This is a genomic window from Salinisphaera sp. SWV1 (genome assembly GCF_052044155.1).
Taxonomy (GTDB): Bacteria; Pseudomonadota; Gammaproteobacteria; order Nevskiales; family Salinisphaeraceae; genus Salinisphaera.
Window position 1 is genome coordinate 57,672 of sequence record NZ_JBQDYE010000011.1, and the last position, 47,860, is coordinate 105,531.

Annotated in this window: 46 protein-coding genes (1 of these 46 running past the window's edge); 29 read left to right on the forward strand and 17 right to left on the reverse strand. The window is 63.6% G+C overall.

The genetic code is table 11. From position 1 onward, the window contains the following. The 4 genes from ACS8YF_RS07460 to ACS8YF_RS07475 all read left to right on the forward strand — a co-directional run. Positions 1-579: the 3' portion of a transporter substrate-binding domain-containing protein gene (locus ACS8YF_RS07460; RefSeq protein ID WP_440849586.1), read on the forward strand. 246 nt of this gene lie to the left of the window's left edge; 579 of the gene's 825 nt are visible here — the last part of the coding sequence; the start codon falls outside the window, past its left edge; the stop codon is at positions 577-579. 80 nt (positions 580-659) lie between these two features. Continuing rightward, the gene (locus tag ACS8YF_RS07465) at positions 660-1,319 is read left to right on the forward strand and encodes an amino acid ABC transporter permease (protein WP_440849587.1); all 660 of its coding nucleotides are present in this window, start codon (positions 660-662) and stop codon (positions 1,317-1,319) included. Between the two features lie 9 nt (positions 1,320-1,328). Beyond that, entirely contained in the window at positions 1,329-2,114 is a 786-nt protein-coding gene (locus tag ACS8YF_RS07470; protein ID WP_440849588.1) for an amino acid ABC transporter ATP-binding protein, read from the forward strand. Beyond that, on the forward strand, positions 2,111-2,767 hold the full coding sequence (locus ACS8YF_RS07475) for an amino acid ABC transporter permease (RefSeq protein WP_109992848.1): 657 nt from the start codon (positions 2,111-2,113) through the stop codon (positions 2,765-2,767). Before ACS8YF_RS07470 ends, ACS8YF_RS07475 begins: the two co-directional genes overlap by 4 nt. Before the next feature lie 85 nt (positions 2,768-2,852). On the opposite strand, the gene ACS8YF_RS07480 is transcribed toward ACS8YF_RS07475, so the two are convergent. Continuing rightward, on the reverse strand, positions 2,853-3,716 hold the full coding sequence (locus tag ACS8YF_RS07480) for a glycine betaine ABC transporter substrate-binding protein (protein WP_440849589.1): 864 nt from the start codon (positions 3,714-3,716) through the stop codon (positions 2,853-2,855). A 200-nt stretch (positions 3,717-3,916) separates the two neighbouring features. On the opposite strand from ACS8YF_RS07480, the gene asd reads away from it, so the two are divergent. Then, positions 3,917-5,032: an aspartate-semialdehyde dehydrogenase gene (gene asd, locus ACS8YF_RS07485; RefSeq protein WP_440849590.1), complete on the forward strand. Its 1,116-nt coding sequence runs from the start codon at positions 3,917-3,919 to the stop codon at positions 5,030-5,032. Between the two features lie 312 nt (positions 5,033-5,344). Here the strand turns inward: asd and ACS8YF_RS07490 are convergent, their stop codons facing one another. From ACS8YF_RS07490 to araD, 3 genes are read right to left on the reverse strand one after another with little or no spacing between them, the layout of a single operon-like run. Then, positions 5,345-6,277 (reverse strand): dihydrodipicolinate synthase family protein, encoded by a 933-nt coding sequence (locus tag ACS8YF_RS07490; protein WP_440849591.1) that lies wholly within the window; start codon positions 6,275-6,277, stop codon positions 5,345-5,347. Positions 6,278-6,313: 36 nt separating this feature from the next. Beyond that, positions 6,314-7,024, reverse strand: a complete 711-nt coding sequence (locus ACS8YF_RS07495; protein WP_440849592.1) for a ribonuclease activity regulator RraA — start codon at positions 7,022-7,024, stop codon at positions 6,314-6,316. Positions 7,025-7,042: 18 nt separating this feature from the next. Then, on the reverse strand, positions 7,043-8,785 hold the full coding sequence (gene araD, locus ACS8YF_RS07500; RefSeq protein ID WP_440849593.1) for an L-arabinonate dehydratase: 1,743 nt from the start codon (positions 8,783-8,785) through the stop codon (positions 7,043-7,045). Between the two features lie 288 nt (positions 8,786-9,073). On the opposite strand from araD, the gene ACS8YF_RS07505 reads away from it, so the two are divergent. The 5 genes from ACS8YF_RS07505 (at position 9,074) to ACS8YF_RS07525 (ending at position 14,915) form a co-directional block, all read left to right on the forward strand. After that, positions 9,074-10,126 carry an ABC transporter substrate-binding protein gene (locus ACS8YF_RS07505; protein WP_440849594.1) on the forward strand — a complete coding sequence of 351 codons (1,053 nt, stop codon included), beginning with the start codon at positions 9,074-9,076 and terminating at the stop codon, positions 10,124-10,126. Between the two features lie 113 nt (positions 10,127-10,239). After that, positions 10,240-10,665, forward strand: a complete 426-nt coding sequence (locus ACS8YF_RS07510; protein ID WP_440849595.1) for a tripartite tricarboxylate transporter TctB family protein — start codon at positions 10,240-10,242, stop codon at positions 10,663-10,665. A gap of 38 nt (positions 10,666-10,703) precedes the next feature. Continuing rightward, positions 10,704-12,203: a tripartite tricarboxylate transporter permease gene (locus tag ACS8YF_RS07515; RefSeq protein ID WP_440849596.1), complete on the forward strand. Its 1,500-nt coding sequence runs from the start codon at positions 10,704-10,706 to the stop codon at positions 12,201-12,203. 120 nt (positions 12,204-12,323) lie between these two features. After that, a complete protein-coding gene (locus ACS8YF_RS07520; protein WP_440849631.1) occupies positions 12,324-13,376 on the forward strand; it encodes a LacI family DNA-binding transcriptional regulator in 1,053 nt (350 codons plus the stop codon). Between the two features lie 456 nt (positions 13,377-13,832). Beyond that, positions 13,833-14,915: a threonine aldolase family protein gene (locus tag ACS8YF_RS07525; protein WP_440849597.1), complete on the forward strand. Its 1,083-nt coding sequence runs from the start codon at positions 13,833-13,835 to the stop codon at positions 14,913-14,915. Between the two features lie 20 nt (positions 14,916-14,935). On the opposite strand, the gene ACS8YF_RS07530 is transcribed toward ACS8YF_RS07525, so the two are convergent. Both ACS8YF_RS07530 and ACS8YF_RS07535 read right to left on the reverse strand, forming a co-directional pair. Further along, positions 14,936-15,403 carry a hypothetical protein gene (locus ACS8YF_RS07530; RefSeq protein ID WP_440849598.1) on the reverse strand — a complete coding sequence of 156 codons (468 nt, stop codon included), beginning with the start codon at positions 15,401-15,403 and terminating at the stop codon, positions 14,936-14,938. Between the two features lie 171 nt (positions 15,404-15,574). Next, a complete protein-coding gene (locus ACS8YF_RS07535) occupies positions 15,575-15,877 on the reverse strand; it encodes a hypothetical protein (protein ID WP_440849599.1) in 303 nt (100 codons plus the stop codon). Between the two features lie 155 nt (positions 15,878-16,032). On the opposite strand from ACS8YF_RS07535, the gene arnB reads away from it, so the two are divergent. The 7 genes from arnB to arnF are packed head-to-tail and all read left to right on the forward strand — an operon-like array spanning position 16,033 to position 23,452. Further along, positions 16,033-17,196 carry a UDP-4-amino-4-deoxy-L-arabinose aminotransferase gene (gene arnB / locus ACS8YF_RS07540; protein WP_440849600.1) on the forward strand — a complete coding sequence of 388 codons (1,164 nt, stop codon included), beginning with the start codon at positions 16,033-16,035 and terminating at the stop codon, positions 17,194-17,196. Next, positions 17,189-18,172 (forward strand): glycosyltransferase, encoded by a 984-nt coding sequence (locus tag ACS8YF_RS07545; protein ID WP_440849601.1) that lies wholly within the window; start codon positions 17,189-17,191, stop codon positions 18,170-18,172. Before arnB ends, ACS8YF_RS07545 begins: the two co-directional genes overlap by 8 nt. Then, positions 18,169-20,166 carry a bifunctional UDP-4-amino-4-deoxy-L-arabinose formyltransferase/UDP-glucuronic acid oxidase ArnA gene (gene arnA / locus ACS8YF_RS07550; protein ID WP_440849602.1) on the forward strand — a complete coding sequence of 666 codons (1,998 nt, stop codon included), beginning with the start codon at positions 18,169-18,171 and terminating at the stop codon, positions 20,164-20,166. Before ACS8YF_RS07545 ends, arnA begins: the two co-directional genes overlap by 4 nt. Next, entirely contained in the window at positions 20,162-21,073 is a 912-nt protein-coding gene (gene arnD / locus ACS8YF_RS07555; protein WP_440849632.1) for a 4-deoxy-4-formamido-L-arabinose-phosphoundecaprenol deformylase, read from the forward strand. Before arnA ends, arnD begins: the two co-directional genes overlap by 5 nt. Next, positions 21,060-22,721 (forward strand): lipid IV(A) 4-amino-4-deoxy-L-arabinosyltransferase, encoded by a 1,662-nt coding sequence (arnT, locus tag ACS8YF_RS07560; protein WP_440849603.1) that lies wholly within the window; start codon positions 21,060-21,062, stop codon positions 22,719-22,721. The genes arnD and arnT overlap by 14 nt, the downstream gene beginning before the upstream one ends. 3 nt (positions 22,722-22,724) lie before the next feature. Further along, positions 22,725-23,063 carry a 4-amino-4-deoxy-L-arabinose-phosphoundecaprenol flippase subunit ArnE gene (arnE, locus tag ACS8YF_RS07565; protein WP_440849604.1) on the forward strand — a complete coding sequence of 113 codons (339 nt, stop codon included), beginning with the start codon at positions 22,725-22,727 and terminating at the stop codon, positions 23,061-23,063. Continuing rightward, positions 23,042-23,452 (forward strand): 4-amino-4-deoxy-L-arabinose-phosphoundecaprenol flippase subunit ArnF, encoded by a 411-nt coding sequence (arnF, locus tag ACS8YF_RS07570; RefSeq protein ID WP_440849605.1) that lies wholly within the window; start codon positions 23,042-23,044, stop codon positions 23,450-23,452. Before arnE ends, arnF begins: the two co-directional genes overlap by 22 nt. Positions 23,453-23,492: 40 nt before the next feature. On the opposite strand, the gene ACS8YF_RS07575 is transcribed toward arnF, so the two are convergent. From ACS8YF_RS07575 to ACS8YF_RS07595, 5 genes are all read right to left on the reverse strand, one after another. After that, on the reverse strand, positions 23,493-24,539 hold the full coding sequence (locus ACS8YF_RS07575) for an alpha-hydroxy acid oxidase (RefSeq protein ID WP_440849606.1): 1,047 nt from the start codon (positions 24,537-24,539) through the stop codon (positions 23,493-23,495). Between the two features lie 108 nt (positions 24,540-24,647). Next, positions 24,648-25,604 carry an ABC transporter substrate-binding protein gene (locus ACS8YF_RS07580; RefSeq protein ID WP_440849607.1) on the reverse strand — a complete coding sequence of 319 codons (957 nt, stop codon included), beginning with the start codon at positions 25,602-25,604 and terminating at the stop codon, positions 24,648-24,650. 51 nt (positions 25,605-25,655) lie between these two features. Beyond that, complete coding sequence (locus ACS8YF_RS07585) at positions 25,656-26,648, reverse strand: ABC transporter permease (RefSeq protein ID WP_440849608.1); 993 nt, start codon at positions 26,646-26,648, stop codon at positions 25,656-25,658. 36 nt (positions 26,649-26,684) lie between these two features. Further along, positions 26,685-28,229: a sugar ABC transporter ATP-binding protein gene (locus ACS8YF_RS07590; RefSeq protein ID WP_440849609.1), complete on the reverse strand. Its 1,545-nt coding sequence runs from the start codon at positions 28,227-28,229 to the stop codon at positions 26,685-26,687. Positions 28,230-28,485: 256 nt separating this feature from the next. Further along, positions 28,486-29,244 (reverse strand): FadR/GntR family transcriptional regulator, encoded by a 759-nt coding sequence (locus tag ACS8YF_RS07595; protein ID WP_440849610.1) that lies wholly within the window; start codon positions 29,242-29,244, stop codon positions 28,486-28,488. Between the two features lie 147 nt (positions 29,245-29,391). Here ACS8YF_RS07595 and ACS8YF_RS07600 point away from each other — a divergent pair, with 147 nt between their 5' ends. From ACS8YF_RS07600 to ACS8YF_RS07640, 9 genes are all read left to right on the forward strand, one after another. Beyond that, positions 29,392-30,129: an SDR family oxidoreductase gene (locus tag ACS8YF_RS07600; protein ID WP_440849611.1), complete on the forward strand. Its 738-nt coding sequence runs from the start codon at positions 29,392-29,394 to the stop codon at positions 30,127-30,129. A gap of 32 nt (positions 30,130-30,161) precedes the next feature. Beyond that, the gene (locus ACS8YF_RS07605; RefSeq protein ID WP_440849612.1) at positions 30,162-31,004 is read left to right on the forward strand and encodes a fumarylacetoacetate hydrolase family protein; all 843 of its coding nucleotides are present in this window, start codon (positions 30,162-30,164) and stop codon (positions 31,002-31,004) included. Beyond that, complete coding sequence (locus tag ACS8YF_RS07610; RefSeq protein ID WP_440849613.1) at positions 31,001-32,281, forward strand: L-fuconate dehydratase; 1,281 nt, start codon at positions 31,001-31,003, stop codon at positions 32,279-32,281. Before ACS8YF_RS07605 ends, ACS8YF_RS07610 begins: the two co-directional genes overlap by 4 nt. A 9-nt stretch (positions 32,282-32,290) precedes the next feature. Then, positions 32,291-33,133 (forward strand): amidohydrolase family protein, encoded by an 843-nt coding sequence (locus tag ACS8YF_RS07615; protein ID WP_440849614.1) that lies wholly within the window; start codon positions 32,291-32,293, stop codon positions 33,131-33,133. Positions 33,134-33,142: 9 nt separating this feature from the next. Next, positions 33,143-33,913 carry an SDR family oxidoreductase gene (locus tag ACS8YF_RS07620; protein ID WP_440849615.1) on the forward strand — a complete coding sequence of 257 codons (771 nt, stop codon included), beginning with the start codon at positions 33,143-33,145 and terminating at the stop codon, positions 33,911-33,913. A 96-nt stretch (positions 33,914-34,009) separates the two neighbouring features. Next, a complete protein-coding gene (locus ACS8YF_RS07625; protein ID WP_440849616.1) occupies positions 34,010-34,717 on the forward strand; it encodes an MgtC/SapB family protein in 708 nt (235 codons plus the stop codon). 36 nt (positions 34,718-34,753) lie between these two features. Continuing rightward, positions 34,754-35,221, forward strand: a complete 468-nt coding sequence (locus ACS8YF_RS07630) for a nuclear transport factor 2 family protein (protein ID WP_440849617.1) — start codon at positions 34,754-34,756, stop codon at positions 35,219-35,221. Between the two features lie 198 nt (positions 35,222-35,419). Further along, the gene (locus ACS8YF_RS07635) at positions 35,420-35,599 is read left to right on the forward strand and encodes a hypothetical protein (protein ID WP_440849618.1); all 180 of its coding nucleotides are present in this window, start codon (positions 35,420-35,422) and stop codon (positions 35,597-35,599) included. Positions 35,600-35,707: 108 nt separating this feature from the next. Further along, positions 35,708-36,295 (forward strand): hypothetical protein, encoded by a 588-nt coding sequence (locus tag ACS8YF_RS07640; protein ID WP_440849619.1) that lies wholly within the window; start codon positions 35,708-35,710, stop codon positions 36,293-36,295. Positions 36,296-36,322: 27 nt separating this feature from the next. Here the strand turns inward: ACS8YF_RS07640 and ACS8YF_RS07645 are convergent, their stop codons facing one another. Then, positions 36,323-36,706: a DUF2267 domain-containing protein gene (locus tag ACS8YF_RS07645; protein ID WP_440849620.1), complete on the reverse strand. Its 384-nt coding sequence runs from the start codon at positions 36,704-36,706 to the stop codon at positions 36,323-36,325. Positions 36,707-36,820: 114 nt separating this feature from the next. On the opposite strand from ACS8YF_RS07645, the gene ACS8YF_RS07650 reads away from it, so the two are divergent. Both ACS8YF_RS07650 and ACS8YF_RS07655 read left to right on the forward strand, forming a co-directional pair. Further along, entirely contained in the window at positions 36,821-38,329 is a 1,509-nt protein-coding gene (locus ACS8YF_RS07650) for a DHA2 family efflux MFS transporter permease subunit (RefSeq protein WP_440849621.1), read from the forward strand. A gap of 136 nt (positions 38,330-38,465) precedes the next feature. Next, on the forward strand, positions 38,466-39,497 hold the full coding sequence (locus ACS8YF_RS07655; protein ID WP_440849622.1) for a LacI family DNA-binding transcriptional regulator: 1,032 nt from the start codon (positions 38,466-38,468) through the stop codon (positions 39,495-39,497). Between the two features lie 30 nt (positions 39,498-39,527). On the opposite strand, the gene ACS8YF_RS07660 is transcribed toward ACS8YF_RS07655, so the two are convergent. The 4 genes from ACS8YF_RS07660 to ACS8YF_RS07675 form a co-directional block, all read right to left on the reverse strand. Beyond that, a complete protein-coding gene (locus ACS8YF_RS07660) occupies positions 39,528-40,256 on the reverse strand; it encodes an SDR family oxidoreductase (RefSeq protein ID WP_440849623.1) in 729 nt (242 codons plus the stop codon). Positions 40,257-40,497: 241 nt separating this feature from the next. Then, positions 40,498-41,484 carry an ABC transporter permease gene (locus ACS8YF_RS07665; protein WP_440849624.1) on the reverse strand — a complete coding sequence of 329 codons (987 nt, stop codon included), beginning with the start codon at positions 41,482-41,484 and terminating at the stop codon, positions 40,498-40,500. Then, a complete protein-coding gene (locus ACS8YF_RS07670; RefSeq protein ID WP_440849625.1) occupies positions 41,481-43,022 on the reverse strand; it encodes a sugar ABC transporter ATP-binding protein in 1,542 nt (513 codons plus the stop codon). The genes ACS8YF_RS07665 and ACS8YF_RS07670 overlap by 4 nt, the downstream gene beginning before the upstream one ends. 71 nt (positions 43,023-43,093) lie before the next feature. Then, a complete protein-coding gene (locus ACS8YF_RS07675; protein WP_440849626.1) occupies positions 43,094-44,056 on the reverse strand; it encodes an ABC transporter substrate-binding protein in 963 nt (320 codons plus the stop codon). A 248-nt stretch (positions 44,057-44,304) separates the two neighbouring features. Between ACS8YF_RS07675 and ACS8YF_RS07680 the strand changes: the two genes are divergently transcribed. Beyond that, the gene (locus ACS8YF_RS07680; protein WP_440849627.1) at positions 44,305-45,933 is read left to right on the forward strand and encodes an FGGY-family carbohydrate kinase; all 1,629 of its coding nucleotides are present in this window, start codon (positions 44,305-44,307) and stop codon (positions 45,931-45,933) included. Between the two features lie 185 nt (positions 45,934-46,118). Here the strand turns inward: ACS8YF_RS07680 and ACS8YF_RS07685 are convergent, their stop codons facing one another. Then, positions 46,119-47,600 (reverse strand): TrkH family potassium uptake protein, encoded by a 1,482-nt coding sequence (locus ACS8YF_RS07685; protein WP_440849628.1) that lies wholly within the window; start codon positions 47,598-47,600, stop codon positions 46,119-46,121. Positions 47,601-47,860 lie beyond the last annotated feature (260 nt).

A 47,860-nucleotide genomic window follows, 5' to 3' on the forward strand; every position in this document is an offset into this window, starting at 1 on the left:
GACATGCTGGTCACGGGGCTGACCGTCACGCCCCGGCGCGCGCAGCAGATCGACTTCACCGTGCCCTGGTGGCAGATCAAGCTCGATGTGCTGGTGCCGGCCGACTCCAGACTCACCGCCCAAACGGCGCTGTCGGGCGGCCACACGGTGGGTGTGCAGACCGGCACCACCAACTACGACTATCTGAAGAATCAGATCGTGGACAAGGGCGGCGACATCCATATCAAGACCTATGAACAGGGCACCACCGCCCTGCAGGACTTGCTGATCGGGCGTATCGACGCCCAGTTCCTGGACGACGATACCGCCCGGAAGTTCGTCGCCGACAACCCGGGCAAGGTCAAGATCGCCGGCGAGATCAGCCCCAAGCCGCCGCAGGTGTATGCCATTGGCGTGAAGAAGGGCAACACGGCGCTGTTGAAGAAGCTCAATGCCGGCGAAGTGGCGATCTACAAGTCCGGCGAATGGGCCCGGATCGTCCACAAGTACATGCCGAGCGCGAAGATCACGCCGGTGCCGGGCCCGATGCCGGCCAGCATCCCCTCTTATCACAAGCCGATTCCCGGTTTGTCGCAGTAAGCCTCCAGCCATGAACGGGCCGGCGGTCGCCCACCGCGATCGCCGGCTTTTTTGATTCGATTGCGCGCGCCGTCACGCCGATGATCTATCAGGCCCTCTGGCAAAATCTGCCCTACCTCGCCGAAGGCGCGGCGGTCACGGTTGCCCTGGCCGTGGCGCTGCTCGCGATCGGCGTGGTGGTGGGCACGGCCCTCGGGCTGGCGCAGAGCTATAGCCACTGGACGTTGCGTGTCGGCGCCACGCTCGTCGAGCGCCTGTTCCGCGCGATACCGGCGGTCGTGTTGCTGTTCCTGTTCTACTACGGCATTTCCGGGTTCTACGATATTTCGTCGTTCGCGGCCGCCGCGCTTGCGCTGGGCCTGCGTTCGGCCGCCTATCAATCGCAGATCGTGCGCGGCGCGATCGCCTCGGTGCCATCCGGGCAGATGGCCGCGGCCCGTGCCATAGGGCTGACCCGGCGCGCGGCCATCGTACACATCGTGCTGCCACAGGCGATGCGCCAGGCGCTCGGCCCCTGGACCAACGAGGCGCTGTCGGAACTCAAGGACACCTCGCTGGCCTACACCATCGGCGTGGTCGAGTTGATGCGTCAGGCCGACTACATCGTATCCGCCAACTACGGCCATACACTGGCGGTCTACTCGGCCGCCGCCGCCGTTTATCTCGTGCTCTCGCTCACCGCGACCTGGGGCCTGTCGCGGCTCGATCGCCGTCTGCGCGTGCCCGGTTTCGCCCACTAGCCGTCCGCCATGACTGTATCCGCCACGCACCTGATGCGGGTTTCGCATCTGACCAAACGCTTCGGCGAGCATACCGTGCTCGACGACGTGTCGCTCGACGTCACCGCCGGCGAGGTCAAGGGCGTCATCGGCCCGTCCGGGGCCGGCAAATCGACGCTGATCCGTTGCCTGAACGGCCTGGAACCGATCGATGCGGGCGAGATCTGGCTCGATGACACCGAGCTCACGGCGAGAAAAGCCGACCTGGACGCCCTGCGTTCGCGCATCGGCTTCGTGTTCCAGGACTTCAACCTGTTCACCCACCTGACCGTGGCCGACAATCTCATGCTCGGGCTGCGCCGGGTGCGCGGCTTCAAGCGCGCCGAGGCCGAGACCATCGCCCGGCGCGAGCTCGAGCGCGTCGGCCTGGCCCCGAAATGGCAGGCCTTTCCGGCGGAGCTGTCCGGCGGTCAGCAGCAGCGTGTTTCGATCGCGCGGGCACTGGCCATGCAGCCGGAACTGATGCTGTTCGACGAACCCACCTCCGCACTCGACCCGGAATCGGTGGGCAGCGTGCTGCGGGTGATGCGCGAACTCGTGGCCGAAGGCATGACCATGATCATCGTCTCGCACGAGATGGCCTTCATCGAGGCCGTGGCCGACGACGTGCTGTTCATGGCCGAGGGCCGCGTGGTGGAAGAAGGCCCGGCCCGCCAGATCTTCCACGAAGCGCGCGAACAACGCACCCGCGACTTCATCGACGGCATCGCCGCCGCGCTGGTCGGCGAGGCCGACGACACCGGGCGGGCGCGATGAGTGGCTGGTTCGCCTTCGCCTGGGCGAATCTGCCGGCCTTGCTGCACGGCACCGGCTACACGCTGGCGATCTGGGCGGTGGCGATGATCGGCGGGTTTATCGCCGGCTGGATTCTGGCCGTGGCCCGGGTCTACGGCGACCCGGTCTCGCGCGCGCTGGCCACGGGCTATATCGAACTCATCCGCGGCACGCCGCTGCTGGTGCAGATGTTCATCGTCTATCAGGGGCTGCCGCAGGTGGGGATCGTGTTCGCGCCGCTCACCGCGGCGATGGTCGCGATCGGCATCAACACCGCCGCCTACCAGGCCGAGTATTTCCGCGCCGGCATTCGCGCGGTACGCCCGGGCCAGCTCGCCGCCGGACGCGCGATCGGGCTGACCCGGATGCAAACCATCGGTCACATCGTGTTGCCGCAGGCCTGGCGCATCGCCCTGCCGCAGTGGTCCAACGAAGTCATCATCGAACTGAAATACACTTCGGTGGCATTCGCCATCAGCGTGCCCGAACTCATGGGCCAGGCGAAGATGATCGGGGCCGACAGCTTCAAGTATTTCCAGATCTTTCTGGTCGCCGCGCTGATCTATCTGGTACTGGTCAGCGCGATCACGCTGGTACTCGATCAGGTCGAGCGGCGCTACGCGCTGCGGCAATGAACCGACCGTGAATACAGACGCCGGTCGCTTCGGCGACCGGCGTTCGCCAGGTCACATGGTCGCGAAGATGGTCAGCACACCGCGCTCACGACTGGCCGAGCCATTGCTTCACTGTATCGGCATGCTGCGCGATGAAGCGCTTGGCCGCCGCCTCGTAGGACGTCTTGTTGGCATCGGCCAGCAAGGCATTGGTGGTGTCCAGATCAAAATGCATCCGCGACAGGAAGGCCGCGATCTGCGGCTTGTTCTTCTTGATCGACGGATTGGCGATGGTCACGACGTGCTCCTCGCCGCCCAGCGCTTTTTTCGGATCCTTGAGATAGCGCAGGTGGAAGCGTTCCCATATCCAGTGCGGGCTCCAGGCCGTCACCACGATCCAACGGTGATTGTCGATCGCACGCTTGAGCGCCGCGGTCATGGCCGGGCTGCTGGCCGTGATCAGGCGCATGTTGTCCAGCCCGTATGTCTTCAGGGCCTGGTGCGATAGCCGCATTTCCCCGGCGCCCGCCGAAATACCCTGGATTCGGCCACCCAACTTCTTGGCGACTGCCGGCTTCTTGAGATCGTTAATGCTGTTCAGCTGATCTTTGGGCACATAGCTCGGCACCGCCCAGCCGAGACGAGCCCCATTGTAGAGAACGCCGAGCGTATCGACCCGGTCCTTGACGCGCTTCATGTAGGCGGCGTGCGTCTTGGGCAGCCAGGCGGCGAGGAACACGCTGTTCTTGTTGCGCGCGGTCCCCAGAAACGACACCCCAACCGACACCTGCTTCAGCTCGACCGTGGTGTTGTAATGCTCCTGGATCAGATCACGCGCGATACGGCTCATCGCCTCGTCGGCAGCGTAATTGTCGGTATAGATCGTGATCGGCGCATGGGCCGCCAGCGCGGTGCCACTGGCCGTCAAGGTCACGAGCAAAGCCACGGCGAGGCCGCGGAGGCGGCGCATTTTAACGTGCATTCGTTGGTACTCCCCTTATCAAACGAGCTTCAAGCATGGCCAGAACACGCGCCGCCTGCAACGCGGCCGGGTCGCCCCTTCCGCGTTGCGGACCGACAGCGCAATTCGCGGCGGATTCGGCGAAACCCCCGGTCCGCGTTAAACTGATGCACTAAACGACTCAACCCGACGACGATCGAGGTAATACAATGTTGAAAGTCGGTTTCGTGGGCTGGCGCGGCATGGTGGGCTCGGTCCTCATGCAACGCATGCTGGCCGACAACGACTACGAGGGGCTGGAACCGGTCTTCTTTTCCACCTCCCAGGCCGGCCAGCCCGGCCCGGATATCGGCCGCGACGTGCCGGCCCTGGCCGATGCCAAGGACATCGCTGCCCTGGCCGAGATGGACGTGATCGTGACCTGCCAGGGCGGCGATTACACCGGCGAGGTGTACGGCCCGCTGCGCGATTCCGGTTGGAACGGCTACTGGATCGATGCCGCCAGCAAGCTGCGCATGGCCGACGATTCGACCATCGTGCTCGATCCGGTCAACCGCGACGTGATCGATGCCGAGCTGGAAAAAGGCACCAAGACCTTCTGCGGCGGCAATTGCACGGTCAGCCTGATGCTCATGGGCCTGGGCGGCCTGTTCGAGCGCGATCTGATCGAGTGGATGTCAGCGATGACCTATCAGGCCGCCTCCGGCTCGGGGGCGACCCACATGCGCGAGCTGCTCAACCAGATGGGCGCGCTGCACGACGCGGTCAAGCCCCAGCTCGACACACCATCCTCCGCGATTCTCGACATCGACCGCGACGTCACCGCCACCATGCGCAGCGCAGATTTCCCGGTCGAGCAGTTCGGCTATCCGCTGGCCGGCTCGGCCCTGCCCTGGATCGACGCGCCGATGGAATCCGGCCAGTCCAAGGAGGAATGGAAGGCCGGCGCCGAATCCAACAAGATTCTCGGCCGCCAGGATCAGCCGATCCCGATGGACGGCCTGTGCGTGCGCATCGGCTCGATGCGCTGTCATGCCCAGGCGTTCACCATCAAGCTCAAGCGCGACATCCCCACGGCCGAGATCGAGCAGATGCTGGCCGACCACAACGAATGGGTGAAGGTCGTGCCCAACGACAAGGACGCCACGCTCGAGCATCTCACCGCGGCGGCCGTGTCCGGCACACTGACCGTACCGGTCGGACGCATCCGCAAACTGGCCATGGGCGGCGAATATCTCACCGCCTACACCGTGGGCGATCAACTGCTCTGGGGCGCAGCCGAGCCGCTCAAGCGCATGCTGGCCATCATTCGCGGCCAGATCTGACCCAAACTGACGGCAGCGCCCAGCGCGCTATCGGCTTTGCCCGATGGCGCGCTGAAATTCTGCGCCGCCTCCAAGACAGCGTTGCAAAGCGGATTGCGGCACGGCGGGCCGACCGATCGCCATAGGCGCTCATCGCCGCGCATGAACGGACCCCTTAACAAGTCATGATTCGCAAGTCAGGCTCACGCCACGGACATCACCCGCAGCCGACAGCATGAGTTACAACGAAGAGCGGCCGAAAAGGAAACAGGCCTAATGCCTGCCTACGCCAGAGACCTGCGTCGCGCCGGACCGAGCTCAATACCTACAACGTCAAGACGCTGTGCTGGCCTTGATGGTGCCGATGTCGTTTTCCTTCCAGAAATGGGTGAGGCGCTCTGCCTGTTCCGCGGTAAGCGGCCAGGCGGACGGCGGGCGGGCAGGTCCACAGTCGAGACCCATAAGCTGCAGTGCCGCCTTGACGCCGGTGACGTTGGTACCGCCGAGTTCCTCTGCACGGATGTCCTCAAAGACCTGCATCTGCGTTATGAGACGCTGGGCTTGTTCGTAGTCCGCGGCCTCGAGTGCCCGATGAATGGCGACCGATTGCTCGGGCCAGACGTTGATCAGTCCCGATGTGAACCCTCTGGCGCCGACTGAATAGAAGACCGGCGCCCATACTTCTGCCAGGCCCCCGACCCAGACGATGTCCGAATTCACCGCTCGGATTGCCGCCGAGAGTTTGAGTGCATTGGGTGTCGCCCACTTGACGCCAACGACCCTGTCCAGCGCGCAAAGCGATTCGATCACATCCAGACCGATGCTGTCGTTGCGTAAATAAAGCACTAGCGGTAGCCCATCGGCCGCGTCCGCGACGCGACGCACGTAGTCCACTATCCCTCGGGGCGCAACGAAAGGATCCGGCGGCTGATGGATCATCAGGGCATCGGCGCCAGCCTTGGCCGATGCGCTCGCCAGACGGCAGGCATCCTTGATACCACGACCGACACCGGCCACGAGTGGTACGCGCCCGGCGATATGATCAGCCGCCACGCACACCATGGTTTCGGCCTCATCCACCGTGAGGGCATAAAACTCCCCCGTGTTGCCATTGGCCACCAGAATATGAACGCCCGCCGCGATCGCACGGTCCACGATCGGGCCCTGCTGCTGCGGTGCCAAGGAGTCATCAGCCGCAAAGGGTGTCACGAGAATGCCGGAAATACCGGTTAGCGCTTGTTTCAGATATTGCTCGTCAAATGCCATAAATACTTCACTCGGTATATTTTTTACTGACGTCGCTTATCGCTTGTTCTGCAGCCGCCATTCGGCAAAATCTTTTTTTGACTGTTCGTGGGTCGCCGGATACAGGCCGATGATGCTGCGTCCCTTGCGCACTTCCTCAGTGACAAAGTCTTCGTAAGCAGTCATTTCGACGGCTTCGTCGGCAATCTCTTCGGCCAGGTGAGCAGGGATCACCACCACGCCTTCCGCGTCGCCGACGACGATATCGCCAGGGAATACCGCCACATCACCACAGCCGATCGGCACATCGAGGTCCAGCGCCTGGTGAAGCGTCAGGTTCGTCGGCGCCGAGGCCCGGGCATGATAGGCCGGCATATCCAAGTCGCCGATCTCCGGGCTGTCTCGAAAGCCGCCATCGGTGACCACTCCGGCCGCCCCGCGCACCATCAGACGTGTCAACAGGATAGAGCCCGCCGATGCGGCCCGAGGATTCTTGCGGCTGTCCATCACCATTACCGCGCCTTCGGGGCACTGCTCGACTCCTGCACGCTGCGGATGATCCGGATCTCGGAACACCTCAAGCCCGTTCAGATCTTCGCGGGCCGGGATATAGCGCAACGTGTAGGCTGGGCCCACCATGTTGCGCCCCTTAGGACTCACCGGATGAACATCCTGAATGAACTGGTTTCTCAAGCCACGTCGATATAGCGCGGTACACAGTGTCGCGGTGGACACCGTCAGCAGCTTTGAGCGGATTTCTTTGTTCATGTTTTCGTCTTCCGGGCGTTAGAAAATGTCGGGCTCGCCCGCAGGCTCACCGAAATCCGAGGTGAGGAAGTCGAAATCGCATCCCTTGTCAGCCTGACTCACGTGCTGCGCGAACATCCAACCGTAGCCGCGCTCGAAGCGCGCTTTCGGTGCCGTCCATTCATTGCGCCGCCGTTCCAGTTCGGCTTCGTCCACCAGCATGTCCAGTTTGCGGGCCGGTATATCCATGCGCACCGGATCACCGTTGCGCAGTAGTGCCAGCGGGCCACCGATATAGGCCTCGGGCGCCACATGTAATACGCACGCACCATAGGACGTCCCGGACATGCGGGCGTCCGAGATCCGCAACATATCCCGATGCCCTTGCTTGATCAGCGCCTTGGGGATCGGCAGCATGCCCCATTCTGGAAATCCGGGGCCGCCGAGCGGACCGACGTTGCGTAGCACCATGACGTGATCCGGCGTCACGTCGAGACTCTCGTCTTCGACCGCTGCTTTCATTTCCGGATAACTGTCGAATACCAGCGCCGGGCCCTCGTGCACATAAAAACGCTCGTCGCAGGCAGCCGGTTTGATCACCGCACCGTCCGGGCAGAGGTTACCGCGCAGTACTGCGAGCGATCCCTCGTGGTAGACCGGGTTGGATAGCGGGCGGATGACGTCGTCGTTGTACACCTCTGCGCCTTCCAACGTTTCGCCGAGGCTTTGGCCGGAAACGGTGATCACAGAGAGATCCAGACGTTCCGCCAATTCGGCCATAAGTGCCCGCAAACCACCGGCGTAATAGAAATCCTCCATCAAGTAACCCGTGCCCGAAGGGCGGATATTGGCGATCAACGGCGTGACGCGGCCCAACGCGTCCAGATCGTCGAGCGAAAAGTCCACCCTGGCACGGCCGGCCATTGCCAGGAGGTGAACCACCGCATTGGTGGAGCAGCCAGTCGCCATCGCCACGATCGCGGCATTGCGAATAGCTGCCGGCGTGACAACGCGGTCCGGTGTCTGATCCTCCCAGACCATGTCGACGATGCGACGACCGCAGGCGGCTGCCATGCGGATATGGCCGGCATCGGCTGCGGGTATCGACGAGCCCCCCGGCAGGCACAGCCCCATGGCTTCAGCAATCGCCGTCATCGTCGACGCCGTACCCATGGTCATGCAGTGGCCGTAGGACCTTGCGATACCCCCCTCGATACCCACCCATTCGGCGTCCGAGATATTACCGGCGCGCCGCTCGTCCCAGTACTTCCAGGCATCCGAGCCGGACCCGAGCGTCCGGCCCGCGTAGTTTCCGCGCAACATGGGGCCTGCCGGTAGAAAAATCATCGGCACCTTCGCGGTGAGTGCGCCCATGATCAGCGCCGGCGTCGTCTTGTCGCATCCCCCCATCAGCACCACACCGTCCAGCGGATGACTACGGATCTGCTCTTCGGTCTCCATAGCCAACAAATTTCGATAGAGCATCGATGACGGCTTGGTAAAGCTCTCGTCGACCGAAAGCGCCGGCAGCTCAACCGGGAAGCCGCCAGCCTGATAGACGCCCTTCTTTACATCAGCAGCCCGCTCCCGGAAATGCGCGTGGCAGGGATTGAGCTCCGACCACGTGTTCAGAATGCCGATCACGGGGCGCCCCTCCCAGTCCTCGGGCGCTAACCCCATCTGCATGAGGCGTGAGCGATGACCAAAGCTTCGCAGGTCATTTGGCGCGAACCATCGGGCACTACGCAAATCCGCGGCCGTCTTCTTGGCACTCGAGCTCATTGCTGACTTCCCTCTATCCATTGCATTTATCGATACCGCAGGCTGCATCGAGTCCGGCGAATCTCGACTCTACGCTGGCACCTATGTATGCGCATTCATACCAAGGTCTAATGACTATTGAAAGGCAATGCGAATAACGTATTTTACTCGCAATAAATTATGTATGCGTATTCATTTCGACGACTGCGACATACGGTAGACGCGAGCAACTGCACCGAAAAACCGGCATTAATCGCCGACAACAACAGGATATGGGCCGATCCACTATCCGACTCGAGGAGATGACTTATGAATCGATTGCTCCGAACACTTGGCATAGCAGCGGCGCTGGCACTCGTCCTGGCCTTGCCGAATCTCGCCGTCGCACAGGACATCCCGTCCAATCTGCGAATCGTCATCGGGTCGAAGTCGACCGGGGGTGACACCTACCAAAACAGCGAAATCGTCGCGAACGCGCTGGCCAAGCAGCTCGGCATCAACGTCAAAGTGGATGCGGTCGGCGTGAATCGTGCCTTTCGTGCGCTCAGCCATGATTCGCGCGGCACCACGATGATGATCTTCCACGACCAAGCGTATTTGGGGAATCTTTACGGGGTACCGGGCTACCCCGACATCTTCAAAAAGTATGTGATCGGGCCGACGCTTGCGATCAATCCTGGCAACGCGTATCTCGTGCCCAAGGATTCGCCTTACAAGACGCCTTCCGATCTCATCAAGGCGGCTGCGGCCGGCAAACGGATTCGTGTCGCCATTCAGGCCGGAGGTGTTTCAGAAATCGGCTTTTCGGCGCTTAAGAACGCGGCGCGCCTTAACAAACCGGGCTCGGAAAACAACATTATCGCCGTCCATACCGGCTCCCAGGCAGACAAGAACCAACTCCTGTTTCAGGGCCAGGCTGATGTTATCAATGGTTCCGTTCAGGCCAACGAGCAGTTCACGCAGCTGCCGGCCAGCGATCGCAAGGCGATGCGCTTCATCTGGTTGACCGCGCGGCATAAAACTATTGAGCAGGCGCCTGCTGAGGGAATGGGCCACACCACTCGTGCCCAGTTGCTCCAGCATGTTACCCCCAATGTCCATGTACCGATGAGCGGCAAACAGGACTTTACCTTCGACAAGGAATTCTTCTTCATCTACAACAAGAAGATGGACCCGACCCTGGTTCGGAAGATGGACCAGGCATTGAAAACTATTTATGCCAAGGGCGATATCCAGAAAAGGCAAAAGGCAGCGTTCTTCATCCCGGATTTCATGCCGTCGAAAGAAGCCACCATCTATCTGAAAAATAAAAAAGATACCTACCGCAAGATCATCAACGAGATCTCCGGCAGCAAATCCTAAGCAATGCACGCCGGCGCGCTCGGCAGCGCGTCGGCATCTTGCGCCGGCTACTCGCCGGTAATTGCTGCCTGCCCACAACGTAGTGAACGGCGACCTGGCTGACTGGTGATCCCATGGACCTGAAATCCCTGCTGAAAGTGAAGATCGACTTCGCCACGTCGCAACTCGTCTTCCCTCATATCATCGAAGCAATTCTGGCCATTCTTCTGGCTATTGTGATCGCCGTGCGCTGGCGCCGGATAGCGGCGGCCGTCGCCGGCGGGCCGCCCTGGCCCATCGGTATCGATAACCTGCGGTTCTTCGGCACGATCTTCGCGACTATCGGCTACTTCCTCGCCATGCCCGCCATCGGCAATCACTTCCCGAACACGGGGCTCGGATTCCTTTTCGGATCCATCCCGTATCTACTCTTCATGAGCCTGCTCTATCTTCACGACTGGCGCCCCAGGCCGATCATCTACGCTGCCGCCAACGCGCTCATCGCGCCAACAATCATCTGGTACGTGCTCGGCAACGTTTTCAACATTTCCCTGCCTTAGACGATCGGTCACGGCTTCTTTCTGGCCAAGGTACTACCATGGATCTTATTTCCGGTCTAACTCCGTTCTTTTTTGTTCTGGTCACGCTCGGGACGGTGGTCGGCATCATTTTCGGCGCGATTCCGGGCATGACGGCCACCATGGCTGTGGCGGTGTGCCTGCCGCTGACCTACTCACTCGGGCTCGAGCAAGGTTTGGCACTGCTTCTGGGACTGTACGTCGGCGGCATTTCGGGTGGCCTGGTACCCGCCATACTGCTCAATATTCCAGGCACACCGTCCTCCATCGCGACCACCTTCGATGGCTATCCTATGACGCTGAACGGGGAAGGTGAGCGCGCCCTGAAAGTGGGCATATTCTCTTCAGTGTTCGGCGGTCTGTTCAGCCTGATCATCCTCTATTTCTTCGCGCCGACGCTGGCGAGTTTCGCGATCCAGTTCTCCTATATCGAGAAGTTCCTTATCATCCTGTTCGCGTTGACGGTGATTGCGGCGCTGAGCAACAGCCTGCTCATGGGTCTTTTCAGCGGCGTGCTTGGCATTCTCATCAGTCTGATCGGCTCGTACGACATCTCACGCGGGGGCAATGGTGAGTTGCGGCTGGTACTGCCTATACTGCAACCGTATCTAGAGGATGGCTTTTCTCTTTTACCCGTGCTCATCGGCGTATTCGCACTCTCCACCGTCTTATTGGAGGCCGAACAGGGGATGAAGGACGGGGAAGGACTATCGGGCGTCAAACTCGGCAGCGGCAAGCCGTTCCATTTCTCGGTATTCCGCGGGCAGCTGGTCAACCTGATCCGTTCCTCAACGATCGGTACCTTTGTCGGCTTGCTTCCCGGCGTGGGGGGCAGCGCCGCGTCTATACTGTCCTACAGTCAGGCCAAAACCTTCTCGAGATCGTCCGCCGAGTTCGGCAAGGGCACGCCGGCCGGCGTCGTGGCCTCGGAAAGCGCCAACAATGGCCTGACCGGCGGCGCACTCATTCCGCTTCTATCTCTGGGCATACCCGGTGACAGCACCACCGCGATTCTCATCGGCGCCTTCACACTACAGGGTATCCAAGTCGGCCCGCTGTTCATCGGCGAACACCTGCAAACTTGGAATTCAATGATCGTGGCGGCGCTGTTCGCCAACCTCGTGATGTTTGCCGTGATGTTTCTCGCCATTCGACACTTGGCGAAGATCGTAACCGTTCCAAAATATATCCTCTTCCCGATCATCCTGATGATGTGCGTGGTCGGAGCCTATACGATCAACTACGGCGTTATGTTCGACGTCTGGACGCTGCTAATCTTCGGTCTTTTCGGTTACTTCGCGCAGAAAGTCGGCATTGAACTGGCGCCTTTCATCATCGGATTCATTCTCGGGCCGTCAGCCGAAATCTACTTCATGAAGAGCCTGGAATCCTTTGGTACACTTTCGATCTTCTTCACCAAGAGCTGGATCGCCATCCTGCTCTGGATTCTTATCGCTCTTTCGCTGACTTTCTCGATTACCATGTCGCTTATCAGCCGCAAGCGTCATCCGCTGGAATAGTTAAATTGTCAACGTTAGCCAACTGGCAACCGCCACGAATAACGAATCCACCGCGTGCCAGCACGCACGACATAGAACGGCCCGACCTCAAGACATCATACAAAAGTCGCAACGGTGAACATGGGGCGCGTTTTGTCTAAAAGAAACGAAAAGACTCGCAGCGCCTCCACCGCACAGGAATCCGGCGCAGGCGTCACCATGGAAACCGTCGGACGCATAGCCGGCGTATCGCAGGTGACGGTCTCGCGTGCGCTCAACCATCCCGACAAAGTCTCGGCAGAAACACTACGAAAGATTCAGGAAGCGATCCGCCTCACCGGATACGTTCCCAATCTTACTGCCGCATCGCTTGCATCAAGGCGTACACGTTTGATTGCGGCCCTCGTGCCGTCTATAACCAACATCGTGTACTCGACGCTGATCCAGCGCTTCGTTGTTGCAATCCGTGCCGCAGGTTATCAAGTGCTGTTGAGTGAAACGGGCTTTTCCCAGGATGAGGAATACAAGCTCGTCTCTGCACTGCTCAGCCGCCGGCCGGACGGCGTGCTTTTGACTGGCGTTCACCACTCGTCGGACTGCCGGCGGGCCCTGCTGGGCGCTCAAGTTCCGACCGTGGAAGTATGGGATATCACGGAAACACCGATCGATGTGTGCGTTGGTTTCTCGCATACCGACGCCGGTCGGGCCGTAGCCGATTTTGTGCGTCGGTCAGGCTATATGAATACCGCGGCCGTAGCCGCCGGCGACGAAAGAGCGCTGCGGCGAATGGCGGTCTTTCGTGACACGCTTTTGGAGCATGGGTACAAGACGATCCCCGAGGTTCGACTCGCCGGTGCGGCGAGCATCAAATGCGGCCGGGAATCGCTGGCACAACTCATCAACGACGGTTTTCATGACGGCGTCATCTTCTGCAGTTCCGACCTACTGGCGCATGGCATATTGATCGAAGCCCAGGCACGGGGTCTTTCCGTACCGGATGAAATCGCCGTCATCGGCTTCGGCGATCAGGATTTTGCCGCACAAACTTTTCCCGCGCTAACCACCGTCAGGGTCGATCGTGAAAAGCTCGGACAATATGCAGCCGACGCGATGCTTAGAAGGCTGAGCGGCGAGCCAGCTGATCAGCGGCAAATCGATATCGGCTTCGACATCATAGTTCGAAACAGTGCATAAATCGTTCATAATCTCGGGTTCGCTCTAAAAACCAGATATTTACCAAATATTTTTTATAGCAAGAGCTCTGCGGTATTTGACCCTCTCTTTATTTATTGCCCCGGCACAAAAATAGATGATTTTTCGGGTTAATAGCGCGAGTATGCGACCGCATGCCCGCCGCGGCCGTCGGCCGCGAAGCCTCCAAAAGTAAAAGACGGACAGGCGCCGGCTTTTATTTTTGGAGGCGTTGAAAACAGCTGATGAAGTCAACTGTTTTGATGCCGGATTAATAGAGCTTCCCGCAACCGACGCCCGCCCGTTTTCACGCCGCGCCAGACCGGCGTACCATAAGCGGCTTATCTTGAACGCAGCGCGAATCGTCGACCGCCGGTCACAGGAGCCGTGTGGGCCAAAACTGTGCCGCATCGGCGTTTCACATCGATCGGAACGGCCGTTACCCATCGAGGCCCGCACATGTCCCAGAATTCTTCCGCCTCTGCCATCAACGACGACAGCGCCAGCACCCCGCGTTTTTTGGCCAGCGACAACACGTCGGGGATCTGCCCCGAGGCGATGGATTATCTGCATCGCGCCAATGCGGCGGATGATCTGGCCTATGGCAACGACCGCTGGACGGCCGAAGCGTCCGATGCGTTTCGCGATCTGTTCGAGACTGACTGCGAAGTGTTCTTCGTGTTCAACGGCACGGCGGCGAATTCGCTGGTGCTGGCCTCGCTGTGCCAGTCATATCACAGCGTGATCTGTCATCAGCTGGCGCATATCGAGACCGATGAATGCGGCGGCCCCGAGTTCTTCTCCAACGGCTCCAAGCTGCTGACCGTACCCGGCGACTCCGGCCGCATCACGCCCGGCGGCATCGAAACCACCGTGACCAAGCGCGGCGACATTCACTACCCGCGCCCGCGGGTGGTCTCGCTGACGCAGGCCACGGAGGTCGGCACCGTCTACGACCTGGAACAACTGCGCGCGATCCGCGAGGTCGCCGACCACCACGACCTGCGCGTGCACGTGGATGGTGCCCGCTTTGCCAACGCCTGCGCCGGGCTGGATGTATCGCCGGCCGAGCTGACCTGGCGCGCCGGTGTCGATGTGCTGTGTTTTTCCGGCACTAAGAACGGGCTGGCCTTCGGCGAGGCCGTGATCTTCTTCGACAAGCGGCTCGCGCTGGATTTCGAATACCGCTGCAAGCAGGCCGGCCAGCTGGCCTCGAAGATGCGCTACCTGGCCGCCCCCTGGCTCGGCCTGCTGGAAACCGGCGCCTGGTTGTCCAACGCACGCCACGCCAACGCCATGGCCCGGCGCCTGGCCGACGGTGTGGCCGATCTGGCGGACGTGAAGCTGATGTTCGACGTCCAGGCCAACAGCGTGTTCCTGGAGATGCCGGCGGCCTTGCAGAACGCGCTGCGGGCCCGCCACTGGACGTTCTATACCTTCATCGGCGAGGGCGGCGTGCGTTTCGTCTGCAGCTGGAATACCACGCCCGAGCTGATCGATTCGCTGGTCGACGATATCCATCAGGCCGTCGCGGCGGCCTGATGCGCACCCGAGCCCGGGGGCTATTGCCGCCCCTCGATGGCGGCCAGCAGCACGGCCATGGCGATCGTCAGACGCCGGTCGACCGCGCCGCTCTCGCCCGGCGACAGGTCGATGTCGAGCTTGTAGATGAACGGATTGAAGTGCTGGCGAAAATGCGCGACGGGCCGGTCGTGCCGGGTCAGCGCGTAGTGCTGCGGAAAGAAGTAGCCGAGCAGCCCCACCAGTGGTATCTCACCGGCGAACTCGATCAGCCGGCGCAACAGCGACTTGCCGAGCGAATCCTCGGTCAGCTCCGCCAGGGGCTGGCCGGCGGCATCCAGCATCTGCCAATGATCGCGCACGAAGGTCGAGCGCAGACCCGAGCGGCGCAGGGTGCCGATACGCGCCCGCGCGCGGCTGTCCTCGATGTCGTAGGCGCCGGAGAAGTCAAGGGCTTGTTGCCGCTTCGTGCGAGCGCCGCGTTGGAGACCGCAAATCGCGTCCGTCAAGGCGCGAGTCGCCGCATCGTGGTGTGCCACGATCAAGACTTGCAACGCCGCCGGGCGCCCATAGTCAATTTTTGGGCGGCCCAACCCTTCGGGACAAGCGCCCAACGATTGACGACACGACGGCAATCCAGCGTTGTAGCACGCTTGTGCAGAGTGACTGCACGGCGCGCACTACGCCTCGTCTTGCCGCACAACAGCGCTTGGCGCGGACCCGCACGAAGCGGCAACAGGCCCTACGATGCTATCGGTCCGGATACGCAGGACTTCGTCGCGCCGGCCGGCATCGGCATAGACCCGAATATCCTCCTTCAACCGGAAGCGCTTCATCTCGGCGTACAGGCACAGGTGGCCCCGGCTGTCTTGCAGTTCGTAAGCGCCGCCGAACAACCGGAAGAAGCGGCTTCGCAGAACATAGCGCGTGGCCTGCAGGGGATCGGCCGTGGCGACGGCTGAACGGGGCTCGGCATGGCGCATACAGGCTCCGGAACGAGTCGGGCCTGCAATTGTGCCCGAACCCGGGCGGTCGCCGGTGCGCCTGGTGCGCTGCGCGGCGTTGCGGGAAACAGGGTTAACTTTTATTTGACGCCAAGGCACTACCATGGCGATCAGATTACTGCTGAGGTTGAGACGTGGGGCCAGATTTCGATTCGGACTTCCTCCCGTTCTCCCGCCCTTCGATCGGCGAGCGGGAGATCGAGGCTGCGAGCGCCGTACTGCGCTCGGGCTGGATTACCACCGGGGCCAGGAATCAGGAACTGGAAGCGCTTTTCTGCAAGCGATTCGGCAGCCGCCATGCGGTCGCGGTGTCGTCGGCGACCGCCGGCATGCACGTCACACTGGCGGCGTTGAACATCGGCGCGGGCGATGAAGTCATCACCCCGTCGCAGACCTGGGTATCGACGATCAATCTCATCTGCCTGCTGGGCGCGCGCCCGGTTTTCGTGGATGTCGATCGCGATACGTTGATGCTCGATGCCGAGCGTGTGGAAGCCGCGATCACCCCGCGCACCAAGGCCGTGGTGCCGGTCCACTACGCCGGCGCGGCGGTCGACATCGATCCGATCCGCCAACGGGCCGAGCGCCACGGCATTGCCGTGATCGAGGACGCGGCACACGCGCTGGGCACCCGCTATGGCGGCCGCTGGATCGGCGAGACCGGGACGGCCATCTTTTCCCTGCATGCGATCAAGAACGCGACCTGCGCCGAGGGCGGGGTCGTCGTGACCGACGACGAAACACTCGCCGACCGGGTACGCAGCCTGAAATTTCATGGCCTGGGTGTGGATGCCTACGATCGCCAGAGCCACGGCCGCAAACCGCAGGCGGAAGTCATCGAGCCCGGCTACAAGTACAATCTGGCAGACATCAATGCGGCCATCGCCATCGTGCAACTCGATCGGCTTGCCGATATGAACGCGCGCCGCGCCGCTCTCGCCGCACATTACGCAGCGTGGTTGGCGCGAACGCCGCTGCAGCCGCTGGCCGTGCCCGCCCATACCGAAACGCACGCCTGGCACCTGTTGATCGTGCGTGTGGACGAAAACAGCTGCGGCATCGATCGCGCCGGCTTGATGGGGCAACTGCAGGAACAGGGCATCGGCACCGGCATCCACTTCAAGGCCGTGCACCGACAGAAATATTACCGGGAACGCTTCAGCGGCCTGAGCCTGCCGAATACGGAATGGAATTCGGAACGCCTGGTGAGCCTGCCCCTGTTCCCGGACATGACCCACACCGACGTCGACCGCGTGGGCGCGGCGTTGCACCACATTCTGGATATCGATCGTGCGTAGCCGTCATCCCATCGCCTGTGTTTCGGTCGTCATTCCGGTGTTCAACGAGCGCCCGGGGCTGGAAGAACTCCTGCGCCGTACCCTGGCGGCCTGCGAGGCGCTGGGCCGGTGCTACGAGATCATCCTGGTGGACGATGGCAGTCGCGACGGTTCGCCCGGCGTGCTGGCCGAAGCCGCCCGCGAGCATGCCCAAGTCATCGCGGTGATACTCAACCGCAACTACGGCCAGCATGCCGCGATCATGGCCGGATTCGAACAGGCCCGGGGCGATCTCGTGGTCACGCTCGATGCCGACCTGCAGAATCCGCCCGAGGAGATCGGCCGACTGGTCGAGGCCGCCGATCGCGGCTACGACGTCGTCGGCACAGTACGCGTGGATCGCCAGGACTCCCGGGCGCGGCGCTGGGCTTCCCGGCTGATCAACTACGCGGCCAAACGTTCGACCGGCGTGGACATGCACGATTACGGCTGCATGCTGCGCGCATACCGTCGGCATATCGTCGAAGCCATGCTGGGTTGCCACGAGCGCAGCACCTTCATCCCGATCCTGGCCAACAGCTTCGCGCGCGATACCACGGAAATCGAGGTCAACCACGAAGAACGCGGCTACGGCGAGTCCAAGTACACGCCGCTGCGCTTGATCCATCTCATGTTCGATCTGGTCACCTCCATGACCACGGCGCCGCTTCGTTTGCTGAGCATCCTGGGCGGTGTGATCGCCTTCTGTGGTTTTCTGCTCGCCGCATTACTGATCGTGACCCGTATTCTGTTCGGCGCCGCCTGGTCCGGGAATGGTGTTTTCACCTTGTTCGCCATTCTGTTCGGCTTCGTCGGTGCCCAGTTCATCGCCATGGGCCTGCTCGGCGAGTACATCGGACGCATGTACCACGACGTCCGGGCCCGGCCCCGTTATTTCGTCCAGGAAGTCGTGCGTAGCAACGCGCCGGCCAGCCCGTCAGAGGGAGAAGAATCGTGAAGGTCGTCGTATTCGCTTATCACGATATCGGTTGTACCGGTATTCGCGCGCTGGTCGAGGCGGGCTTCGATATCGCGGCCGTGTTCACCCATGCCGACGCCCCCGGCGAGGTGCCGTTCTTCGAATCCGTGGCACGCCTGTGTGCGCGGCTCGACATTCCGGTGCATGCGCCGGAAGACGTCAACGGCCCGTTCTGGGTCGAGCATATTCGCGCGCTCGCGCCGGACTACATTTTTTCCTTCTACTACCGAAACCTGCTCAGCGCCGATATTCTGGCGATTCCGGGCGAGGGCGCCTACAACCTGCACGGTTCATTGCTGCCGGCCTATCGCGGCCGGGCCCCGGCCAACTGGGTCCTGGTCAACGGCGAGCCGCGCACCGGGGTAACGCTGCACCAGATGATCAAGCGCCCGGATGCCGGCCCGATCGCCGCCCAGCGCGAGGTCGCCATCGATGCCGACGAAACCGCGCTGTCGCTGCACCGCAAGCTCAACGCCGCGGCCCAGGCACTCCTCGCGGACTGCCTTGCCGATTTTCGCGCCGGCCGCGTGACGCTCGCGCCGCAGGACGAGACCACGGCCAGTTATTTCGGCCGCCGCACACCCGCCGACGGCGAACTCGACTGGCACCTGCCCGCCGATCGGCTCGAGCGACTCGTACGCGCGGTGACCGCACCCTACCCGGGGGCGTTTTCCTTTGCCGGCGATCGCAAGCTGTGGGTCTGGGAGGCGGCGGTTGTCGAGACCACGGACCAGCAAGCCCCGGCCCCGGGAACGGTCGTATCGGCGAGCCCGCTGCGTATCGCCTGCGGCGAAAACCTGCTGGAAATCCGGTCCGGCCAGGCCAGTGGCGGGCTGCCGGTCGGCGGCGCCCAGCTCGCGCGTGAAATGGGGCTGGTCGCCGGCATGCAGCTCGGTCCGCGCGACAGAACCGTCGTACGGCAAAAGCCACGCACCAAGGTATTGATTCTCGGCGTCAACGGCTTCATCGGCAATCATCTGGTGGAAAGACTGCTCGCCGATGGCGGCTATGAAGTCTATGGCATGGATATCGGCAGCCATACCATCGCCCGTTTCCTGGACCGGCCGCATTTTCATTTCGTCGAAGGCGACATCGGCATTCATCATGAGTGGATCGAATATCACATCAAGAAGTGCGATGTGATTCTGCCGCTGGTCGCCATCGCCACGCCGATCGAGTACGTGCGCAACCCGCTGCGGGTGTTCGAGCTGGATTTCGAGGAAAACCTCCGGATCGTGCGTTACTGCGTGAAATACGGCAAACGCATCGTTTTCCCCTCCACGTCCGAAGTGTACGGCATGTGCGAGGACGACAAATTCGATGAGGAAACATCCAGGCTCGTGGTGGGCCCGATCAACAAGCAGCGCTGGATCTATTCGACCTCCAAACAGCTGCTCGACCGCATCATCTGGGCCTACGGGGAGAAAGAGGGGCTGGCGTTCACGCTGTTCCGCCCGTTCAACTGGATGGGGCCACGGCTGGACAGCCTGGATTCGGCCCGCATCGGCAGTTCGCGCGCGATCACGCAGCTCATCCTCAACCTGGTCAGCGGAACGCCGATTCAGTTGATCGACGGCGGCGCGCAGCAGCGCTGCTTCACCGATATCGAGGACGGCATCGAGGCCCTGTTTCGTATCGTCGAGAACAAGGGCGGGCGCTGCGATGGCCGCATCATCAATATCGGCAACCCCGACAATGAAGCGAGCATCCGCGAACTGGCCGAGCTGCTGGTCGACCGCTTCGACCGGCATCCCCTGCGCGATCGATTTCCGCCGTTCGCCGGCCTTCACGTGACCGAGAGCCAGGCGTACTACGGCAAAGGCTACCAGGACGTCTCGCACCGGCGGCCCAGCATCGACAACGCCCGGCGCCTGCTGGACTGGACGCCCACCATCGCGCTGGAGGAGACCGTCGAGAAAACGCTGGACTTTTTCCTGACCGGGGTCTTCGAAGACCCGAACACGGATGATTGACGCCGGCCTGCGCATCGATGTCGACACCTTTCGCGGCACGCGCGACGGCGTGCCGCAGCTTTTGCGGACGCTGGACAAACACCACCTGCGCGCGACATTTTTCTTCTCGGTCGGGCCCGACAACATGGGCCGTCATGTCTGGCGTCTGTTCAAGCCGGCGTTCCTGCGCAAGATGCTGCGTTCGGATGCGGCCGCGCTGTATGGCTGGCCCATCCTGCTGGCGGGCACGGCCTGGCCGGGGCGCCGGATCGGGCACGGCCTGGCCGACGTCATTCGCAGCGCCGACCGGGCCGGCCACGAGATCGGCCTGCATGCCTGGGATCATCACGGCTGGCAAGTCAACGTGGATCGCCGGCCGGCACGCTGGCTGGACCGGGAAATCGAACGCGGGACACAGGCGCTGGCCGATATCCTCGGCCGGGACGTCGACTGTTCCGCCACCGCCGGCTGGCGGACCACGCCGGCCGTGATCGAAGCCAAGCAGCGCTTCGGTTTTCGCTACAACAGCGATTGCCGGGGCCACTCGATCTTCCGGCCACGACTGACCGACCACAGCCTCGGCGCACCGCAGATCCCGGTGGATCTGCCGACCTACGACGAACGCGCCGGAGGCGATGTGGATGCCGCGGCCTTCAACGACCTCTTACTGGACCGGATCCGCCCGAACCGGCTGAACGTGTATACCGTGCATGCCGAGGTCGAAGGCGGTGTGCTGGCCGATGCGTTCGACCGCTTGCTGGCACGCGCGCACGAACGCGGCATTCGATTCCGCCCGCTCGGCGAGCTGCTCCCGACGGATATGGCGGGCATACCGCCGGGCCGGATCACCCCGGGGCCTATCGAAGGCCGGGAAGGATGGTTGGCACACCAAGCGCCCGAGGACGCAAACAACGATGCGGCTGAATAAATGGAGCGTGGCCCTGTTCTTCGGGCTGTTCTATCTGTTTCCGAGCGCCACCCGTGGGCTCTGGATCCCCGACGAGGCCCGCTATGCGGAAATCAGCCGGGAAATGCTGGCCACCGGTCACTGGATCGTGCCCCACCTGCTGGGTCTGCGTTATTTCGAAAAGCCCGTCCTCGGGTACTGGCTGAATAATCTGTCGCAGCTGATCTTCGGCCACGACAACTTCGCCGTTCGTTTTGCGTCGGTGGCGGCGACCGCGGCAAGCGCGGCCCTGGTGGCCTGGCTGGCGCGCCGTTTCTGGCACTCGGCGCAAACCGCCGTAGCCGCGTCGCTGATCTACCTATCGATGCTGCTGGTCTACGGCGTCGGCACCATGAGCGTGCTCGATGCCATGTTTTCGTTCTGGATGACCGCCGCCATGGCGACGTTCTGCCTGTGCCTGGACGCGCGGACACCCAGAGCCCGCATCGCGCGCTACATCGTGTTCGGCCTGGCCTGCGGCGCCGGTTTTCTGACCAAGGGGTTCATCGCGCTGGCCCTGCCGGTGGTGGCGATCCTGCCGTACATGATCTATCGGCGACGCTTCACCGAATTGGTCGTATACGGCCCGGTGGCCGTCATCGCAGCCGCCGTGATCAGCGCGCCATGGGCGATCTGGATTCAACTGCTGGAGCCGGATTACTGGCGCTACTTCTTCTGGGTGCAGCACATCAAGCGCTTCGCCGGCGCCCATGCCCAGCACGCGGGGCCGGTCTGGTATTACCTGCCCCTGCTGCTGGCAGGGAGCCTGCCCTGGCTGGGGGTCGCCCCCGTCACCTGGTGGCACGCCTGGCGCGAACGGCGCGAAGCGCCCGAATTCATTTATCTGCTGTGCTGGCTGCTGTTCCCGCTGCTGTTTTTCAGCGCGGCCAAGGGTAAGCTGCCGACCTATATCCTGCCCTGCTTCGCGCCCCTGGCCCTGCTTGCCGGCCACGGCGTGATGGCGGCGGTGGACCGCGCCGCGACCCGGGTGCTGCGGGTCAACGGTGCCATCAATATCGTTTTTGGCCTCATCGGTGTGGGCGCGGTGTACTGGCTGTCGCGGCCCGATCAACACATTTACGGCGCCGGCGACACCTGGGCGCTCGCGCTCGGCCTGGTCAGCTTCGCCGGCTGGAGCCTGTTCGGCCTCGTGCAGCTGCGCTGGCCGTTGCGCGGATGGGCGGCAGCCGCACTCTGCCCGGGCGTGCTCGCGCTTTTGCTGGCCTGGGCCCTGCCGCAGTCGGTTATCGATGCCAAGCAGCCAGGCTGGTTCATCAACGCGCACGCGCCGGCGTTCACGCAGGCGGTCGATGTGCTCACCAACGACGACGGGGTCGCCTACAGTCTGGCCTGGGCGCTGGATCGCAGCGACATCAAGCTGCTGGATAATCGCGGCGAACTGGCCTACGGCCTGGATTACCCGGATGTCCCCGCCGACAAGAACATCGCCCGCGATGCCTTCCCCGGCTGGCTGAGAAAGACGCGCCATAAAGGCAAGGTCGTCCTCCTGCTCAAGTTTCATCGCCGGAGGACAACGCCGGCGCAATATACCCGCGACTTCCCGCCCGGCTATAAACTCACCGCCGCGGGCGATTTCATTCTGCTCGTCTACCCGCCGACGACGACCTGAATCATGACCTATGTCCTGATCGTGAGCGTGCTGGTATGCGCCGGCCAGCTTTGTCAGAAGCAGGCGGTGGAAGGCTGGCGGGACCGGGCGATCCCGCTGTCGATCAAGCTCCGTTCACCATGGCTGTGGGCCGCACTGGTCTTTCTGGGCCTGGGCATGATGATATGGCTGCTCGCGCTCCGAGTCCTGCCGGTGGGCGTGGCCTATCCCATGCTCAGCCTTAATTTCGTCTGGGTCACGCTGGCCGCGCGTTTCCTGTTCAACGAACCGGTGGGTTGGCAGCATGGGGCCGGCATCGCGTTGATCATCGCAGGTATCTCATGTCTCGCGCCGGCGTTGTAACAGGCTTCCAGTTGGCCGGCGCCAGCATCGCCCTGGTCACCTATGCCCAACTGGCGCAGAAATGGGGCATGGCGCACCTGCCGCCGCTGCACTATGCCGCCTGGGTCGGGGCGGACGGCGCGGCATGGGCCGAGGCGCTGTTTTTCGTGGCGTCCGGCCTGCTGGCCTACCTGCTGTCCATGGCCTGCTGGATGGGGGCGCTGGCGTACCTGCCCCTCAATCGGGCCTATCCGCTGCTGGGCCTGAGTTATGCACTGGTTTATCTGGCCAGTACAGCGCTGCCCTGGTACCCGGATTCGATCTCGGCGCGGGGCATACTCGGCGTGGGGCTGATCGGCGCGGGGGTCGTGTTGATCAATCTGCGTCGCTCGCCGCGTGATATGCCTTGAGAAATCGGCGGGCCGCCCACTCGAAACAGAACCCGTGATTTCAACGACGCACCGCGGCCAACAGGCTCGGATCCGCGCCCGGGCGACGCATGCCCGCCAGTTGCATGGCTTCGACCAGTTCCTCGCCGAGGGCATTCAGCTCGCACACCACCCGCTCGCGCCCGCCGGCCGCCAGCGCCCATAACGGCGGGCGCCCCAGGAACACGGCGCGCGCCCCCATGGCCAGCGCTGTCAGCACATGGCGCCCGGAGCGGATCCCGCCGTCGACATAGACCTCGGCGCGCTCGCCGACCGCCGCGACCACATCGGGCAGGCAATCCGCGGTGGCCGCCGCGCCGTCGAGCTGACGCCCGCCATGATTGGAGACCCAGATCGCCGCCGCCCCGGCCGCGATACAACGCTCGGCGTCATCCGTGCGCAGAATGCCCTTGACCACCACCGGCAGCCCGGTGCGCTCACGTAACCAGGCGATATCCGCCGGGCCGAGATCACGCGCCTTGGCGTGCCCCGGCCGGCTGCCGTAACCGGGCTCGAAATTGACCTGCAGCCAATCGTCGGCGGCGATCTCCCAGATCGTCTCGGCGCCGTCGTCGTCCTTGTGCGCCACCACCGGCGTATCCGCGGTCAGCACGATCGCGCCGGCGCCAGCGGCCACCGCCCGTTCCAGCAGCGGCAGCGCGGCCTGCCGATCGGCCGGCAGATACGCCTGCAGCCACCAGGCGACCCCGGTTTCGGCGATTGCTTCGAAGCGGGTGCCGGCGTTGCTCGAGACCGTCAGCAGACTGCCGACATCGGCGACCGCCGCGGCCATGGCCCGTTCGCCATCGGGATCCGCCGCCCGCTGGAAGGTGCTCGGGGCCACGGCGATCGGCGTGCGAACGGGGGTGCCCAGCAAGGTCGTGCCGGTGTCGATCCGCGACACATCGGTCAGCGCGCGCGGCAGCAGACGCCGGGCCTCCCAGGCGGTCACTGCCTCGGCCGCGGACACCGATGCACCGGAGCCCTGACGGAAGTAGCGGGCAACGGCAACCGGCAGCCGGGCTTCGGCTTCTTCGGCCAGCGCCTGTATGCGACGAATACTGATCACGGCCTCCGGCATGACATGGACGGCGAACTCGATAATCCATGCCCGCCACGAGACGTGCAATATGGAAGCGCCACGGCGCGGGCTGCGCCGCGCCGTGGCGCGATCCCTCTACTGATAGAGATTCTTCTGAATCTTAGGCTGATCCATATTGGATTTGTCGTACCAGTAGAAACCGGTATCGATGGTCTTGGGCACGCTCTTGCCGTGGATGACCTTGAGTGCGGTGTCGACCATGTCGCGGCCCATGCCGACCGGGTTCTGGGTGATCGAACCGGTCAACACGCCGTTCTTGATCGCATCGATCTGGGCCTTGCCCGAGTCGAAACCGATCGCGACGATGTTTTTGCGGCCGCTTTCCTTGAGCCCGAGCGCCATGCCTTCGGCCGAGGCCTCGTTGGACGCGAACATGCCATCGAGATGCGGGTGCGACGAAAGGATCGCCTTGGTGATGTCCGCGGCCTTGGACATGTCGCTGTTGCTGTATTGCGGGCGCAGCATCTTGATGTTCGGCGCGTTCTTCTTCATCCAGTTCATGAAGCCGTCGCGTCGATCCGTGCCCGACACGCTGGTCTGGTCGTGGATGATCAGCCCCACCGTGCCCTTGTCGTGCAGCAGCTTCGCCATGTGCCTGGCTGCTTCCGCACCGGCGGCCTTGTTGTTCGTGGCCACGGTGGATACCGGCACATTGCTCTTCACGCCGGAGTCGAAGGCGATCACGGGAATGCCCTGGCTCTTGGCCTGCATCATCATCGGCGCGGCCGCCTGGCTGTCGAGCGCGGCGAAGCCGATGGCATCCGGATGCTTGTTGAGCACGGCGCTGAGCTGATTCATCTGGATAGCGACATCCGACTCGGTCGGCGGGCCTTCGAAAGTGATGCGCGCGCCTTTTTTCTGCGCCTCTTGCTCGGCCCCGTGCTTCACGGCCTGCCAGTACTGCTGCGAAAAGCCTTTCGAGACGATCGCGATATAAGGTTTGCCGCTGTCGGCGAGCGCCGGCGCCGCGGCACCGACCGACAGGGCAAGCCCGGCGGCTGCGGCGAGCAGCGCGGATCGAATAGGGGTCATGATCTCCTCCGTTTCGTTCTTGTGGACGTTCTGGTCTGGCGCGGACGCGGCTCAGGCCGCGGCGTTGCGCCGGAAATTATCGAGATAGACAGCCGCCAGAATGACGACACCGAGGATCACCGTCTGCCATTCCTGCGGCACCGAGATGATCTGCAGACCATTGGTGAGCACGGACATGATCAGCGCGCCGATGACCGTGCCGAGGATCGAGCCCACACCGCCAAACAGCGAGGTGCCGCCGATCACCACCGCGGCGATGGCTTTCAGCTCGTAGCCCATGCCGAGCGCCGGCTGGGCCGAATTCAGCCGGGCCGAGATCAACACCCCGGCCAGGCCGATGAACAGCCCGCCGAAGCTGTAGATCAGGATCTTCCAGCGCCGCGTGTTGATGCCCGATAGCGCGGTGGCGTCCTCGTTGCTGCCGATGGCATAGGTATAGCGCCCGAACACGCTCTTGTTGAGGATGATCGCCGCGATAATCGCGACCGCCGCCCACAACAGTACGGCGTTGGGGATGGCCAGACCCGGGATGATGCTGCCGTTGGACAGCATGTAATAGCTCGGCGTGTTGCTGAAGTAGATCGGCGCGCTGCCCGAGATCACCAGCGCCAGCCCTTCGGCGACCAGCATCATGGCCAGCGTGGCGATGAACGGCGGGATCTTGAGCACGGTCACGTTGAAGCCGTTGACGAAGCCGATCAGGCCGCCGAAGAGTACCGTCAGCACCACCCCGAGCGGCATGGGCAGGCCCCAGTGGGTGATGAACACACCGGACATGACCGCGCACAGCGACATGCCGGTGCCCAGCGACAGATCGATACCGGCCGAGATGATCACGAACGTGGTGCCGATCGCCAGCGTCCCGATGACCACGGTGGCCAACAGGATCGACATCACGTTGGCGAAGGTCAGGAAATTCGGGCTGGCAAAGGAAAAGAAGGCAAAGATCAGGATCAGCCCGGCAAAAGCCAGAAACTGCTGGAACTTGCCGCGCAGCCCGGGCGGCAATCGCCCGGCACCCGCCGGTGTGTCCTTTTCTGCCATAGACGTGTTTCCCCTGGCGGTACTCATCATCCCTCCTCAGGCGGTCTCGGCCGCAGGCGACGACGACAACGTGGCGTAGTGCATGACTTTTTCCTGATCGGCATCGTCGGCATCGAGCACCGCGGTCAGCCGGCCTTCGCACATCACGGCGATCCGGTGCGACATGCGCAGCACCTCCGGCAGCTCCGACGAGATCATGATGATCGACTTGCCGTCGGCCACCAGATCGTTCATCAGCCGGTAGATCTCTTCCTTGGCGCCGACATCGATGCCGCGGGTCGGCTCGTCGAAGATCAGAATGTCGCAGCCCTTGAGCAGCCACTTGGCGATGACGACCTTCTGCTGGTTACCGCCCGACAGATTCTTCACCGGCTGGCGGATCGACGGGGTCTTGATGCGCAGCGATTCCACCAGTTGCCGCGAACGCTCGGCCATCGGCCGGTCGCGCACCATGCCGCCGGCGGAAAACAGGTCGGTCACGGTGCCGAGCGTGATATTGAATTTCACATCCTGCTCGAGCAGCAGGCCGAGCCGCTTGCGATCCTCCGACAGATAGCCGATCCGATGCTTGGCCGCCTCTGCCGGACTGCCGATACGAATGCTTTGCCCACGCAGGAAAATCGTGCCGGACTCGATCCGGTCGGCGCCGATCAACGCGCGCGCCACTTCGGTACGCCCGGCGCCCATCAGGCCGGCAAAGCCGAGAATCTCGCCCTCGCGCAGGTCGAAGGACACGTCCCGCAGCAAGCCGCGCGTCGACAGCCCTTGCACCCGCAGCAATTCGGCGCGGTCCGGCCGCACATGCTCCGGCCGGTGTTCGCCTGAAACCGAGCGCCCCACCATCATGGCGATGATCTCGTCCATGTCAGTGGTCGCCACCGCGCGCACCCCAACGTTCGCGCCGTCGCGGATCACCGAAACCCGGTTGGCGATCACCTTCAGTTCTTCCATGCGGTGCGAGATATAGATCACGCCCATGTCCGGCGTCATGAAATGCCGGATCAGCGCGTGCAGCAGCGAGACCTCGTTGTCGTTCAGGGCGGCCGTCGGCTCGTCCATGATCAGGACTTTGGGTTTTTGCATCAGCGCCTTGGCGATCTCGACCATCTGTTGATGCGCGACCGTCAAGTCACCCACGATCTGGCGCGCCCCCAGCGGCAGCTGCAGTTCGTCGAGATGGGCCTGGGCGCGGCGATTCAGCGCGCGGTGATCGAGCCAGCCCCAGCGCCGCGGCTCGCGGCCGATGAACAGGTTCTGGGCCACGGTCAGATGCGGAATCAGGTTGAATTCCTGATGGATGATGCCGATACCGCGCGCCTGGGCATCGGCCGGGCCGGTGAGATGCAGCGTCTCGCCTTCGAGCACGATCTCGCCGGCATCCGCGGTGTGGATACCGCTGAGCAGCTTCATCAGCGTCGACTTGCCGGCCCCGTTCTCGCCGGCCAGCGCCAGGACCTCGCCCGGATAGAGCTCGAGATCGACGCCGGACAAGGCCTGCACGCCGGGGAAACCCTTGCTGACACCGCGCATCGACAGCAGCGGCATGGCACCCGCCGTATGCGCTGCATTCGATGACGTCATGTCTACTCCCTGTCTAGCGCGGCTTGTCTGGAACGGCGTATCCGGCCCTGGCGACTTCCGTGTCGATGACATTGCGGGCCGGCCGACGCGTCTGTGCGTCAGTTGCCGTGCGGAACGCCCCTGTCTTCGATTGAAGCAAACGTCCAATGGCCTGACCTTTATACGTTAGTGGCACGTCCCGTCCTCGACTCGCGGTTTTGCCGCGCACGGGGCAGCCGCCGTGCTTGTCCCCGGACAAGCCGGCACCGGCGGCGCCTCATTCGGAAAAGAACACCCCGAGCACGTGATCCAGATGTTTCTCCATCGCCTGGCGGGCGCCGGCTTCGTCGCCCGCCGCGATGGCCGACACGATCCGCTCGTGATCCGTCTGCGAGCGGTTCCACATCCGGTTTTCCATGTAGTAGGCCTGCAGCCGGCGGAACATCACGCCGTATTGATGGCCCAGCAGATGCTTGATGAGCAGGGCATAGGCGGCGTTGTTCGAGGCCTCGGCGATGCGGATATGCAACAGCCGGTCGCCGACGAAGCGATTGCCGCCGGGTTCGCGGTTGTCCTCGATGTTGCGATCCAGCGCGTCGCGCAAGGCCGCCAGATCGTCGGCATCGGCGTTCACGGCCGCGAGCGCGGCGGTTTCCGGTTCGATGTGGCGCCGCGCCCGAAGCAACGCGAACGGCGGGATCTCCTCGTCGAGGTTGAGCTCGACCTCGCTGGCGAATTCCGGATCGATCCGCCACGGCTCGCTCCGGGCCGCCGCCCGCATCACCGGCTCGGCCGAGGCATGGCTCGAATCCAGCACCACCACGCCGTGGCCGACACGAACCTCCACGTCGCCGACCACTTCCAGCGCGATCAGCGCCTCGCGTACCGAAGCCCGGCTCACGCCGAGCTGCTGCGACAGCTCACGCTCCGGCGGCAATCGGGTGCCGGGCGGGAACTCGCCGTCGCGGATCAGTCGCTGCAGCTGATCGGCGATCTGGCGGTACAGACGGGTTGAACGGACAGCGGCGATGGGCACGTGACGGCTCCGGACACGGAATCAGACAAAAGTTCGAGCCCAAACCGGCATCGCGAAGATTGCCAGCGGGCCACGGTCACTCTACGCTTGGCTCATTGGCCTGACCAATAGGCCGTTGGATGTAGAGCAACTGCCGGGAGAGGTGCAATGCAGCGACTGGAAAACAAGACGGCGCTCATTACCGCCGCCGCCCAGGGTATCGGCCGGGCCACGGTAGAGCGCTTTCGCGCCGAGGGCGCGCGGGTGATCGCCACCGATATCGACATCGGCCCGCTGGCCGGCGAAACCGACATCGAGACCTACCCGCTCGATGTCACCGACCCGGAGGCGATCACCGACCTGGCCTCGGTGCTGCCGCCGCTGGACGTGCTGTTCAACTGTGCCGGCATGGTGCCGAGCGGCGACATCCTGCATTGCGGGCGCTCCACCTGGCAGCGCACCTTCGATCTGAACGTCACCTCGATGTTCGACATGATCCGCGCCTTCATCGGTTACATGCCACCCGGCAGCAGCATCATCAACATGGCCTCGCTGGCCTCCAGCGTGAAAGGGGTACGCGAGCGCTGCGCCTACGGCGCCAGCAAGGCCGCGGTGATCGGTCTGACCAAGTCGGTGGCCGCCGATTTCATGACCGCCGAGATCCGCTGCAACGCCATCTGCCCGGGCACAGTCGATTCGCCGTCGCTGCGCGAACGCATCGCCGCCCAGGCCGCCGCCGAAGGCCGCAGCGAGGCTCTGGTGCGCAATGAGTTCATTGCCCGTCAGCCCATGGCCCGGCTCGGCACCCCGGACGAAATCGCCGCGCTGGCCGCATTTCTGGCTTCCGACGAATCCGCCTTCATCACCGGCACCGCCCAGCTCATCGACGGGGGCTGGGCGAACTAGCCGGACCTTTTCTCTGATTCAAGGAGCGCTTTGTGAAACTGCTCAGATACGGCCCACCGGGCCAGGAAAAACCCGGTGTGATCGATGCCGCCGGCACGATCCGCGATATTTCCTCGCTGGTGGACGATATCGCCGGTGACATGCTCGCCCCGGACTCGCTCGACCGGCTGCGCCGGCACGATCTGACGAGCCTGCCGGCCGTCGACCCGGACACCCGCCTCGGCCCCTGTGTGGGGCGGGTCGGAAAATTCATCTGCATCGGCCTGAACTATTCCGACCATGCCGCCGAAACCGGCGCCGAGGTACCGCCCGAGCCGGTGATTTTCAATAAATGGACCAGCGCGATCTGCGGACCCAACGACGATATCGAGATCCCGCGCAATTCGCACAAGACCGACTGGGAAGTCGAACTCGGCGTGATCATCGGCCGCGGCGGGCGTTATATCGAACCCGAGGCGGCGATGGATCACGTCGCCGGCTATTGCGTGGTCAACGATGTCTCCGAGCGTGAATTCCAGCTCGAACGCAGCGGCACCTGGGACAAGGGCAAGGGTTGCGACACTTTTGGCCCGATCGGCCCCTGGCTGGTCACGCGCGACGAGATCGCCGATCCACAGCAGCTCGACATGTGGCTGTCGGTGGACGGCAAGACCTACCAGAACGGCAGTACCTCTACGATGGTTTATGAGGTCGCCTACCTAGTGTCCTACCTGTCCCGCTTCATGAGCCTGCAGCCCGGCGACATCATCTCGACCGGCACCCCGCCAGGCGTCGGCGCCGGCCAATCGCCGCAGGTCTTCCTGCGCGCCGGCCAGCAACTCCGGCTCGGCATCGAAGGCCTGGGCGAGCAATCCCAGCATACGGTGGACGCATGACCCGAATCGTCGACATGCGCGTGATCGACGTGCGCTTTCCCACCTCCGAGCAACTCGACGGCTCGGATGCCATGAACCCGGACCCGGACTATTCCGCGGCTTATTGCATCCTGGAAACCGATACCGCAGGTCTGGAAGGCCATGGACTGACCTTCACTATCGGCCGCGGCAACGAGCTGGCCTGTGCCGCGATCGAATCGATGCGGCATCTGGTGATCGGCCTCGATCTGGCGGATATCGCCGCCGACATGGGCGCGTTCTGGCGCCGTGTGACCAGCGATAGCCAGCTGCGCTGGATCGGCCCGGAGAAAGGCGCGATCCATCTGGCGACCGCCGGGGTGGTCAATGCGGTCTGGGATCTCTGGGCCAAGTCCGAAGGCAAGCCGGTGTGGCGGCTGGTGGCCGAGATGTCGCCGGAAGAGATCGTGCGTTGCATCGATTTCCGCTACATGACCGACTGCATTACACGCGACGAAGCGCTCAAGCTGCTGTGCGAACGCGAACAGGGCAAGGCCGAGCGCATCGCCGCGCTCGAAGCCCATGGCTACCCCTGCTACACCACCTCCGCCGGCTGGCTCGGCTACAGCGAGGACAAGCTGCGCCGGTTGTGCCAGGAAGCGGTCGACGAAGGCTACAACCACGTCAAACTCAAGTGCGGCGGCAATCTCGAGGACGACAAGCGCCGGGTGACCATCGCCCGCGAAGTGATCGGCGAGGATCGCGCGCTGATGATCGATGCCAACCAGATGTGGGAAGTCGACGAGGCCATCGACTGGGTCAACGCACTGGCCTTTGCCCGCCCGTGGTTCATCGAGGAACCGACCAGCCCGGACGACGTCGAGGCCCATCGCGCGATCAGGCGAGGCGTGGCCCCGGTCAAGGTCGCCACCGGCGAGATGTGCCAGAACCGTGTGCTCTTCAAGCAGTTCATGATGCGCGAGGCGATCGACGTGGTGCAGCTCGATGCCTGCCGTCTCGGCGGCGTCAACGAAGTGCTGGCGGTGCTGCTGATGGCCGCCAAATACGAATTGCCGGTCTGCCCGCATGCCGGCGGCGTCGGCCTGTGCGAATATGTCCAGCATCTGTCGATGATCGATTATCTGTGTTTCTCCGGCACCACCGAAGGCCGCGTGACCGAATACGTCGATCATCTGCACGAGCATTTCGTCGACCCCTGCGTGGTGCGCAATGCGGCCTATAGGCCACCCAGCGCGCCCGGCTATTCCGGCGAGATGAAAGCGGAGTCGCTCGAGCAGTATCGCTTCAAGGGCCACTGAGCACCCCTCATGATCATCGACGCGCATCAGCACTTCTGGCGTTACGACCCGATCCGGCTGGACTGGATCGGCCCCGGCATGGAAGAGCTGATGCACGACTGGTTGCCGGTCGATCTGGCCAGTCCGATGGCCGAAACCGGGATTGATCGCACAGTCGCCGTACAGGCCACGGGCGACGAAGCGGAAACCGCCTTCCTGATGGAACAGGCCGAGGCCGAGGACTGGATCGCCGGCGTGGTCGGCTGGGTCGATCTCGCGACGGCGGACGCCGACGAACGCATCGCCGACTGGCAACAGGCCGGCCCGCTGGTCGGCCTGCGCCACCCGATCGAAGGCGACCCGGCGCGCCTGGACGACCGGGCCTTCGATGCCGGCGTGGACGCCGTGCAGCGCCGCGGGCTGGTCTATGACGTGCTGGTCAATCACCGCCAGCTCGGTGATGCCGTCACCTTCTGTGCCCACCACGATCGACACACGCTGGTACTCGATCATCTGGCCAAACCGGCGATCCCCGGGGCAGAAGCCGACTTTGCCGCCTGGCGGCGCGCAATGGCCGAACTGGCTGCGATGCCCCATGTCGCGGTCAAGATCTCGGGGCTGGCGACCGAGGCCCAGGCCGCGCCGGGCGAACCGCCGGATATCGACGGCATTCATCGGCATCTGGATACGGCGCTGGCACTTTTCGGCGAGGATCGGCTCATCTTTGGCTCCGACTGGCCGGTCTGCCAGTTGGCGATGACCTACGGCGACTGGTTCGCGCTGATCGATGCCTGGGCCCGCGCCCAGGGCGCCGATTGCCACGCCAGGCTGTTCGGCACCAATGCTGCGTCGATCTATTCGCTGAAGCTATAGGAAGGCCCCGTGGATCTGGAACTCACCGACAAGGTCGTGATCGTCACCGGCGGGCTGGCCGGCATCGGCGGCGCCATCAGCCGGCGGCTGGCCGCCGAGGGCGCGATTCCGGTGATCGTCGATCGCGGTGAAGATGCCGCCTTCGTCGAGGCACTCCAGGCGACCCAGCCCCGCACCCGGCATATCGCGGCGGATCTGACCGATGAAACCGCCTGTCGCGAGGCCGTCTCGGCGGCCGCCGAAACCGGCCCCGTTTACGGCCTGGTCAACAACGCCGGGGCCAACGACGGCGTCGGCCTGGGCGCCGGTCTGGCCGCATTCCGGCAGTCGCTGGATCGCAACCTGCTGCACTACTACCTGATGGCACATCTGTGCGAGGGCGATCTCAAGGCCAGTCGTGGCGCGATCGTGAACATTGCCTCCAAGACCGCGCTGACCGGCCAGGGCGGCACCAGCGGTTATTGCGCGGCCAAGGGCGCGGCCCTCGCGCTGACCCGCGAATGGGCCGTCTCGCTGGCCGAACACGGCGTGCGCGTGAACGCGGTGGTGCCGGCCGAGGTCGCCACGCCCATGTACGAACGCTGGCTGGAAACCTTCGACGACCCGGCCGCCGCCCGCGAACGCATCACCGCGCGTATCCCGCTCGGCCGCCGCATGACCCGGCCCGAGGAGATCGCCGACAACGCGGTGTTCCTGCTCTCGCCGCGCGCGGCGCATACCACCGGGCAATGGGTGGTGGTCGACGGCGGCTATACCCATCTCGATCGGGCGGCCACGTAACCCGGCGAACCGGCCACTCTTATCGAAGCCAGCCGATAGCGATATCTTGAAGGCACAAGCCACGACCGACGGCCCCTTTCGAATATCGCCCCCTCCATGAGCATCACCCACTTTCTTTTTCCGGACCCGGGCGGCCAGGGCTGGCTGCAGATCGGCGAGCTGGCGCTGGCCTTCGTGCTCTCCTCGCTGATCGGTCTGGAGCGCGAATTCCGCATGAAAAGCGCCGGCCTGCGCACGCATACCCTGGTGGGCGTCGGCGCGGCGCTGATCATGCTGGTGTCGAAATACGGTTTCGGCGATGTGACGGGCGGCGCCCATGTCTCGTTCGACCCGTCACGCGTGGCCGCCCAGATCGTCTCGGGCATCGGCTTCATCGGCGGCGGGCTGATCTTCGTGCGCGGCGATGCGGTGCGCGGGCTGACCACCGCCGCGGTGGTCTGGCTGACCGCGGCCATCGGCATGGCCTGTGCGGCGGGCCTGCCGGTGCTGGCCATCATCGCCACAGCCGCGCATTTCACCGCCGTTTATGTCTATACGCCCTTCAACCGCCGCGTGCTCTATCGCGGCTTCGTGGTCCAGTTGACCTACCGGGCAGGCGAAGATGTAATGCACCGGGTGTTCAAGCGCTGCGCGGAACAGAAATTCACTATCGACGACATTTCCATGCCCGATCCCTCCAACGAGGGCGGCACAGCCCGCGCCACCCTGCACGTCATCGGCCGCCCGGCGACCCAGCAACTGCACATCGCGCTCGGCGAGATCGCCGGGGTGACCTCGGTGCGCATCGAAAACGACGACGACTGATCGCCCGAGCACCTGTCTTGCCGGAGAACCCAGACCATGGAAACCAAGCCGCCGCTCCCTCCCTTCACGGCCGAAACCGCAGCCAAAAAAGCGCGCCTGGCCGAAGACGCCTGGAACACGCGCGATCCGGACAGGGTGGTGCTCGCCTATACGCCGGATAGCCGGTGGCGCAATCGGGCGGAATTCATCGACGGCCGCGCCGAGATTCATGCGTTTCTCACCCGCAAATGGCAGCGCGAGCTGGAATATCGCCTGATCAAGGAACTCTGGGCCTTCGATAACAACCGCATCGCCGTGCGTTTCGCCTATGAATTCCGCGACGATTCCGGTCAGTGGTACCGCGCCTACGGCAACGAAAACTGGGAATTCGACGCCAACGGCCTGATGGCCGTGCGGCTGGCCAGCATCAACGATCTTCCGATCACCGAATCCGGGCGGCTGTTTTTCTGGCCCCAGGGCCGGCGCCCGGACGATCACCCGGGGTTGAGCGAACTCGGGCTCTGATTTCTATTTTCCCAAGGCATTTATCCGCAGATCGACGCAGATTAACGCAGATACCATGTGCGCCTTGTGACCGGCGTCGATCCGCCTTCCTTTGTGCATATCTTCCAGCACGCCGTGGGTCGGGAAAAGCGGGAAATGCTCTAGAGCACCGCGCCCAAGTCATTGACGTGTCACCTGACACGCGCAGGATGAATGGCCATGGCGCAACCCGGCCCCGGGGTCATCTTGTCGTTTCATGTCATCGCCGGCATGTTTCCTATTCAGGGCTATTTTCCGGACGGCGATTCGATCCGTTTTGCCGCGGACCGCGAGCAGGCCTGGGACGTGCTTTCCGGGCGCCCGGCGACGCCCAACGCACGCGGCCACGTCCAGCTCTGACTGGAAGCCATCGACACGCTGGAAACCCATTACCGCGGCCATCATCAGCCGCTGAAATACGCCGAAAAAGCCGCGCACGAACTGTTCGCGGCGCTCGGTATCCACGACGTGAAATGGGACGCCGATCACTACAAAGTCACGAGCGCCGACGATAACGTGCCCGGTTTCATTCTGGCACGGACCACCGGCACCTATGGCCGGCCCGTCTCGTTCGCCTTATCCGCCGACGCCGGCAAACAACTCGGGCTCACAGACGGCGGCGAGCACTTCGTCACGTCCGACGACCTCTCGGCCACGGCCAATGCGGCGCTGCTCAACCAGGGCCTGGCCTACCCGACGTTCTATACCAGCCTGTTCCACGATCTGCGCACCCGTTTCGCCGAGCAGACACTTGCTGCCCGCAACGCCGAACGCGGCCTGTGGCCGGCCGATCGCACCAACGCCGGTGTGACTGTAGACAGTCTGGCCGCGATCACCGAAGACGCCGTGATCCTGCCCAAGCTGTTCCGTCGCCTGATCGAATATCTCGGCACCGGCGGTACGGTGAAGGGGTTCAAGGCGTATCTGGCGCGCAATCCGGATCGGGTGATGGTGCTGCCCCAGGCGCATTCCACGCATCTGGACAACCTGATCGAACAGAATGGCAGCACCGTGCGCCTGAGCGAGCCGCCGGAGCAACTCGTCTTCGCCGAGTAGTGCCGCGCACGGCCGGCAGGCTACGGATTAGTGCAAAAGCTGATCCAGCTCGCTCGGCAGATCCAGCGCCACGGCTTCGGCCTCACCGTCGCTGAGCGCTTTATCCAACGTCCGGATCACACTGGCGACGAGTTGCCGCGTATCCCGGCTGGGCAACTCGGTCCGGAATTCGACCTTGCCATGGAAATCGTCGAGCGAAATCGGAACGTCGGACGTATCCGACCGCTCGCCGCCAGCGCGGATCGCATCCGCGATCTCGTCGGGCAGTTGTTCGGCCATGCGCGCGGCCTGGTCCCTGGGGAGCTGCTCGCACAGCGAATCCAGCGCGATCAGGGTGCACTGATGCACCACGTCCGGGGCCAGTTGCGGGCAGTCTTCGTAAACATGGGCGATGAATCGATCAGTCTGCATGAGGTCTCTCGACTGCGCTTGGCAACAAGTGTTGCCCTTAGCATGGCGGCCACAACGCCGCGCGAATATGGTGGCAAACCCTGAGTTCGCGCCCCGGTGGCGGTAGAATGCCGCATGTCCTTGTCCCGCGACGACGCTCGAACCCGGCGCTGGCCGCTCGCCCTGACGGTATTGATGGGCACCATCGCCGTGGTCCTGAACGCGACCGTGATCAACGTGGCGATCCCGCCGATCATGGCCCACTTCGGCCTGAGCCAGGCCGGCGCGCAATGGATCTCGACCGGCTTTCTGGCCGCCATGACCGCGGCCATGCTCGCCAGCGCCCGGGTGATCGAACGGCTCGGGCAACGACGCACGTTCACCCTGGCCCTGTCGGTCTTCCTGGTGGCATGCCTGGTGGCAGCCGCGAGCCCGAGTGCCGGGGTGCTGATCGCCGCCCGCGTGGTGCAGGGGGCCACCGCCGGCATCATCCAGCCGCTGGCGCTGGTGGTGATCTTCGACAGCTTCGACGACGCCGAACGCGGCCGGGCGCTCGGGCTCTACGGCATGGGTGTGGTGCTGGCACCGGCACTGGGCCCGACCGTCGGCGGCGTGCTGATCGACTGGCTGTCGTGGCGGGCCGTGTTTCTGCCGTCGATTCCGTTCTGCCTGCTGGGGCTCGCCGGCGGCTGGCGCATCCTGCCGCGCGAACGCAGCAGCCAGCGCGAACCCTTCGACTGGCTCGGCTTCGGTCTGCTCGGGGCCGCACTCGTACTGCTGCTCACGGGGCTGACCGAGCTTTCGGAATACGCCACGCTGCGCGGCAGCCTGGTGACCGGGGCCGGTGTCGTGTTCGGCGCAGGCTTCGTACTCCGGCTGGTCACCTCGCCCCACCCGCTGATCCGGCTCACCGTGTTCGCCTACCCGCGCTTCGTGCTCGCCAGCGGCATCGCCGCGCTCTACGGCGCCGGTCTGTACGCCTCGACCTATCTGGTGCCATTGCTGGCCCAGAGTGTGCAACGCCTTTCGCCAAGTGCAACCGGACTGGTGATGATGCCGGCCGGCCTGACACTGCTCGCGATCTTTCCGATCGGCGGCCGCCTGGCCGATCGATTCGCCGCCCACTGGCTCAATATCGTCGGCTGCGGCGGTTTCGCCCTCGGCACACTCGGCCTCGCGCTGACTGATCCATCGACCCCGTTCTGGCTACTGGCGGCGCTGGTCGCCGTTGGCCGCATGGCGCTCGGCATCATGATGCCGGCGCTCAATATCGGCGGGCTGCGCGGACTGCCGCCCGACCTCACCCAGCAGGGCTCGAGTGTGATCAGCTTCGCCCGCCAGCTGGGCGGCACGCTGGGGGTGAACCTGTTCGCCCTGCTGCTGGAAATCCGTGCAGCGCATCATCTGGGCGGCCGGGTCGATCTGCGTTCGCTCTACCAGGGTCAGGCGCCGTCGGCACGGACGCTGGCCGATATCACTCGGGCGTTTCACGACACGTTCGTGGTATTCAGCATGCTGTTCGTCGTCGGCGTCGGGCTGGCGATCGCCATGGGCATACTGCATCGGCAAGAGCGCCGCCAGCACGCGCACGCACCGGCACGCGGCGAGTCGGCCTCGAACGCCGGGCGCGACAACGAGCCCTGAGTCGACGGGCCGGTCATGCGCTCGGCTGGTGGCTTGGCGCGATGGCGAAAACCGTGGCTACGCAGACCCTGGGACCGATCGCATTTGGTCTAAGATGGGGCGACACACTCGCCTATCGTTCGGATAACGCTGTTTCATGGCCAAGAACCGCCGCGTGACCATCGCCGACGTCGCCGCCCGCGTCGGCCTGACCAACATCACGGTCTCGCGCGCGCTCAACCGCCCGGAAATGGTGAAGGCGGAAACACGCTCGAAGATCGAGGCCGCGGCCAGCGAGCTCGGGTATGTACCCAATGCTTTCGCGCGGGGCTTGAAGCACAGCGAGAGCCGGCTGATCGGCTTCGTCACCGCCAGCGTGGACAACCCGTTCTACGCCGAGATGATCAAGGCCGTTTCGCGCCACGCCAAGCGGCACAACTACGCCATCCTGTTGTTCGACACCGATGGCGAAGCCTGGCTCGAAGCCAACGCCATCGAGACGCTGCTGAGCTATCAGGCGGCAGGCATCATTCTCTCGCCGATATCCGACGAACCCGACTATCGGCCGAACTATATCGAACGCCTGCACAACAGCGACGTGGCCGTGGTGCAGCTCGATCGCACGCTCTACAACGCCGATTTCAGCTCGGTGGTGCTGGACAACGTCTGGGCCGGCCAGTGCGTGGCCGACCATCTGCTCAAGCGCGTGTTCGCCAAGGCGACGGAACCGGCGACGGACGAGCCCTCGCGCCTGCTCGTGGCCGCCGGCCCGGCGCACTCCATCATCACCCGCGAGCGATTGGCCGGTGTACAGACCACACTCGCCGAAAACGAGCCCGGGGTCGAGGTCGACGTGCTTTGGGGCGACTACACGCTGGAGCCGGCGCGCGAGGCGGTGGGCGCCTATATCGCGGCCCATGGCATGCCGGGTGCGATCTTCGGCATGAACCAGCTGATCACGCTCGGCGCGCTGCAGGCGATGAAAGCCCACGGCATCGCACCGGATACGCTGAGCGTGATCAGCATCGACCGTCTGCCCTATCTGGATATCTTCGATATCCGCGTGCCCTGCGTAGTGCACGACGGCTTCCATGCCGGTCAGCGCGCGCTGGAACTATTGCTCGAACGCATCGCCGATCCGGAGCTGCCACCGCAGACTGTCACGGTGCGCGGCACGCTGGTCGAATAGCCGCAGGCATGCTGCGGCGGCGGCATCCCGCTACATATCGAAATTACTCGGCAGCACCACGACGTCACGAATGGTCACGTTACGCGGCCGAGTCAACATGAACATGATGACCTCGGCGACGTCCCGGGGCTCTATGAGGCTGCCGGATTCCTTGGCCTGGCGCAGATTCTCCTCGGGCCAGTCCTTGAGCAGCGCGCTGCTGACCGGGCCGGGCGCGACTTCGCCAACCCGGATGCCGTGCTTGATCATCTGCCGCCGGAGCGTCTGCACGAAGCAGTTGATGGCCCATTTGGATGAGGCATAAACCGGCTCCCACCACACCGGATGATGCCCGGCTACCGAACAGGTGACGAGGATATCGCCGGTGCCGCGTTCGATCAGGTGCGGCAGGATATTGCGCACATTCTTCATGACCACGTTCACGTTCAGATTCAGCATGCGGTCGATTGTGGCTTCGTCGGTTGCCATGAAGTCGCCGCCGATATACGTCCCGGCATTGGCGTGAAAAATATCGAGATGATCGACTCTTTCGAGAATGCCCGAGAGCAGGGTGGCGCACTGCGCCGGGTCGAGCAGATCGATGACCAGCGGTATCGCACGCTCGCCATAGCCCTGCCGCACGTCGTTCAGAGCGGCCTCGTCGCGATCGATCAGCACCACCGTGGCGCCGGCATCGAGCATGGCCTGCGCACTCGCCCAGCCGATACCGGAGGCGGCCCCGGTGACCGCGGCGATCTTGCCCTGTAGCTCGTTTGTCATATCTGGTTTCTCCCAAGTGGTATTCGTTGTTTCAATCGTCATGTATCCGACGGACAACATCAGTTCGCGAACAGCCACGCACTCGCACTCGAACAAAGCCCGGCTTGTCCGGTTTTGCGATTGACGATCCGCGTTCAGCCGCCTGCCGTTGCCACATCTTTTTTAGAAAAATCGGCGGGCATCTCCACCAGCGATCAGCCCGCCGATGCCGCATGGCGGCTTTGCCTGGATGGCGGTTGTGCTAGCCCTCGCGACCGCGGCCAATATAGACCGCGAGCAGGATGATGCCGCCCTTGATGACGTCCTGGAGATAGGACGACACGCCCATCAGGTTCAGGCCGTTGTTGAGGATCGCCAGCAGCATGGCGCCGACCAGCGTACCCAGCACCACGCCGCGGCCGCCGGAGATCGCCGCGCCGCCGAGTACGACGGCCGCGATCGCATCCAGCTCGAAGCCCTCGCCGATACTCGGCTGGCCGCTCATCAGGCGCGAGGTGATCACCAGCCCGGCAATCGCCGCGGTCAGGCCACTGATGGTGTAGACGAACATCTTGGTGCGCGGCACGCGGATGCCGGTCAGGCGCGTGGCTTCCTCGTTGCCGCCCACGGCATAGACATAGCGCCCGAACGGCGTGTGATGCAGCACCACATAGCCGGCCGCATAGACGAGCAGCATGATCACGATCGGCACCTGCAGGCCGGCCAGATTGCCGCGACCGAACCACGAGAACCACGACGGCAGCCCGGAGATCGGATAGCCGCCGGTATACAGCAGCGCCAGACCGTGGGCCGCGCCCATGGTCGCGAGTGTGACGATGATCGGCGGCATGCGGCCGAAGGCCACGCAGAAGCCGTTGAAGGCGCCGAACAGGCTGCCGACGCACAGCCCGGCGACGATCGCGATCGGCGCCGGCCAGCCGGCCGCCATCAATCCCGCCATGATGGTGCCGGACAGCGCCATCACCGGGCCCACCGACAGATCGATACCGCCGGTGAAGATGGCAAAGCTCATGCCCACCGCGATGATGCCGATCACCGAGCCCTGACGGGCCACGTTCTCGATGTTCGACACATCCAGAAAGCGGTCGTTGACCAGACTCATGATGATGAACACGGCGATGAAGCCCAGCAGCGGGAAGAACATCGGCGAATGCAGCATGCGCTGCCAGCGCGACCGGCGCTGGCGACGCGGGGCCGCGACCCCGGCGGATTGGGTTGAATCGCTCATCGGGCGTCCTCGGTCACAGGTTGGGAAACAGCCTCGGCATCGCGGCGTGGTTCAGTCACCGCGTGGCGCATGATGGTGTCGGCCTCGATTGCGTCATCGGCCAGCTCGGCCACGATGCGGCCGTGGCTGAACACCAGCACGCGATCGCACAGCCCGGTGATTTCAGGCAACTCGGAAGAAATCATGATGATGGCGATGCCCTGGTGGGCCAGCCGCTTCATCAGGGCGTAGATTTCGGATTTGGCACCGACGTCGATACCGCGCGTCGGCTCGTCGAAGATCAGAATACGACAACCGCGATCCAGCCAGCGGGCGATTACCACTTTCTGCTGGTTGCCGCCCGACAACGACTGCACCGGGGTCTCCGGGCTCGGCGCCTTCACTCGCACCTGCTCCATCGCCGCCTCGACCATGGCCGCCTCGCGGGATCGGCTGATGAACGGGGCTGGGCGATAGAACTGGGCCAGGTGATTCAACGTAATGTTGTCGGCACAGGAAAACGGCAGCACCAGTCCCTGGCGCTTGCGATCCTCCGGCAACAGGCCGATGCCGGCGGCCAGCGCATCGGCCGGCGAGCCAAACTTCATCTCGCGACCGTCCAGCCGGATCCGCGCGACCCGCGATGGATAAGCGCCGATCAGCGCCATCGCCATCTCGCTGCGCCCGGAGCCAACCAGGCCGGCAAAACCGAGGATCTCGCCTTTCGCCAGCGTGAGCGAATCGGTATGCGTGGTGTGCTTCATGCCGATCTCGGCTTCGAGCAGGATCGGCGCGTCGGCGTTGCGGGGCTCGCGCGGCGGGAAGATGTTGTCGACCCTGCGGCCGATCATCATCTCCACGAGTGCATCATGGTCGGTCTCGGTGACCGGACAGCTGGCGACGTAGGCGCCGTCACGCAGCACGGTGATCCGGTCGCAGACCTGAAAGATCTCGTCGAGATGATGGGAGATGAACACCATCGCCACACCATCGCTACGCAGCTTGCGCATGATCCTGAACAGACGCTCGACCTCGGTCGGCGTGAGCGGCGCGGTCGGCTCGTCGAGCACCAGTACGCGGGCGTTGAGGGACAGCGCCTTGGCGATCTCGACGAACTGCTGATCGGCCACGCTCAAGCGATGCACCGGGATCTCGGGGTCGATGTCGATATCGAGCCGGTCGAACAGCTCGTGCGCCTCGGCGAGCATCGCCGAGCGCCGGATCAGGCCAAGCCGGTTGCGCGGCTCGCGGCCGAGGAAGATGTTGTCGACCACCGACAGCCAGGGCACGAGGCTGAATTCCTGGAACACGATACCCACGCCGGCGGCACAGGCATCGCGATAACTGGAAAAATGCCGGGCCTCGCCGTCGAGGCGAATGGTGCCTTCGTCGGGCTGATAGATGCCACAAAGGATCTTCATCAGCGTCGACTTGCCGGCGCCGTTCTCGCCCAGCAGCGCGTGGATCTCGCCGGCCTCGACGGTCAGGCTGACATCGTCGAGCGCCTTGACGCCCGGAAAGCCCTTGCTCACATGTTCCAGCGACAGCACGGCGGTCATGGCTCAACTCCTCCAACAGGCGAAGCGCGCCGGCCTGTCACCGGCGCGCGCTCGCAATACGACGCCCGCGCCTAGCTGCCCCAGTGGAAGCTGGCGGCGGTCTTCGGCGTCACCGGGGTGACGTCGACCGGGATCGTGTCCGGGCTCTTCTCGCCGCGATACTTCTTCAGCGCCAGATGCAACGCTTTCACCACCTCGACGTCCGGATGCTGGGCCACATCGACCACGATCGGCGTGTTCGCCTTCTGCATGGCCTTGATCACCTCGGGATTGCCGTCGATGGTGGCCAGCTTCACGTGATTATCGGAGGAATTAAGCGCCACCAGCGCGCCGAGCGTACCGCCGTCATTGACGCTGAACAGGCCGTCCAGATCCGGATGCGACTGCAGCATGTTCTCGGTCACATTCATGGCCTTGTCACGTTCCTCATGACCGTTCTGCTCGTCGACGATCCGGATGCCCTTGGCTTTGCCCAAGGCCTTCTTGCAGCCTTTCACGCGCTGCAGGATCGGCGTCACCGGAATACCGTTGAGGATTGCGACCTTGCCCTTGCCATTCAGGCTCTTGGCCAGATACTGGCAAGACAGATAGCCCGCTTTGAAATTCTTCGAACCGACGAAGCCGGAGACCGGCCCATCGGCCTGGGCATCGACCGCCACCACCGGAATACCCGCGTTATGCGCCGACACCACGGCCGACTGCACACCCACGGTATCGGTCGGGTTGAGCAGCAGAATATCCACGCCGCGCTGGATCATGTCCTCGACGTCGCTGGTCTGTTTCGAAATATCGTGATGCGCGTCGGTCACGATGAGCTTGGCACCCATCTTGTCGACCTGCTTCTGCAGCGCTTTCTGCATGGTCACGAAATAGGGATTATTCAATTCCTGGAACGACATGCCAATCACGAGCTTGTCGTTTGGCTTTTTATGATCACTGGCCGCTGCGGCAGGCAGCGCAAAAGCTGCAATGGGCAATAGGGCAAGCGCCAGACCGCGGCGCAAGCAACGCAGATTGATACTCGGCATCGTCATTTCTCCTCCGTGGATGCGTTGCCGGCGCTGCACTTGATTGAATGATGCAACGATCCAGAACGCTGATTTAATGTTAACGTTGTCATTTCACGCTAGCCTGTCTTGCCGGAACGAAACAATTAGCCTTTTGGCTATAGCGACTAAAGTCGGAAACCGATCACGAGCAAGGCGGGCTGGAACGCGGCACAGTAGTCGCCCGACCGCATCCCGGGCCCGCAAGACCCGGCCACTCTCGACTGAGGAGACCCATGAGCGCGCACTATCTCGGCATCGACGTTGGTTCCGGCAGCGTCCGGGCCGGCGTTTTCGACGGCTACGGCCGCTGTCTGGCCCAGACCGCCCATCCGATCTCTCAGTTCCGGCCGGAGGCAAACTTCGTCGAACAATCCAGCGACGAGATCTGGGCGGCCTGCGTTGCCGCCGTGCGCGATTCGATCGAAGCCGCGGCAACCCCGACCGACAGCGTGCGGGCTATCGGTTTCGATGCTACCTGCTCGCTGGTCGCGCTCGGCGCCGACGGCCGGCCGGTGTCGGTTTCGCCAACCAATGACGACGCCCGGAACATCGTGATGTGGATGGATCATCGCGCCACGGCCGAGGCAGCGGAAATCACGGCCACCGGGCACGAGGCACTGCGTTACATCGGCGGTCAGGTCAGCCCGGAGCTGGAGCTGCCCAAACTGCTCTGGCTGGCCCGAAATCGGCCCGATCAGTACGAACGTGCCGCGATCTATCTTGATCTCGCCGATTACATGGTGGCCCGTGCGGTCGGCGAACTCGGCAGCAACGGCACGCCGGGCAAGAGCACCTGCACGCAGGTCTGCAAGTGGCTGTACCTCGCCCACGAGGGCCGCTGGCCGACCGATCTCCTGGCCGGGCTCGGATTGGAGTGTCTGCTCGACAAGCCCCGCATGGCCGGCCCGATCCGCGAACCGGGGGCCCCGGCCGGGCGACTGGCCCCGGACGTGGCCGAAGCATTCGGCCTGAGCGGCGAGATCACCGTCGCCACTGGCCTGATCGATGCCCACGCCGGCGCGCTCGGTATGCTCGGCGACGATCCAGAGGCCAGCCTGGCCGTGATCGCCGGCACGTCGACCTGTCATATCGCCTTTTCGCGCGAGCCCTGCTTCGCGCCCGGCGTCTGGGGTCCGTACTGGGGTGCTGTGCTGCCCGACGGCTGGGTCAACGAAGGCGGTCAGAGCGCGGTCGGCGCGCTGATCGACCACATGATTCGCGACAGCGCGGCTTATGGCGATCTCATGGCCGAGGCCAAAGCCCGGGGCGTGAGTCATTTCGACGTGCTCAACGCCCGCCTGGACGCGATGGAAGCCGAGCACGGCGCCGCGACGCTGGCCCTCGATGTCCACGTGCTCGACTACCACCACGGCAACCGCTCGCCGCTGGCCGATGCCTCGCTCACCGGCATCGTCACCGGGCTGACGCTGGATACCAGCATCGACGATCTCGCCGTGCGTTATCTGGCCACGCTGCAGGCCGTGTCCTACGGCACACGGCACATCGTCGAGGCCCTCAACGCCAACGGCCACCAGGTCACACGGCTGCGCCTGTGCGGCGGGATTCTCAAGAACGAACGCTGGCTGACCGAGATGGCCGATGCCACCGATCTGCCCATCGAGCTACCAAGCGAGCCCGAGACCGTGCTCCTCGGCAGCGCCATGCTCGCCGTCGCCGCCTGTGGCGATCAGCCGGATCTGCGCAGCGCGGCCGCTGCCATGAGTGGCACCGATCGCGTGATCGAGCCCCGTACCGGGCGCCGCGCCTTTCATGACGCCAAATACCAAGTCTATCGCGCGATGCACGCACATCAGATGGCGTATCGCGAGATCATGGCCGGCGCCGATAGCGTACGGAACTGAGCTCGCGATCAGACTTCGACAAGCCATGTGCGGGGGCAGTCAGCCGCTGCCGCTCGACCCAATATCGGCTGCGATCGGGCCAACTCGAACCGCGGCGCAGGTTTCGGTTGTAGAGCGTGTGTGACGCGGCCCGCTATTTCGCGCGCTCATCGAACCACATCGGGGCCGCTCGGCGCCGTTCAGGTCTAGCGGCGCCAGAATTCAGGCGTGAATATGATCAGTAGCGTGAAAATCTCCAGCCGTCCGCCAATCATGGCCACGATAAGAAACCATTTAGCCGGGCTCGGTAGTGGACTGAAGTTGGCGGCCGCCGCACCCAGCGCGGGCCCCATGTTGTTGATACAGGCGGCGACCGCCGAGAACGCGGTCAACCCGTCGAGCCCGAGCGCCATGAGAATCAGCACCATGACGGCATAGCCCGCGACGTAAAGAAAGAAGAAGGCCCAAACGCCCCGCAGAATCGACTCCGACAGAACGCGATTTTCGAGCTTTACCGAAAACGCGGCGTTCGGATGCACGAGCGACTTCAGTTCTCGCCAGGCCTGTTTCAGCAATAGCACCAGCCGAACAATCTTGATGCCGCCCGAGGTCGACCCGGCACAGCCGCCCAGGCAGGCGAGCAGCATCAGCAATATCGGGATGAAACTCGGCCACTGCGAAAAATTGGCACTGCCAAAGCCCGTGTCGGTCATCAGGGATACGACCTGAAATGTGCCCTGAATTACCGCGTCCTTGATGGATGCGTAGGTCCCATGTGCATACAACGTGACCGCCACGAGGGTGCTCGCGCCGACAATGATCAGCGTATAGGTGCGCAATTCGATATTGCGCAGGTACGGCATGAAACTCCCGTTGCGCCAGCAAATGAAATGAAGTGAGAAGCTCGCGCCGGAAACGAACATGAACGCAGTGGCGGCAATCAATATCGCGTTGCTGTGGAAATACGCCATGCTGGCGTCGTAGTTCGAAAACCCGCCCGTGGCGAGCGTGCCGAAGGCATGAGTAATCGCATCGAACGGGCTCATGCCAAGCAGCCAGTAAGTGCCCGCGCAGGCCATTGTGATCGTGGTATAGGTCCACCACAGTGCGGACGCGGTCTTCTTGATTCGCGGCGCCAGCTTGTCGTCCTTGATCGGGCCGGGTGTCTCGGCCTTGACCAGCTGCATGCCGCCGGTGCCGAGCATCGGCAGAATTGCCACGGCGAGCACAATGATGCCCATGCCGCCGATCCAGTGAAGCCATTCACGCCAGAACAGGATCGCGTGCGGCAGGGTGTCGAGACCGACGATGACGGTCGCCCCGGTCGTGGTCAGACCCGATACCGCTTCGAATGCCGCATCCGTGAAACTCAGACCCGGACGATCCGCCAGTAACAACGGGAGCGCCCCGACCAGCCCCAGTACCGTCCAGAACAGGCTAACGATCAAAAAACCATCACGAATCTTCATGTCCCGGGATACACGACGCACCGGGAACCAGAGCGCCACCCCGGTTGAAAACGCAATGAGGAACGAGGTCCCGAACGCTGCCACGGCGCCGTCGCGATAAATCAGGCCGATGAGCACCGGCAGGAGCATCGTGGCCGAAAAGAAGATAAGCAAAACGCCCAGAACACGCTGCACGACCGCCCAGGGGTGATCGACGATCAACAAACGCTGACTGCTCAAAACGGTGTTCGGCAAATGGAAAAGGGGGACGAAATTCTCGCCCGCGGCGCCGTTTAAATGCCGTAGTCAAAATGACGCCTCGCTGTAAACAAACCGTAAATAGCCACCCAGCACGCGCCCTACCACCCGCGAACCGGCTGCCCAAGCGCTCGTCTGCGTGGCATAAATTATTCGTTTATAGATCTTGATTAGTTCGGAAACTCAGCAGGGTCAGGATATGACCCACCGAGTTCGGATAATAAAGCCATAACCCACACAGG

Coding starts and splice junctions, on each gene's coding strand:
- ACS8YF_RS07660 (WP_440849623.1), bottom strand. CDS start 40,256: ATGACAAACGAGCTACAGGGCAAGATCGCCGCGGTCACCGGGGCCGCC.
- araD (WP_440849593.1), bottom strand. CDS start 8,785: ATGAGCTCGAGTGCCAAGAAGACGGCCGCGGATTTGCGTAGTGCCCGA.
- ACS8YF_RS07510 (WP_440849595.1), top strand. CDS start 10,240: ATGGACCTGAAATCCCTGCTGAAAGTGAAGATCGACTTCGCCACGTCG.
- ACS8YF_RS07465 (WP_440849587.1), top strand. CDS start 660: ATGATCTATCAGGCCCTCTGGCAAAATCTGCCCTACCTCGCCGAAGGC.
- ACS8YF_RS07585 (WP_440849608.1), bottom strand. CDS start 26,648: ATGGCAGAAAAGGACACACCGGCGGGTGCCGGGCGATTGCCGCCCGGG.
- ACS8YF_RS07680 (WP_440849627.1), top strand. CDS start 44,305: ATGAGCGCGCACTATCTCGGCATCGACGTTGGTTCCGGCAGCGTCCGG.
- ACS8YF_RS07655 (WP_440849622.1), top strand. CDS start 38,466: ATGGCCAAGAACCGCCGCGTGACCATCGCCGACGTCGCCGCCCGCGTC.
- ACS8YF_RS07615 (WP_440849614.1), top strand. CDS start 32,291: ATGATCATCGACGCGCATCAGCACTTCTGGCGTTACGACCCGATCCGG.
- ACS8YF_RS07635 (WP_440849618.1), top strand. CDS start 35,420: ATGGCGCAACCCGGCCCCGGGGTCATCTTGTCGTTTCATGTCATCGCC.
- ACS8YF_RS07600 (WP_440849611.1), top strand. CDS start 29,392: ATGCAGCGACTGGAAAACAAGACGGCGCTCATTACCGCCGCCGCCCAG.
- asd (WP_440849590.1), top strand. CDS start 3,917: ATGTTGAAAGTCGGTTTCGTGGGCTGGCGCGGCATGGTGGGCTCGGTC.
- ACS8YF_RS07610 (WP_440849613.1), top strand. CDS start 31,001: ATGACCCGAATCGTCGACATGCGCGTGATCGACGTGCGCTTTCCCACC.
- ACS8YF_RS07675 (WP_440849626.1), bottom strand. CDS start 44,056: ATGACGATGCCGAGTATCAATCTGCGTTGCTTGCGCCGCGGTCTGGCG.
- ACS8YF_RS07665 (WP_440849624.1), bottom strand. CDS start 41,484: ATGAGCGATTCAACCCAATCCGCCGGGGTCGCGGCCCCGCGTCGCCAG.
- arnE (WP_440849604.1), top strand. CDS start 22,725: ATGACCTATGTCCTGATCGTGAGCGTGCTGGTATGCGCCGGCCAGCTT.
- ACS8YF_RS07670 (WP_440849625.1), bottom strand. CDS start 43,022: ATGACCGCCGTGCTGTCGCTGGAACATGTGAGCAAGGGCTTTCCGGGC.
- arnT (WP_440849603.1), top strand. CDS start 21,060: ATGCGGCTGAATAAATGGAGCGTGGCCCTGTTCTTCGGGCTGTTCTAT.
- ACS8YF_RS07480 (WP_440849589.1), bottom strand. CDS start 3,716: ATGCGCCGCCTCCGCGGCCTCGCCGTGGCTTTGCTCGTGACCTTGACG.
- ACS8YF_RS07590 (WP_440849609.1), bottom strand. CDS start 28,229: ATGACGTCATCGAATGCAGCGCATACGGCGGGTGCCATGCCGCTGCTG.
- ACS8YF_RS07495 (WP_440849592.1), bottom strand. CDS start 7,024: ATGAACAAAGAAATCCGCTCAAAGCTGCTGACGGTGTCCACCGCGACA.
- arnF (WP_440849605.1), top strand. CDS start 23,042: ATGTCTCGCGCCGGCGTTGTAACAGGCTTCCAGTTGGCCGGCGCCAGC.
- ACS8YF_RS07520 (WP_440849631.1), top strand. CDS start 12,324: ATGGGGCGCGTTTTGTCTAAAAGAAACGAAAAGACTCGCAGCGCCTCC.
- ACS8YF_RS07535 (WP_440849599.1), bottom strand. CDS start 15,877: ATGCGCCATGCCGAGCCCCGTTCAGCCGTCGCCACGGCCGATCCCCTG.
- ACS8YF_RS07515 (WP_440849596.1), top strand. CDS start 10,704: ATGGATCTTATTTCCGGTCTAACTCCGTTCTTTTTTGTTCTGGTCACG.
- ACS8YF_RS07630 (WP_440849617.1), top strand. CDS start 34,754: ATGGAAACCAAGCCGCCGCTCCCTCCCTTCACGGCCGAAACCGCAGCC.
- ACS8YF_RS07650 (WP_440849621.1), top strand. CDS start 36,821: ATGTCCTTGTCCCGCGACGACGCTCGAACCCGGCGCTGGCCGCTCGCC.
- ACS8YF_RS07470 (WP_440849588.1), top strand. CDS start 1,329: ATGACTGTATCCGCCACGCACCTGATGCGGGTTTCGCATCTGACCAAA.
- ACS8YF_RS07475 (WP_109992848.1), top strand. CDS start 2,111: ATGAGTGGCTGGTTCGCCTTCGCCTGGGCGAATCTGCCGGCCTTGCTG.
- ACS8YF_RS07505 (WP_440849594.1), top strand. CDS start 9,074: ATGAATCGATTGCTCCGAACACTTGGCATAGCAGCGGCGCTGGCACTC.
- ACS8YF_RS07625 (WP_440849616.1), top strand. CDS start 34,010: ATGAGCATCACCCACTTTCTTTTTCCGGACCCGGGCGGCCAGGGCTGG.
- ACS8YF_RS07580 (WP_440849607.1), bottom strand. CDS start 25,604: ATGACCCCTATTCGATCCGCGCTGCTCGCCGCAGCCGCCGGGCTTGCC.
- ACS8YF_RS07490 (WP_440849591.1), bottom strand. CDS start 6,277: ATGGCATTTGACGAGCAATATCTGAAACAAGCGCTAACCGGTATTTCC.
- ACS8YF_RS07525 (WP_440849597.1), top strand. CDS start 13,833: ATGTCCCAGAATTCTTCCGCCTCTGCCATCAACGACGACAGCGCCAGC.
- ACS8YF_RS07645 (WP_440849620.1), bottom strand. CDS start 36,706: ATGCAGACTGATCGATTCATCGCCCATGTTTACGAAGACTGCCCGCAA.